This window comes from Lepagella muris (assembly GCF_004793975.1).
GTDB lineage: Bacteria > Bacteroidota > Bacteroidia > Bacteroidales > Muribaculaceae > Lepagella > Lepagella muris.
Genome location: NZ_SRYB01000012.1, coordinates 57672 through 115342, shown reverse-complemented (window position 1 = coordinate 115342; position 57671 = coordinate 57672). Strand labels below are relative to the sequence as shown.

The 57671-nt window shown below is 47.7% G+C and carries 50 protein-coding genes (1 of these 50 only partly in view); 16 read left to right on the top strand and 34 right to left on the bottom strand.

Annotation, left to right across the window (positions count from 1 at the left end; all coding sequences use genetic code 11):
• Positions 1–145: 145 nt before the first annotated feature.
• From E5331_RS09945 to E5331_RS09875, 15 genes are all read right to left on the bottom strand, one after another.
• Positions 146–517: a hypothetical protein gene (locus tag E5331_RS09945; protein WP_123484298.1), complete on the bottom strand. Its 372-nt coding sequence runs from the start codon at positions 515–517 to the stop codon at positions 146–148.
• A gap of 224 nt (positions 518–741) precedes the next feature.
• Positions 742–2373 (bottom strand): hypothetical protein, encoded by a 1632-nt coding sequence (locus E5331_RS09940; RefSeq protein ID WP_123484299.1) that lies wholly within the window; start codon positions 2371–2373, stop codon positions 742–744.
• Positions 2374–2517: 144 nt separating this feature from the next.
• Positions 2518–3570: a tRNA preQ1(34) S-adenosylmethionine ribosyltransferase-isomerase QueA gene (gene queA, locus E5331_RS09935; RefSeq protein WP_123484300.1), complete on the bottom strand. Its 1053-nt coding sequence runs from the start codon at positions 3568–3570 to the stop codon at positions 2518–2520.
• A 19-nt stretch (positions 3571–3589) separates the two neighbouring features.
• Positions 3590–4357 (bottom strand): tRNA pseudouridine(55) synthase TruB, encoded by a 768-nt coding sequence (gene truB, locus E5331_RS09930; protein WP_123484348.1) that lies wholly within the window; start codon positions 4355–4357, stop codon positions 3590–3592.
• A 68-nt stretch (positions 4358–4425) separates the two neighbouring features.
• A complete protein-coding gene (locus E5331_RS09925) occupies positions 4426–5253 on the bottom strand; it encodes an undecaprenyl-diphosphate phosphatase (protein WP_123484301.1) in 828 nt (275 codons plus the stop codon).
• 9 nt (positions 5254–5262) lie between these two features.
• Complete coding sequence (locus E5331_RS09920) at positions 5263–5547, bottom strand: DUF3098 domain-containing protein (RefSeq protein WP_338033517.1); 285 nt, start codon at positions 5545–5547, stop codon at positions 5263–5265.
• A 93-nt stretch (positions 5548–5640) separates the two neighbouring features.
• Positions 5641–6519, bottom strand: coding sequence for a cell division protein FtsX (locus tag E5331_RS09915; RefSeq protein WP_123484302.1), 879 nt, complete (start codon positions 6517–6519; stop codon positions 5641–5643).
• A 260-nt stretch (positions 6520–6779) separates the two neighbouring features.
• Positions 6780–8072, bottom strand: a complete 1293-nt coding sequence (gene argH / locus E5331_RS09910; protein WP_123484303.1) for an argininosuccinate lyase — start codon at positions 8070–8072, stop codon at positions 6780–6782.
• Between the two features lies 1 nt (position 8073).
• Positions 8074–9168, bottom strand: a complete 1095-nt coding sequence (locus E5331_RS09905; RefSeq protein WP_123484304.1) for a M20 family metallo-hydrolase — start codon at positions 9166–9168, stop codon at positions 8074–8076.
• Positions 9165–9938 carry an acetylglutamate kinase gene (argB, locus tag E5331_RS09900; RefSeq protein WP_123484305.1) on the bottom strand — a complete coding sequence of 258 codons (774 nt, stop codon included), beginning with the start codon at positions 9936–9938 and terminating at the stop codon, positions 9165–9167. Before argB ends, E5331_RS09905 begins: the two co-directional genes overlap by 4 nt.
• A gap of 38 nt (positions 9939–9976) precedes the next feature.
• The gene (locus E5331_RS09895; protein WP_123484306.1) at positions 9977–10930 is read right to left on the bottom strand and encodes a Rossmann-fold NAD(P)-binding domain-containing protein; all 954 of its coding nucleotides are present in this window, start codon (positions 10928–10930) and stop codon (positions 9977–9979) included.
• Entirely contained in the window at positions 10927–12048 is a 1122-nt protein-coding gene (locus E5331_RS09890) for an aspartate aminotransferase family protein (RefSeq protein ID WP_123484307.1), read from the bottom strand. The genes E5331_RS09895 and E5331_RS09890 overlap by 4 nt, the downstream gene beginning before the upstream one ends.
• 48 nt (positions 12049–12096) lie before the next feature.
• Positions 12097–13065, bottom strand: coding sequence for an N-acetyl-gamma-glutamyl-phosphate reductase (gene argC / locus E5331_RS09885; protein WP_123484308.1), 969 nt, complete (start codon positions 13063–13065; stop codon positions 12097–12099).
• Positions 13066–14283 (bottom strand): argininosuccinate synthase, encoded by a 1218-nt coding sequence (gene argG / locus E5331_RS09880; RefSeq protein ID WP_123484309.1) that lies wholly within the window; start codon positions 14281–14283, stop codon positions 13066–13068.
• Positions 14284–14368: 85 nt separating this feature from the next.
• Positions 14369–14998 (bottom strand): GNAT family N-acetyltransferase, encoded by a 630-nt coding sequence (locus tag E5331_RS09875; protein ID WP_123484310.1) that lies wholly within the window; start codon positions 14996–14998, stop codon positions 14369–14371.
• A 343-nt stretch (positions 14999–15341) separates the two neighbouring features.
• Here E5331_RS09875 and E5331_RS09870 point away from each other — a divergent pair, with 343 nt between their 5' ends.
• The 4 genes from E5331_RS09870 to E5331_RS09855 are packed head-to-tail and all read left to right on the top strand — an operon-like array spanning position 15342 to position 19763.
• Entirely contained in the window at positions 15342–16088 is a 747-nt protein-coding gene (locus E5331_RS09870; protein WP_123484311.1) for a (Fe-S)-binding protein, read from the top strand.
• A 27-nt stretch (positions 16089–16115) separates the two neighbouring features.
• Entirely contained in the window at positions 16116–17489 is a 1374-nt protein-coding gene (locus E5331_RS09865; protein ID WP_123484312.1) for a lactate utilization protein B, read from the top strand.
• Between the two features lie 40 nt (positions 17490–17529).
• Complete coding sequence (locus tag E5331_RS09860; protein ID WP_123484313.1) at positions 17530–18138, top strand: LutC/YkgG family protein; 609 nt, start codon at positions 17530–17532, stop codon at positions 18136–18138.
• 38 nt (positions 18139–18176) lie between these two features.
• Positions 18177–19763: an L-lactate permease gene (locus tag E5331_RS09855; protein WP_123484314.1), complete on the top strand. Its 1587-nt coding sequence runs from the start codon at positions 18177–18179 to the stop codon at positions 19761–19763.
• Positions 19764–19885: 122 nt separating this feature from the next.
• On the opposite strand, the gene E5331_RS09850 is transcribed toward E5331_RS09855, so the two are convergent.
• Positions 19886–20878 carry a glycosyltransferase family 2 protein gene (locus tag E5331_RS09850; protein WP_123484315.1) on the bottom strand — a complete coding sequence of 331 codons (993 nt, stop codon included), beginning with the start codon at positions 20876–20878 and terminating at the stop codon, positions 19886–19888.
• A gap of 32 nt (positions 20879–20910) precedes the next feature.
• Positions 20911–22242 carry a tRNA (N(6)-L-threonylcarbamoyladenosine(37)-C(2))-methylthiotransferase MtaB gene (gene mtaB / locus E5331_RS09845; RefSeq protein ID WP_123484316.1) on the bottom strand — a complete coding sequence of 444 codons (1332 nt, stop codon included), beginning with the start codon at positions 22240–22242 and terminating at the stop codon, positions 20911–20913.
• A 201-nt stretch (positions 22243–22443) separates the two neighbouring features.
• Between mtaB and surE the strand changes: the two genes are divergently transcribed.
• Both surE and E5331_RS09835 read left to right on the top strand, forming a co-directional pair.
• On the top strand, positions 22444–23217 hold the full coding sequence (gene surE / locus E5331_RS09840) for a 5'/3'-nucleotidase SurE (RefSeq protein WP_123484317.1): 774 nt from the start codon (positions 22444–22446) through the stop codon (positions 23215–23217).
• Positions 23218–23654: 437 nt separating this feature from the next.
• A complete protein-coding gene (locus E5331_RS09835) occupies positions 23655–26129 on the top strand; it encodes a bifunctional UDP-N-acetylmuramoyl-tripeptide:D-alanyl-D-alanine ligase/alanine racemase (RefSeq protein WP_123484318.1) in 2475 nt (824 codons plus the stop codon).
• 152 nt (positions 26130–26281) lie between these two features.
• Here E5331_RS09835 and xseB read toward each other — a convergent pair whose 3' ends face one another.
• The 4 genes from xseB to E5331_RS09815 are packed head-to-tail and all read right to left on the bottom strand — an operon-like array spanning position 26282 to position 30556.
• On the bottom strand, positions 26282–26488 hold the full coding sequence (gene xseB / locus E5331_RS09830; RefSeq protein ID WP_123484319.1) for an exodeoxyribonuclease VII small subunit: 207 nt from the start codon (positions 26486–26488) through the stop codon (positions 26282–26284).
• A gap of 45 nt (positions 26489–26533) precedes the next feature.
• A complete protein-coding gene (gene xseA, locus E5331_RS09825) occupies positions 26534–27931 on the bottom strand; it encodes an exodeoxyribonuclease VII large subunit (RefSeq protein WP_135985981.1) in 1398 nt (465 codons plus the stop codon).
• Positions 27928–29019, bottom strand: a complete 1092-nt coding sequence (locus E5331_RS09820; protein WP_123484321.1) for a DUF4831 family protein — start codon at positions 29017–29019, stop codon at positions 27928–27930. The genes xseA and E5331_RS09820 overlap by 4 nt, the downstream gene beginning before the upstream one ends.
• A gap of 4 nt (positions 29020–29023) precedes the next feature.
• Positions 29024–30556: an NAD(P)H-hydrate dehydratase gene (locus E5331_RS09815; protein ID WP_123484350.1), complete on the bottom strand. Its 1533-nt coding sequence runs from the start codon at positions 30554–30556 to the stop codon at positions 29024–29026.
• 293 nt (positions 30557–30849) lie between these two features.
• Here E5331_RS09815 and E5331_RS09810 point away from each other — a divergent pair, with 293 nt between their 5' ends.
• Together E5331_RS09810 and E5331_RS09805 are read left to right on the top strand one after the other, a co-directional pair.
• Positions 30850–31902 carry an NAD-dependent epimerase/dehydratase family protein gene (locus tag E5331_RS09810; RefSeq protein ID WP_123484322.1) on the top strand — a complete coding sequence of 351 codons (1053 nt, stop codon included), beginning with the start codon at positions 30850–30852 and terminating at the stop codon, positions 31900–31902.
• 174 nt (positions 31903–32076) lie between these two features.
• Positions 32077–33078 carry a class II fructose-bisphosphate aldolase gene (locus E5331_RS09805; protein ID WP_135985979.1) on the top strand — a complete coding sequence of 334 codons (1002 nt, stop codon included), beginning with the start codon at positions 32077–32079 and terminating at the stop codon, positions 33076–33078.
• Positions 33079–33199: 121 nt separating this feature from the next.
• Here the strand turns inward: E5331_RS09805 and E5331_RS09800 are convergent, their stop codons facing one another.
• A complete protein-coding gene (locus E5331_RS09800) occupies positions 33200–34336 on the bottom strand; it encodes a glycosyltransferase family 4 protein (protein WP_123484324.1) in 1137 nt (378 codons plus the stop codon).
• Positions 34337–34631: 295 nt separating this feature from the next.
• Between E5331_RS09800 and E5331_RS09795 the strand changes: the two genes are divergently transcribed.
• Complete coding sequence (locus E5331_RS09795) at positions 34632–35861, top strand: lipopolysaccharide biosynthesis protein (protein ID WP_123484325.1); 1230 nt, start codon at positions 34632–34634, stop codon at positions 35859–35861.
• On the top strand, positions 35861–36955 hold the full coding sequence (locus tag E5331_RS09790; RefSeq protein WP_123484326.1) for an EpsG family protein: 1095 nt from the start codon (positions 35861–35863) through the stop codon (positions 36953–36955). Before E5331_RS09795 ends, E5331_RS09790 begins: the two co-directional genes overlap by 1 nt.
• 24 nt (positions 36956–36979) lie before the next feature.
• Here the strand turns inward: E5331_RS09790 and E5331_RS09785 are convergent, their stop codons facing one another.
• The 7 genes from E5331_RS09785 to E5331_RS09755 form a co-directional block, all read right to left on the bottom strand.
• Positions 36980–37558 (bottom strand): acyltransferase, encoded by a 579-nt coding sequence (locus E5331_RS09785; protein ID WP_123484327.1) that lies wholly within the window; start codon positions 37556–37558, stop codon positions 36980–36982.
• Between the two features lie 14 nt (positions 37559–37572).
• On the bottom strand, positions 37573–38730 hold the full coding sequence (locus E5331_RS09780) for a glycosyltransferase family 4 protein (RefSeq protein WP_123484328.1): 1158 nt from the start codon (positions 38728–38730) through the stop codon (positions 37573–37575).
• Between the two features lie 28 nt (positions 38731–38758).
• Positions 38759–39694, bottom strand: coding sequence for a glycosyltransferase (locus E5331_RS09775; protein ID WP_123484329.1), 936 nt, complete (start codon positions 39692–39694; stop codon positions 38759–38761).
• 26 nt (positions 39695–39720) lie between these two features.
• Positions 39721–40449, bottom strand: a complete 729-nt coding sequence (locus tag E5331_RS09770; protein WP_123484330.1) for a tyrosine-protein phosphatase — start codon at positions 40447–40449, stop codon at positions 39721–39723.
• 65 nt (positions 40450–40514) lie between these two features.
• Positions 40515–42917, bottom strand: coding sequence for a GumC family protein (locus E5331_RS09765; RefSeq protein ID WP_123484331.1), 2403 nt, complete (start codon positions 42915–42917; stop codon positions 40515–40517).
• 88 nt (positions 42918–43005) lie between these two features.
• A complete protein-coding gene (locus E5331_RS09760) occupies positions 43006–43836 on the bottom strand; it encodes a polysaccharide biosynthesis/export family protein (protein ID WP_123484332.1) in 831 nt (276 codons plus the stop codon).
• Positions 43837–43856: 20 nt separating this feature from the next.
• Complete coding sequence (locus E5331_RS09755; RefSeq protein WP_123484333.1) at positions 43857–44984, bottom strand: glycosyltransferase family 4 protein; 1128 nt, start codon at positions 44982–44984, stop codon at positions 43857–43859.
• A 334-nt stretch (positions 44985–45318) separates the two neighbouring features.
• Between E5331_RS09755 and E5331_RS09750 the strand changes: the two genes are divergently transcribed.
• From E5331_RS09750 to E5331_RS09740, 3 genes are all read left to right on the top strand, one after another.
• Entirely contained in the window at positions 45319–46818 is a 1500-nt protein-coding gene (locus E5331_RS09750; RefSeq protein ID WP_123484334.1) for a capsule assembly Wzi family protein, read from the top strand.
• A 23-nt stretch (positions 46819–46841) separates the two neighbouring features.
• A complete protein-coding gene (locus E5331_RS09745; RefSeq protein WP_168355198.1) occupies positions 46842–47270 on the top strand; it encodes a lipocalin-like domain-containing protein in 429 nt (142 codons plus the stop codon).
• A gap of 160 nt (positions 47271–47430) precedes the next feature.
• Positions 47431–49413 carry a fructose-1,6-bisphosphatase gene (locus E5331_RS09740; protein ID WP_123484336.1) on the top strand — a complete coding sequence of 661 codons (1983 nt, stop codon included), beginning with the start codon at positions 47431–47433 and terminating at the stop codon, positions 49411–49413.
• A gap of 136 nt (positions 49414–49549) precedes the next feature.
• Here E5331_RS09740 and prfB read toward each other — a convergent pair whose 3' ends face one another.
• From prfB to E5331_RS09715, 5 genes are all read right to left on the bottom strand, one after another.
• Positions 49550–50665, bottom strand: a complete 1116-nt coding sequence (gene prfB / locus E5331_RS09735) for a peptide chain release factor 2 (RefSeq protein ID WP_123484337.1) — start codon at positions 50663–50665, stop codon at positions 49550–49552.
• Positions 50666–50711: 46 nt separating this feature from the next.
• Positions 50712–52529, bottom strand: coding sequence for an AMP-dependent synthetase/ligase (locus E5331_RS09730; RefSeq protein WP_168355197.1), 1818 nt, complete (start codon positions 52527–52529; stop codon positions 50712–50714).
• Between the two features lie 143 nt (positions 52530–52672).
• Entirely contained in the window at positions 52673–53779 is a 1107-nt protein-coding gene (gene meaB / locus E5331_RS09725; protein WP_123484339.1) for a methylmalonyl Co-A mutase-associated GTPase MeaB, read from the bottom strand.
• A gap of 52 nt (positions 53780–53831) precedes the next feature.
• Positions 53832–54911: a DUF1573 domain-containing protein gene (locus E5331_RS09720; protein WP_123484340.1), complete on the bottom strand. Its 1080-nt coding sequence runs from the start codon at positions 54909–54911 to the stop codon at positions 53832–53834.
• Positions 54912–54920: 9 nt separating this feature from the next.
• A complete protein-coding gene (locus E5331_RS09715; protein ID WP_123484341.1) occupies positions 54921–55328 on the bottom strand; it encodes a DUF1573 domain-containing protein in 408 nt (135 codons plus the stop codon).
• Between the two features lie 263 nt (positions 55329–55591).
• Here E5331_RS09715 and glsB point away from each other — a divergent pair, with 263 nt between their 5' ends.
• The 3 genes in view from glsB to E5331_RS09700 are tightly spaced (at most 40 nt apart) and all read left to right on the top strand, a layout consistent with a single transcriptional unit that may run on beyond the window.
• A complete protein-coding gene (glsB, locus tag E5331_RS09710; RefSeq protein ID WP_123484342.1) occupies positions 55592–56548 on the top strand; it encodes a glycine N(alpha)-acyltransferase GlsB in 957 nt (318 codons plus the stop codon).
• Between the two features lie 40 nt (positions 56549–56588).
• Positions 56589–57566, top strand: coding sequence for an NAD-dependent 4,6-dehydratase LegB (locus E5331_RS09705; RefSeq protein ID WP_123484343.1), 978 nt, complete (start codon positions 56589–56591; stop codon positions 57564–57566).
• A protein-coding gene (locus E5331_RS09700) for an ATP-grasp domain-containing protein (RefSeq protein WP_123484344.1) crosses the window boundary here: on the top strand, positions 57563–57671 show its start. Its footprint extends 845 nt past the window's final position; only the first 109 of its 954 coding nucleotides appear in the window; the start codon lies at positions 57563–57565; the stop codon falls past the right edge of the window. Before E5331_RS09705 ends, E5331_RS09700 begins: the two co-directional genes overlap by 4 nt.

The window sequence follows — 57671 nt, the reverse complement described above, 5'->3', positions numbered from 1 at the left end:
CAATTGCATGTTCCAACAGCACCGCCTTTTATCTCTTCCATTTCTTGAAGAAGCAATTCCTCAATTTGCTTGATCTGCATAATCTTAATTTTTTAATCGTGAAACAATTAAATTATAAAACTCTAGACGATTTTGAGATTGATTATCAAAATTGCAATATTCCGGAGAAGATAGAACCGTCATCTGTTACGCATTGAACAGTGTATTCGCCGGAGAATGTCGGAATATCTATGTATGGTTCTTCCGATGTGACATAACAGGAGAACTCGCATGCCTCTTCCCGAAGGATATTTACTGTCATGCCATATATATTTTCAGGTATGGTGAACTCCATGTGCCCGATGCCATAGCGACATTCTATAAATATACGCGAAGGTGCTTTAGGTCGATCTCCCGGATTGCGTTCATGCAATATTTCAGTTTTTTTATTCGATGTACTGGCAGTGGAATCTGCAAATACATTGTATGAACAAGCGAGGAGAGATGTGAGAATAATCAGGTATTTGAATCTATTCATGGGAATAATTAGGTTTGGTTTGACAGCAAAGTTATAGTTATTTTGAGATAAATCCAAATTTTTAGCAGTAAAATAATTTGGTGCGCACTATTTTAACAAACTAAGTATCAGTGCATTGCAAACGCACCAAAATTAAAAATTTGGTGCACACGCAATACGTTGATACTCAATAGGGTCAAATCCATTAAAACCAAATGGATTTTATCAAATAGCTAAATATTTGGTTATAGGAACGACAGATAACGCTCCTTCTTATCATCATCGAGCCTCTTTAGTTTATCTTTAAGACGACGCCTGCGGTCATAAATAGCGTTGACCTTACTCTCTTTCAGCAATAGGGTGATGGCAACTGACGACAAGTTCAGGACCGAGAAAAGGAACAGGCAATAGTCTGCATCTTTCAAATCAGGCAAGTCGTTCCGAAAATCTGTCATCAGATTATCATGGATAAGATCCACCTGCTTCTCCAACTCCGAGATCTTATCCCCGGATATTGACAATTCCGAGATCAACGATGATAACCGTTCCGTCAATCCCCTTTTTGCATTATCCGAGCTTTCATTGATCAGGCCGCATAACTTATCAAGAAGCGTAAATTTAGAATCCATCAGATCCTTCAGAATGGTAATTTTAGCTATGCTATCCCCATCCCTCTGGTCAAGCATCTCCTGAAGCTGCACTGCAAACGATACCTTCTCCTCTATCTTTTTCTTTTGCCTTGAATATATGAGATATGCTCCACTCGAAATCATGAGAACCAACATCATACCCACAATAAGCGACATATAGAATAATCGGTTTGACAGCTCCAAGTCCTTCTCGGCATTACTATTGGTTAACGTGTAATAATCTGTCACCGACATAATCAACCCATTATCCTTATTATCCCTAAAATTTCTATTTAAGAGATATTTCTCTTTTTCAAGATTATCTAATGCCTTTTCTATTTCCCCTTCTGCTTTTAACACATTATATGCAGCATAATAATATATTATGCTGTCAACACACGAAAGCTGATTAAGCATTTCTCTTGCCATACCAACATTCCCTATCTGAGAATATGCAACCACCATAAATGCGGAATCCCTATAATCACTCCAGCCATTTTCACATAATATCCGGTAATGCTTCAATGCCTGTTGTGGCTTATCACTGCCGAAATAGGCGGTGGCAGCCGATTTCTGACTATTCTTATAGAGAATTGAATCCCTTGCGGCAAGCGCAATGTCGGCAACAGAATCCACTATCTCGCAGGCACGTTGATAGTTGCCGGAATTATGGTATGCCCGTTCAAGGTCAAGCAATGAGAAATTCAGATATGGCTGCACGCCGGATTTCCTGAAGTATTCATATTCCTTCTCCGCGTAGGCAACCTCCTCCTTTGAATAGAATGTCTCCGTATATACATCCGACACCCCACGAGCTGACATCCCTGCCCAGAAATAATCTCCCGACTCCTCCGCCAGCTCCATCGCCTTCATAAACGATATGACCGACATCGAGTAATTGCCGGAATTAAACTTCACCGCACCATGATAATAGTATGCCTTCACCAGACGCTCCACGTCATCCCTCAGCCGGTAATAATCAAGCGACTTTGAAATCAGTGAATCATTATCCGGATTCATGTAGTTCTTTTCAAGTGCCTGCGTATAGAGGAGTCCATAGAGAGCCTTGTCACAATCCTCTCTCAATCTGCCGGCATCAATCTCCTGCAATATCGACAATGCCGAGTCGGGACTCGCCTGCATGACGGCATCGGCGACGGCAAGACGATCCTTTACCTCCGGAGGTGTACAGCCGGGAAAAAACGTGAGTACGATCAACGCAATCAAGGAAATATATATCTGCTTCATCTGCTTATTCAAGTTTATGATGCAAAGTTAGCAAAAATCGCTCACATCACTCATATCCGGAATCACATCCGGATATAATAAAGACGGTCCGGACAATATTGCCCGGACCGCCGTAGATTCTGTCTTCTTGCAGGATGAGCGGCATCAGCGGAGAATCAGCATCGCGTCGCCGTAGGCTCCGAAATGATATTTCTCCTTCACTGCTATGTCGTAGGCCTTCATCACGAGATCGAAGCCTCCGAATGCCGACACCATCATCAGCATAGTGCTCAAAGGCATGTGGAAATTCGACACGAGTGAGTTGCAGACCGTGAAATCGTAGGGGGGGAAGATAAACTTGTTGGTCCAGCCCTCGTAGGTCATCAGATGACCGTTCATGCAGACAGCACTTGCCACGGCACGCAACACCGAGGTGCCGACGGCACAGATATTGGCGTTGCGGTCTTTCGCCGCATTAACCATCTCCACAAGTTCCTCGTTGACAAACATCTCCTCCGAGTCCATACGATGCTTCGTAAGATCCTCAACGTCGATATCCTTGAAATTGCCGCGACCGCTGTGCAGAGTGAGGAATCCGCGCTCCACACCCTTTATCTCAAGACGCTTCAGAAGCTCACGGCTGAAATGCAGACCGGCTGCCGGAGCCATGACCGCACCCTCATTCTTGGCGAAGATACATTGATAGCGGTCGGCATCCCAATCCTCCACCTTACGGGTGATATATTCCGGGAGCGGTGTCTCCCCAAGATTGTAGAGTGCCTGCTTGAACTCATCGTGCGGGCCATCATAAAGGAAGCGCAACGTGCGGCCGCGAGAGGTGGTGTTGTCGATCACCTCAGCCACCATCGAATCATCGTCGCCGAAATAAAGCTTGTTGCCTATGCGGATCTTCCTCGCAGGCTCCACAAGCACGTCCCAGAACTTGTTCTCAACATTCAGCTCACGCAGAAGAAACACCTCTATACGTGCTCCGGTCTTCTCCTTGTTGCCATAGAGACGTGCCGGAAACACCTTGGTGTCGTTGAAGATCATGACGTCGCCGTCATCAAAATAATTGAGAATATCCTTGAAAATATGATGAGAGATCTCTCCCGTGCGGGAGTCCACTACCATCAGACGGCATTCATCGCGGTTTTCCGACGGATATTGGGCTATCAGATTTTCAGGAAGTTTGAATTTAAACTGCGATAATTTCATATTTACATTAAGTTAGCGATCAGGCATTCTCTTGCTCTTCGCCTAATTCCACTGTTTGTCGGTTAATAATATCCTCTTTTTTCCACTCTTCGGGATAGGTCAGCGGTGTGGTGCCGATTGTCTCTATCGCGTCGGCGATGGTCAAACAATCCTCCACCCTCACATTCCCCACACGGGTGCGGCGCAGCCCGGTCAGATGTGCCCCGCTGCCAAGAGCCTCTCCGAGATCACGTGCGAGGGCGCGGATATAGGTGCCCTTGCTGCACACGATCCGCAACGTGATTTCCGGCATATCCATGCCAAGAAGCTCCATCTCTTTTATATACAACGGTTTTGCCTTCAGTTCCACCTCCTTCCCTTTGCGCGCGAGGTTATAGGCGCGCTTGCCATCTACCTTGACGGCGGAAAAGACCGGGGGCACCTGCATGATCTTCCCTATGAACGTGGGGATGATCTCCTCCACCCTCTCGCGGGTGATATGTTCCCACGGGTAGACGGCATCCACCTCTGTCTCCAGATCGAAACTCGGTGTGGTGGCTCCCAACCGTATGGTGGCGACGTATTCCTTGTCGCCGTTCTGAAGCTCGTCGATGCGCTTCGTGGCACGCCCCGTGCATACGATCAGCACTCCGGTGGCAAGCGGGTCGAGCGTGCCCGCATGTCCCACCTTAAACTTCTTCAGATGCAAACGCCTCTGGATCGCTCCCCTCACACGCTTCACAGCATCGAAGGAGGTCCAACCCAAAGGTTTGTCGATTCCTATTATTTCTCCTGTTATGAAATCCATTCTCTCTTTATGAAATCCATTCTCTACGGCGGCTTTCACCGCATTTCTTCTCTCAGGGGAGGCTATGATCACTGCCAGAGGAGACAGATGATGCCCATTATAACGCAATATACGGCAAACCACACCAGCTTACCCTTCTTCACAAGCTCAAGCATCCATTTGCAGGCGCAGCATCCCACCACGAATGAAGCCACAAAGCCGATGATGAGCGAGAGGGCTCCGACCGAGTTTTCACCCTGTGCTGCCGGATCGCCTATGATATCCTTAATGTCAAGAAGTGCCTCGCCGAGTATCGGGATGATGACCATCAGGAATGAGAATGATGCCACCTTATCTCGTTTGTCGCCGAGGATAATGCCTGTGGCTATCGTGGTGCCGCTTCGGCTAAGTCCGGGAAGCACCGCAACCGCCTGCGAACATCCGATGATGAACGCATCGAGCCAGCCTATGTCGCGACCTTTGGAGGCACCGTATTTGGAAATCTCCCTGACTCCGGTGAAATGCGCGAAGGAGAGAAGACAAGCCGTGACCAGAAGGCAGATACCCACCACGGTAAGACCACTCCCGAAGAATCCCTCAACATAATCCTTGAAGCAGAGTCCTACGATCGCCACCGGTATGCAGGAGAGGAGTATCTTGCAGACGTAGTAGAAATCCGCATCTCGCTTGAACGTGAAGAAACTTACACACAGCTTCCTGAACATCGGCCAAAGCACCACTATAGTGGAGCATACTGTCGCAGCATGCAGGATAAGGTCGAATTGAAGCACTTTGTCTGACGGGAGATCTATTCCCAGAATTTCGCGGAATATCTCAAGGTGTCCGCTGGAACTGATCGGAAGATATTCCGCCAGTCCCTGTACTATACCCAATATAAGGGCATCAAGCCATTCCATAATGTCTGTTTATTTATTTTTTTTAGGAGTGTAGACTATCGCGAATGCCATGAGCAGGAAGCCGAGGAACGAGAGTGCCGGACCCACGACGATGCGGCGCGTGCTGAAGATCTCGGGGTTAAAGCCATTCTCCACCGTGCTACCGCCCCCGCTCATGAGGATGAAGCCGAGCACTATCAACGCAAGACATCCCCCCATCATGTAGTAATTTTTCTTTGAGAAGGGTTTCTCATCTGCGGTCATTCTCTCAAGTCCCTGCGGGTCTTTCTTCTCTATATCAATATTCAATGCCATTTTCTGTTTTATATATTTGTTATGTTATGCTTATTATCGTGTCAGTTTGCAATATCCTCTGTCTTGGCTACCATGCCGGGAGTATCGGAAGGATCATTTGAACAGTTCATCATAATCCTTGCGTAGATAGCGTGATGTAGCCATCCATGCCGCCATGCCACACAACAGTATACCGGTGAGTGCCAATCCCGCCGCGACAATTCCAAACATCTGCCAGCTTATGCTCGCAGCAATCTCCCCGAACCCTGCCCCCGGCGCGGCTATGAGCGACAGCCCGAGCAGACATGAGGAGACCAGACCCGCCAACAGTCCGGAGATCATATTGTCGTTGACAAACGGACGGCGTATGAATCCATTCGTAGCCCCGACAAGCTGCATAGTGTGTATGGTGAAACGGCGGGCATATATGGCAAGATGCACCGTGTTGTTGATCAAGACGAATGATATTATCACGAGCACAAGGGCAATAGCACCCAACACTATGGAGAGACGCTCTATGTTGCGGTTCATGCTCTCTACCATAGCGGAATCCGGCAACACCACGGATTCAACTCCCGGCATCGCTGAAATCACCTTCCCGATGGAATCTATGCGAGCCGCAGAGGAATAGTCGGCATTCAGCGAGAATGTCACTTCCGGCGACAGGGGATTTACCCCGAACAATGCCTCAAGATCCTCCCCGGTGTCATCCTTCCAATGCTGCAATGCCTCTTTTTGGGAGATCATCCTCACGCTATGTGCGTAGGGCACCCCTTCAAAGACCTTGGCAGTCTCCGAAGCCAATGAGTCGGTCACGTTGTCTGCCATGACCACGCTGACCTCAAGCCGCTCACGCAATTTTCGCGTCTCTGTGGCGGCTCCTATCGAGATGAGCGAGATTATACCTATAATTACAAGTACGAGCGTCACGCTCACTACCGTGGTGAGATGTGCCGCCCAATATGAGATTTTTACCTCTTTATTATTTTTCATGAGTCCTGCTGAAGAACTGGAAACAATGATGCAATCTGACAATTGCCAGATCAGCCATCAGTTGAAGCCAATGCTGACAAAATCGCCTACAAAGATAACACTTTCAGACCCCATTTGTCAATTTTTTACCGCATTTTTTCTCAAAAAAGCACAACTATACCTATTTTACACCATCAATTCCCTGAATTTATCTTAAAAGAGGGCACCTCATCCGGTATTCATCCGGATAATGTGCTCTCTTAGGAATTTGTTGTGGCGGATTATTTCAGCTGCGCGAGCAGACCGTGCATCTTCTCCGCGATAAGCCCGTTTGCCGGGTTGCCGATGCTGCCGAGATGCGTGTGGTGCACCTCACGAGTCGGACGATAGGTGCCATCCTGCACCGAGAGACCCACCTGACGGTAGGCATCGCGGAAAGGCACACCCTGGAGCACAAGACGGTTGACGTCTTCCACCGTGAAGATATAATCATAACGGGGATCATCAAGTATCCCCTCCTTCACCTCTATATGTGCCAGCATGAAGTCTGCCATGTCAAGACATTCTATGAGCTGCGTGGTGGCGGGGAAGACGATATCCTTCATCAGCTGAAGGTCGCGGTTATAGCCGAGAGGGAGATTTGCTGTCAATATCGTCAGTTCGTTGGGCAACGACTGGAGTCGGTTGCATTTGCCTCGCATTATCTCAAACACGTCGGGATTCTTCTTGTGAGGCATGATGCTCGATCCGGTGGTCAGTTCATCAGGGAATTTCACAAACCCGAAATTATTGCACATCCACATGCAGACGTCCATCGCCAAGTGACCGAGTGTGGAGGCGACTGCCGCTATCGCCGACGCCACGGCACGCTCCGTCTTGCCACGGCTCATCTGTGCCGCCACGACGTTGTAGTGCGGATTGGCAAACCCGAGAAGCTCCGTCGTCATCTCCCTGTCGAGTGGGAAGGAGGAGCCGTAGCCGGCTGCCGATCCGAGCGGATTCTGGTTGGCAATGTTGTAGGCTGCCACGACCATCTGCATGTCGTCGGTCAACGATTCGGCATACGCGCCAAACCATAGTCCGAACGACGAGGGCATCGCCACCTGTAGATGTGTGTAGCCGGGCATCAGCTTGTCGCGGTGCTCCTCCGAAAGCGACTGCAAGCGGTTGAACAGACGCTCCACGCCGTCGGCTATGCGTCGCAACTCATCGCGGAAGAAGAGTTTCAGATCTACAAGCACCTGATCATTGCGGCTGCGTCCGGAATGTATCTTCTTCCCTATATCGCCCAGTTTGGCAGTCAGAAGGAACTCCACCTGTGAATGCACATCCTCCACGCCATCCTCTATCACAAATTCACCCCTCTCTATAGAGTCGGCAATCTCCTGAAGAGCAGGAAGGAGCTGATCAAGCTCACTCTTCTCAAGCAGCCCGATCGATTCAAGCATCCGGATATGAGCCATTGAGCCTTGCACGTCGTAGCGTGCAAGACGGAGGTCGAGCTCACGGTCAAGACCGACCGTGAAACTTTCTATCATTTTATCGGGTTCGAAACCCTTGTTCCATAGTTGCATCTTAATCTTTGTTTATGTTGAGTTGCATGATCAGCCTCGGATAAATATCCAGAGCCTCCTCTATTTCCGATATCAGCACGTATTCATCAGCCGTGTGTGAACGCGACGACTCGCCGGGTCCCATCTTCAGGGAATGTATGCCGTGCATCAGTGCCATGTCTGACGTGGTGGGTGAGACAAACGGCGTCCGCCCCAATGCCACAGCCGACTCCACGAGTGGATGATCCGACGGTATCACCGACGCATGCACGCGTGTGGAGCGTGGTGTCAGCCGGCTCCATCTCACCGCCTTGCGCAGCAGTTCAACGGTCTCCTCATTGGAATAAGCGTCGGTAGTGCGCACGTCTACCACATACGAACAGCTGTCGGGCACCACGTTATGCTGCGTACCGGCATTTATGACCGTGACGCTTACCTTTATCGGTCCCAGCGTCTCGCTGACTTTCGGAGTGGTGAAACGCCTGAGCAGGTCGATATCCTCCATGGCGCGATAAATGGCATTCTCCCCCTCATTACGTGCGGCATGACCCGATTTTCCGGGTGCCACGCCGTCAAATACGAGGAGTCCGCGTTCCGCTATTGCCGGCTGCATACCCGTAGGCTCACCCACGAGCACCATGTCAGGCGTGAGACCCCTCTCGGCAAGATACGGCAGGAAGGCTCTCATGCCGTTCTCCCCCATCACCTCCTCCGCCGCCGTGATTGCCAATATAAGGTTGACGGGGAGGTCGGGATTATCCTTCAGTTCGAGAAACGTTGAAGCCAACGCCACGCCCGAAGCCCCGGCATCGTTACTCCCCAAGCCGTAGAGACGGTCCCCCTCTATGTCGGGGGAATAGGGGTCGCGGGTGTAGGATGCTGACGGACGCACAGTGTCATGATGTGAGTTGAGCATCAGCGTGGGGCGCGAGGGATTGAAACCGGGCGCGACGACAAACACGTTGTTGTGCTGACGCTCCACGCTGTCTGCGCCATTCTCACGAAGCCATGCCTCCCATATATCGGCAGTGGCACTCTCCTCTCGCGATGGTGACGGCGTGGAAATCAATCTGCGGAGAAGCGTCAGGGCATTCTCCAGACGTGCGGCACGGTTCATTTCTCTTTTATTATTGTGCCTACCGAACCGCAGAGGGCATCCGACTTGCATATCCTCACCTCCGTCACCCCTTTCGCTGCGGAATCGAGTGCGTTCTGGAGCTTGGGAAGCATACCTTTCGCCACGATACCCTCCTCTTTAAGACGGGCGAAGGATTCGCGGGTCACAAGCGGGATGACGCTCGTCTCGTCGTCGAGATCGGTCATCACTCCGGCTTTCTCAAAGCAATAGGTAAGTCGTGTCGGTGCCACGCGTGAGGCTCCGAGTGCCACAGCCGCCGCCACTGAATCGGCGTTGCAGTTGAGCAGTGAGCCGTCGCCGTCATGACAGATTGCACAGAACACCGGCACGTAGCCACCGTTGAGAAGGGTGGCGATAAACTTATCCGACACCTTATCCGGATCTATATCCCCAACAAAACCGTAATCCACCGGTTTTGCGGGACGACGCACCGCCGGGATGACATTACCGTCAGCTCCGGTAAGGCCCACGGCATCACACCCGAATTTCTGCAAGAGCGCGACGATACGCTTGTTGATCAATCCGGCATAGACCATAGTCACTATGTTGAGTGTGGCACGGTCTGTGACGCGACGTCCCTCTATCATGGTGGTCGGCACCCCCATGCTCTCACTCATGCGTGTGGCCTCCTTACCGCCGCCATGCACGAGTATCTTATCACCCTCAAGCGAGGCAAACTCCCGGAGAAACTTCTCAAGTGCCTCCGGATTATCTATCACATTGCCCCCAATCTTTACGACGTTTATCATTTCAAAAGCGTGAATGGTTTACTGGTGGGTGATTGTATTTAGAGAGATTCAAGCAGACGTTTGATTACTGTCTGCGCGGAAATCTCGCGGTTAGCAGCCTCCGGAATGACGATGCTTCTGTCTGACTCGATCACGTCGTCAGTCACGATCATATTGCGTCTTACGGGTAGGCAGTGCATGAAGTAGGCATTGTTGGTCAGAGCCATCTTCTCTGCGTCGACGGTCCAGTCGCGGTCAGTGGAGAGCACCTTGCCATAGTTCGGGTCAGCGTAGGCAGACCAGTTCTTGGCATATACGAAGTCTGCACCCTCGAGAGCCTTGCGCTGGTCATACTCTATGCGGGCATTACCGGTGAAGGCAGGGTCAAGTTCATATCCATGAGGATGAGTGATGACAAACTCATAGTCGGTGGCATTCATCCATTCTGCAAAGGAGTTGGGCACTGCCTGCGGGAGTGCTCGCGGATGAGGTGCCCATGTCATGACCACTTTCGGACGCGGTTTTGTCTTGAACTCCTCGATAGTGATGAGATCGGCAAAGCTCTGGAGAGGATGGCGGGTGGCAGCCTCCATGCTGAACACCGGACGTCCGGAATACTTTATGAACTGCTCGATGACGCGCTCCTCATAATCCTCTTTCTTATCCTTAAGCCCGGCAAATGAGCGCACGCCGATTATATCGCAATATGAACCCATCACGGGGATTGCCTCCAGCAGGTGCTCTGCCTTGTCGCCGTCCATGATGACGCCGCGCTCAGTCTCCAGCTTCCACGCACCCTGATTCACGTCGAGAACCATCACGTTCATGCCGAGGTTCATCGCCGCCTTCTGGGTAGAGAGGCGGGTGCGGAGTGAGGAGTTGAAAAATATCATCAGGAGAGTCTTGTTGCGTCCGAGTTCGGTAAAGGCAAAACGGTCTTTCTTTATCTCCGCAGCCTCTGCCAAGGCTGCCTTCAGGTCGCCTATATCAGCTACACAAGTGAATTTTTTCATAATTGTTTCATTACATTGATAAAGGATTCAGCCTCTTCCATAGATATTGAGAGCGCGGGAAGAAGACGCACTGTGAACTGTCCGGCACCGCCGGTGAAGATATGATGCTCGAAAAGGAGTTTCTTGCGCAGTTCGCCGCCGGTGAAACCCTCCATCTCGAAGCCTATCATAAGACCCTTGCCTCTGACATCGGTCACTTTCGGCATCTTGCGGAGCTCCGAGATAAGGTACTCCCCTACCTTGGCTGCATTCTCCACAAGGTTCTCCTGATCCATCACGTCGAGCACGGCAATAGCAGCAGCACACGCGAGATGATTGCCACCGAAAGTGGTGCCGAGCATACCCTTCTTAGCGGGTATCGACGGGGAGATGAGTACTGCCGCTGCCGGGAAGCCGTTGGCAATACCCTTCGCGCAAGTGATTATGTCGGGGCGTATCCCGGCATACTGATGAGCGAAGAATTTACCCGACCTGCCGTAGCCTGACTGTATCTCATCAAGGATAAGGAGCGTGCCGGTCTTCTTACACTCTTCAGCGAGGAAGCGCAGGAAGTCGGGAGTAGGCTCATGTATGCCTGCCACGCCCTGTATACCTTCGATTATGACGGCGGCATACTCATGGGTGGCAAGCACCGTCCGCACGGCATCGACATCGTTGAGAGCCACAAACGTCACGTTGTTCGTCTCGTTGAAGCGCGAACGTATGCCGGGATTGTCGGTAGCTGCCACAGCGCCGGATGTGCGTCCGTGGAATGCCTTGCCGAATGCAAGGATATTCTCACGCCCAGTGGTGAACGACGCAAGTTTTATGGCATTCTCGTTGGCCTCCGCGCCTGAGTTGCAGAGGAACAGTGAATAATCCTCATATCCGGAGAGCTTGCCAAGTTTGTCGGCGAGTTTCCACTGAAGGGAGTTCTGCACCGAGTTGGAATAGAAACCCAGTCTCTCCACCTGTTCAGAGAGAGCTTTCACGTAATGTGGATGGGAATGTCCTATTGAGATGACGGCATGTCCGCCATACAGGTCAAGATAGTCGGTGCCGTCCTCGGTGAAGACGTGCGAACCCTTACCTCTGACCGGCTCTATATCATAGAGTGAATAAACGTCAAAAAGATTCATCGGCAATATTGTTGACAATGTGTTGAATATATGCGGTTGCCCGCGATTTTAGAACGCTGACGGCTTGAGACGCAAACCTGTGCGCTGATCCAGTCCGAGCATTATGTTCATGTTCTGGACTGCCTGACCCGACGCGCCTTTCAGTAGATTATCCTCAGCACATGTCACCAGCAACTTCCCTTCATGCTTCTCCACATGAATCACTGCCTTGTTGGTATTGACTGCCTGCTTAAGATCGATCGGATTATCGTTGACCACCGCAAAGGGGGCATCAGCATAATAATCCTTGTAGAGTTTCGTCACCTCCTCTTCCGAGAGGGGGCAATCAAGCGTGGTGACGGCGAATATGCCACGTGCGAAGTCGCCACGCATCGGTATGAAGTTTATGCGCGACTTATTCCCCGGCTGCAACCGGGCGAGAGTCATTCCTATCTCTTTGAGGTGCTGATGAGTGAAGGGTTTGTAGACCGACACATTATCATTTCTCCAGCTGAAATGAGTGGTAGCTCCCGGCTTCACGCCCGCACCTGTAGAGCCTGTCAAGGCAGTGATGTTGATTTCCCCGTCAGGAAGGAGTCCGGCTGCGGCAAGCGGCACAAGTGAGAGCTGCAACGCCGTGGCGAAACATCCGGGATTGGCTACCGAGCGGCTACCGGCTATCCTGCCGAGATTCACCTCCGGGAGTCCGTAGACGTATCCGTTGCTCTCATCGCGGAAATCCTGTGCCAGATCAATCACCATCAATCCCTCCGGACGCTCATTCTCTTCCCAGAACTTGCGGCTGTGACCGTGGGCGGAACAGAGAAACAGTATATCTACCTCATTCAGCGGATGAGTCTCCGAAAACACAAGGTCGGTCTCACCGAGAAGTCCCCCGTGAACTGCTGTCACCGGTTGCCCGGCGTTACTCGTGGAATGCACAAATCCTATCTCCACCTCAGGGTGGTTGATAAGAATACGAAGGAGCTCGCCGGCAGTGTAGCCGGCGCCTCCTATTATACCTATTTTTTTCTTCACTTACTCAGCCTTTCCGTTTTTAACCTGATTGTTATGATAGATCTTCATCTGATTGCCGAGAATCTTGGTGAATCCCTTCACGTCGTCGGCAGTCCATGCCTTGTTGACCTCGCCATACTCCCCGAAATCAGTCTTCATCAGGTCAAACGGAGAATCCACACCTACAAGCGTATATGACAACGGGCGTAATGTCAGTTCAACCGTGCCGGTCACGTTGCGCTGTGAGCTTTCAAGCATCTTCTCGATGTCGCGCATCACAGGCTCCAGATACTGAGCCTCATGCAGGAACATTCCGTACCATGTGCCTACCTGGTCTTTCCAATACTGCTGCCATTTGGTGAGGGTGTGCTTCTCAAGCATCTTGTGGGCGGCGATGATCAGAATCGGACCTGCTGCCTCAAAGCCCACACGACCCTTTATGCCGATGATGGTGTCGCCGATATGCATATCGCGTCCGATTCCGAAACGCGATCCGATGCGCTCCACTTCACGGATAGCCTCAACCTTGTCAGTATACTCCTTGCCGTTGACAGCCGAGATCTCACCCTCCTTGAAAGAGATGGTCAGTTTCTCCGGCTCCGTGGCAGTCACCTGTGAAGGATAAGCCTCATCGGGAAGAGTCTGCTCGGAATGTAGAGTCTCCTTGCCACCTATCGACGTGCCCCAAAGACCCTTGTTGATGGAATATTCCAATTTTTTGAAGTCTGCCTCATAACCATGCTTCTTCAGATAGTCAATCTCATACTCTCTGGTAAGGGTGAGGTCGCGGGTCGGGGTGATTATTTCAATCTCCGGCGCAAGAATCTGGAAAGTAAGATCGAAACGCACCTGGTCGTTGCCGGCTCCTGTAGAACCGTGGGCAATGGCATCTGCACCGATTTTCTTGGCATATTCTATTGTCGCGATTGCCTGGAAGATACGCTCGGAACTTACGGATATAGGATAAGTGCCGTTGCGGAGCACGTTGCCCGCAACCATATATTTTATACTCTTGTCGTAGTAATCCTGAGTGATGTCGAGAGTGGCATGAGAGGCGGCTCCGAGACGTTTCGACTTTTCGGCTATCACCTTCAACTCCTCTTCAGAGAAACCGCCGGTGTTGGCGATTGCCGTGTGCACCTCATACCCGAGATCTTCTGAAAGATATTTCACTGCAAATGAGGTATCAAGACCTCCACTGAAGGCGAGAAGCACCTTCTTTTTCTTATTTTCTGTCATATTTCTGTTGATTTCGATTTCTAAAAAAATATCCCAATGACAATTGTGCAGGCGATATTGATCAATATCGTCTGCCAATAGATAGTCATCGCTCCGCTTTCTTAAGATGAAGCATCCTGTTGATACTGTTCTTGAATTTCATCAGATAAGGGTTGGGACGGTCTTTCTCTGCAAGAGGCTGCTGCGGGTCATAAAGCATACCCGTGCACAGACACATTCTTCGCTTGTTGCGCTGAAGGATGTCGTAATTCACACAGCCCTCGCACCCATGCCAGAACTCTTCATCGTCAGTTAGTTCGGAGAATGTCACCGGTTTGTAGCCCATTTTTGAATTCAATTTCATTACGGGCAGTGAAGTCGTGATGGAAAAGAGTTTGGCAAACGGAAATCGAAGTCGAGCCAGCTCGAAAGTTTTCGCCTTGATGGCGCCGGCAAGGCCAAGATGGCGGTATTCTGGATCGACAATCAATCCGGATGTCGCGACAAAATCACCATGACCCCAGCTCTCAATATAGCTGAACCCTACCAATCGGTCGCCATGCAATGCGACGACGCTCTTGCCACCCGTAATCTTCTTGGCGATATATTCCGGGCTACGCTTGGCTATGCCGGTGCCACGCTGTAGTGCTGACTCATATATAAGTCGCACTATGGTCTCGGCATACTTCGCCTGTTCGGGTTCGGCAAACTTGACAGTGATGTCTTTAATGTCCATTTTCGTAAAGTTTCCGAATAAGATTGTGAATAATTATGAACCCTATAATCTGTTTGATATCCTGTAGAATCAAATTGATTGTATGAGTTACCTGTAAAAAAGTTGACAAAATTACAAATAATATTTCACATTATAATTATCAATGTACTTATTTTTGTATTTCAATTGCTATTTTAGTCATTATTTCACTATTTTAATTACCACAATTTCATTTTGCACCCATTTCTTTGACCATATTTTATAAGCAATATTCATTTTTATTGATTAGGCTCAAAACCAAATGACTCCGCGCTATGTTTATTCTTATAACGAAAGGTTTGTTTTTCTTTTAATTTTCCATATCATGAGAGTTGGGCTATTTATCCCCTGTTATGTTGACGCCGTCTTCCCCAAGGTTGGAGACGCCTGTTTCCGCCTACTGCGGCATTTAGGGGTGGATGTGACCTATCCTAAAGGTCAGACTTGTTGCGGGCAACCTATGGCGAACGCAGGTTTTGCAAAGGATTCCGCTCTCCTTGCCAAAAGATACGATGATATGTTTAAGGGTTTCGACTATGTGGTAGCCCCATCCGTATCATGCACGGCATTCATACGATTGCAATACCCCCATATTATGAAAGAGTCCGGACATGAATGCCACATCGCCCGAAAGACTATGGATATGGTGGAATTTCTTCATGACGTGCTCAAGGTGGACCGTACTCTCGGCAGATTCCCCCACAAGGTCAGTCTACATAATTCCTGCCATGGCGCAAGAGAACTCAATCTGTCGGCACCTTCCGAGAAGATGGAGCCGAGATTCAACAAAATAAAGGACCTGCTCGCTTTGGTAAGCGACATTGAGGTGGTCGAGCCGGAAAGATATGACGAATGTTGTGGGTTTGGCGGAATGTTCAGCATCGAGGAGCTTGCCGTAAGCAAGCAGATGGGCGAGCGCAAACTGGCACGACATGCCGCCACTGGTGCTAAATTCATAACAGGTGCCGACTGTTCCTGCCTGATGCACATGGCAGGAATCAATGCAAAGGAGGGGAAGTTCCCCGAAATCGAGTTCCGCCACGTGATTGAGATCCTGGCTGAAGGTCTTTAAATATTCCATCCTCTAATACAATCCACCATGAGCACATCCCACAGCAAGGCTGCTAAAAAATTCCTCGAGAACCAAGGGTATGCCGATTGGCATGACAATACGTTCTGGGGACTGCGTGTAAAACGCGACAAGATGGCTTTCTCCGTCCCCGAATGGGAGCAATTGCGCACGAAAGCATCCGAGATAAAACGACACACTCTCATGAATATAGATATCTATCTGCAAAAGTTTGCCGATGCAGCAGAGAAGAACGGCGTCACCGTGCATTGGGCAAAGGATGCCACAGAATTCAACGAGATCGTCTATCAGATTCTGAAAGACAACAATGCCCGCAAGATGGTGAAGTCAAAATCCATGCTCACCGAGGAATGTGGCATGAACGAGTATCTCGAAGAGAGAGGTATGGAAATCGTGGAGACAGACCTCGGCGAGAGGATACTTCAGCTTGCCCATCAGCGACCGAGCCATATCGTGGTGCCTGCCACCCACCTCACCCATGATGACGTAGGCGAGCTTTTCGAAAAGGAACTACACTCGAAGAAGGGTGATCACGACCCTACATATCTGACCCACGTGGCGCGTCTGAGCCTGCGTGACGAATTTCTGACTGCCGACGCCGGAATGACAGGCGCAAACTTCGGTATAGCAGAGACGGGCGACATCGTGGTATGCACCAACGAGGGTAATGCCGACATGTCGACCTCAATACCCAAATTGCAGATAGCGGCTATCGGTCTGGAGAAGATTATCCCCGACTACGAATGTCTTTCCGTTTTCATCCGACTCCTGGCACGCTCAGCCACAGGACAGCCGTCGACCACCTACACCAGTCATTTCCGCAAACCGCGTCCCGGTGGGAAGATGCACATCGTCATCGTCGACAACGGACGCAGCAAATGGCTTGCCGATGAGAAGCATTGGGAGACGCTGAAATGCATGAGATGCGGCGCATGTATGAACACGTGCCCCGTCTACCGCTGGTCGGGAGGCTACTCTTACAGTTTCTTCATCCCCGGTCCGCTCGGAATTAATTTGGGCATGCTGCACGACGAGAAGAGGTATTCTGGCAACGTCAGTGCATGCACTCTATGCCTGAGTTGCCAATGCGTATGCCCGGTGAAGATAAACCTCGGCGAACAGATCTACGAATGGCGACAGCAACTTGACAGCATTGGCGAGGCTAATCCGCAGAAAAAGATGATGTGCAAGGGGATGAATCTCGTGCTTGACAACAAGGGTATGTATAATGCCGCCACGGCATCTGCCCATCTGCTCAATTATCTCCCGTCGTTTGTCATCAACAACGGACTGAATCCTTGGGCTTACGCACATAAGATGATGAAATTCCCTAAGCAACCTTTCCATAAGGAGTTTAAAGGCAAGGATGAGAGTGACAAATAAAAAGGGATAAATAAGCATTAACCACAACAAAGAGAAAATCATGAGTACAAGCAACGATATAATAGGCAAATGCCGGGCAAGTATAAAGACTCGCCTGCCGAGACCTCGACTCAGCGACATCGACGCCACGGAATATATCGAGCCGCTGGAGGAATTTATCCGTCAGGCTCAGGATGCAGGATGCCGCATAGTGCAGGTAGACAATGCAGCCGAAACAGACCGCATCATCAAGGAGACTTATCCCGATGCCAAAAGAATCGCATCCGCTCTCCCTATCGTGAAGTGCGCGAATCTGAATCCCGACACCATCCCCGACCCGCATGAGCTTAACGATACCGATGTAGGTGTAGTCGAAGGGAAGTTCGGTGTGGCGGAGAATGGTGCGATATGGATCACCCAGGACGTGGTGGAACGCGATGTGTATTTCATATCGGAAAACCTCGTGATTCTTCTGCAAAAGGATCAGATCGTGAGCAATATGCACCAGGCGTACGGGTTGGTGACATTTAACAACTATGGCTACGGACTTTTCATGGCAGGTCCGTCGAAGACTGCCGACATCGCTCAGGTGCTCGTCATGGGCGCACAGGCGGCGAGAAGCGTAACCGTGGTGCTCTACAATCATCCGGCAACGCCGATTGAATCATGAGATAACCTTAGTCAGCACCACCATAAACCTTAAAGCTTATGAATGCACTTATCGCCATCATACCCGTATTGCTCCTTTTCATCCTGATGCTCGGCTTCAAGGTGTCGGGATATAAGAGCGCGCTAATCACTCTCATTGTCACCGCCTGCATAGCCCTCTGGATTGCTCCGGCGACGGGGATGGTGCCTGAGAAATTCGCAGATGATTCGATCTATTCCCTCGTGGGGTGGAGTTTCGTGGAAGGTGTGTTGAAAGCAATATTCCCTATTCTTCTCATAATCCTAATGGCTATCTACAGCTACAACGTGCTTGTGGAATCGAAAGCCATTGAAGTGATCAAACGGCAATTCACTACACTGACCTCCGATAAGGGTGTGCTTGTGCTCCTCATGGTGTGGGGATTCGGCGGACTGCTTGAAGGCATGGCGGGATTCGGCACAGCGGTAGCAATACCGGCTGCCATACTTATCGGACTTGGTTTCAAGCCTATGTTCTCCGCGCTCGTTTCCCTTATCGGCAACACTGTCGCCACGGGATTCGGGGCGGTAGGTGTACCCGTCATAACGCTCTGCAACGAAATCACGCCCGGGGGCGCAGCGGGTATGGAGACACTGTGTGAGGTGTCGGCTTTCGCTATCATCCAGCTTGCCCCGCTATTCATACTCGTGCCGTTCGTAATCCTCATGCTGACCGACAGGAAGGCATGGATGAAAAACGTCACCCTCGCCATCTGGACAGGCGGCATATCATTGGGAGTGCAGCTGACGTGTGCCACTTTCCTCGGTGCGGAGACGCCTGCCATAATCGGGTCGATTGCCGCCATCGCAGCGATAATAATCTATGACCGTCTGTTCATCCGCAAACGCGACAAGTCACGACCGACATCCAATTTCTCCGCCGGAGAGACGCTGAAGGCATGGAGCGTATATCTCTTTATCCTTGCGCTCATACTGATAAGCGGTGCGCTATGCCCTCCGGTCAACAATTTCCTGAAGGGTCATCTCGTATCGGCTATACCACTCCCTATCATCGGATCCACTTTCAAGTTCGGATGGATAAGCAATGCCGCTCTCATGCTCTTTATAGGCAGTGTGGCAGGCGGGGTGATACAGGGATTGACAGTCCGTCAGCTTACCGTGGTCATGGCGCGCACGCTCGTCAACCTGCGTTTTACCGCCCTGACTATAATATGCCTCATATCGTTGGCATCAATCATGAACTATAGCGGCATGATCGCTGCCATAGCTGCCGGACTGGTGGCTATCTCCGGTTCTTTCTATCCGTTATTCGCTCCCCTTATCGGCGCGATCGGCACATTCGTGACAGGAAGCGACACATCTGCCAACATTCTCTTCGGTAAGTTGCAGTCCAACGTTGCCCATCAGCTTGGCATGAACGGGCAATTGTCGGTAACAGGATTCACCGGCTCACAGGCAGATTGGCTTGCCGCCGCCAACACGGCAGGCGCAACGGGCGGAAAGATGATTTCGCCGCAAAGCATAGCGATAGCCACTGCTGCCTGCGACATGAAGGGTGCCGACGATGCAATACTCCGCAAGGCAATCCCATACGCAGCATGCTATATCCTAATATGCGGTCTTATCGTATATCTCTCACTCTGTTAAACTATAGTATGGCCATCTCTCGGCAGATAGCAAGAAATAGAGACTGAAATAATCCCCATATCCCGGCTGACCGGAATATGGGGATTATCCGTTTCCTTTATGATTACGTAGCTATGACTATTTCATTTCTTCATACGCCGCAGATAACGGTCAACCGCTATCAGACGGTCTGACAGGATCTGTTCCGGCTCAACATAAAAATGCTTGCCCTCGTCATAGAGCTTACGCATCTTTCGGAAGTCATTATGCGCACGTATCACTGACCATGCATTCCTGAAGTCAAGTTTCAGCACAAACATGCCGAATGCAAGGGTATCCATCAGCCTACGTTTCAGCAATATCTTGCCCCTCTTCTCCGGCGACAGGTTCTTATATAGGAGAAGAAGATTATTACGGAAATTAAGGTAGGTTTTCTTGGGATTTCCCTGATTGAGAGATGCACCCCCCACATGATATACCTCGGAAAAGCTCGTGGCGACCACACGGAAACCCCGAGCGATCATGCGGCAGCAAAGGTCAATCTCCTCCATGTGGGCGAAAAAATGCGGGTCAAGCCGTCCGGCACGCCTAAACATATCGGTGCGCACAAGCAACGCGGCTCCGGAAGCCCACACCACGTCTTTCACCTCCCCGTCATATTGTCCCTCATCCTTCTCCACGCAATCAAACAGGCGTCCGCGACAATATGGATAACCCAGACGGTCAAGGAAACCGCCTGCCGCACCCGCATACTCAAACCGCGACTTATCTCTATATGACTTTATCTTCGGCTGCAAGGCTCCGACTTCCGGATTCTCCTCCATAAACCGGAACAATGGCTGCCACCAGCCCTCCGTGACCTCCACATCGCTATTGAGCAACAGCGAATAGGGATAGTCGAGGATTTCTATAGCACGGTTATAGCCCTCGGCAAATCCAAGGTTCTTGCGGTATTCTATCAGCATCACCTCCGGATGATGTTCTTTTATCCATTCCACCGATCCGTCGGTTGAGCCATTGTCTGCCACCACAAGATCCACATCCTCCCCTTGTGTATATTTGGAGGCTGTGGGAAGGAACTGTTTCAACAGCTCCTTTCCGTTCCAATTAAGTATTATTACTGCGACGCGTGACACTGCTATATACTTTTTTTAATTAAATCATCCTATCAAATCATAATCTCCGGGTCAAACTCCCCTGTCATCAGTTCCGGTTCCTCGGGATGAATCCCTACGAGACGCACCGGCACGACCCTATTTATCAACTCCCGTCTCAACGGAGCCTCCACACGAAGATAATTATCTGTCAATCCGTGCATCATCCCTTCACCGGAAGGTTGCTCCCATAGCACAGGGCGGACAGTGCCGCAATGCTTTTTCATGAAACTATCCATCTTCCTGTCAGAGAGATTAGTGAGCAGCCCCACCCTACGGTGCTTCTCCTCCTGGCTCACAACGTCGCCGAGCAGCAATGCCTTCGTGCCGGGACGTTCCGAATAAGGGAAGACGTGATAGCGAGTAACGTCGAGACTGTCAGCAAATGCCAGGCTCTTCTCCCATTCCTCCGGCGTCTCACCCCTTGCTCCGGCAATTATGTCAACTCCGATGAATGCATCAGGAATCATCTCGCGTATCACCTTCACACGCGATGCAAACAACGACGTGTCGTAGCGGCGGTTCATCAGCTTCAGCACTGCATCCGAACCCGACTGGAGAGGGATGTGGAAATGCGGCATGAATGCACGCGACTCCTCCGCAATCCAGCGGATAATCTCCTCAGTCAGCAGATTCGGCTCTATCGACGATATACGGTAACGTTCTATACCCTCCACCTCATCGAGCGCACGCAGCAATGAGAATAGATCCTGACCATTGTCCTTGCCATACTCGCCTACATTCACTCCGGTCAGCACTATCTCCCGTCCGCCCGAGGCGGCTGCCTCGCGTGCCATAGCCACAAGGTCAGACGTCACGCCCGAACGCGAACGTCCGCGTGCGAACGGTATGGTGCAATACGTGCAGAAATAATCGCAACCATCCTGCACCTTCAGGAAAAAGCGTGTGCGGTCGCCCCGTTCGCAGGAGGGACGGAACTCCTTTATTGAGAGGGAGGGCGTCACCTCCACCTGTTTCTTATGATCCGACAGCCAACGGTCGATATAATCCGCCATACGCAGCTTCTCGTTCGACCCAAGCACAATATCCACACCCGGCAATGCCGCCACCTCTTCCGGTTTGAGCTGCGCATAGCATCCCGTCACCACAATCGTAGTCTCAGGATAACGCGTGGCAAGCGAGCGGATAAGACGCCGCCCCTTCTTGTCTGCCATCTCCGTCACCGAACAGGTGTTGACAATACATAAATCCGGAGTCTCCCCCTTAGCCGCACGAGTAATACCCTTCGACGAGAGAATCTTTCCGATAGTGGAGGTTTCGGAAAAATTCAGCTTACATCCAAGCGTAAAATAAGCCGCCTTTAAAGAATCTGTTTGATCTGTCATAAAATTACTAACATCTGCTTCGAATACAAAATTACGAATATTTTTTGATTTCCACCAACTGCCGCCCCTACAACGAACACGATTTGCTCTAATATATCATAGATTTATCTTAAATTACAACTTAAATTTATTTCCACGCACCAACAATCCTCTTGTTTTGATGATTTTATTTTAGTAGCTTTGTATAAAAATTGATTTATTATGGAAAAGAATATACGACCTCTAATTCTCGTTAGCAACGACGACAGTATTGAAGCTAATGGCGTGCATGCTCTTATTGACGTGCTGGTCAATTTTGGCGATGTGGTGGCTGTATGCCCGGCACATCCTCAGTCGGGACAGTCCATGGCGTTGACCGTGGCAACTCCGTTGCGCATTACGAGAGTTGAAGACTATAAGGATGCCAAGATGTATAAGGTCAACGGTACGCCGGTAGACTGCATAAAATTGGCTATGCACACCGTATTGGACCGTAAGCCCGATCTTGTGGTGTCGGGCATAAATCATGGATCCAACGCATCAATCAATGTGATCTATTCCGGCACTATGGGTGCGGCGTTCGAAGGTTGCGCCTTCGGTATCCCGGCGATAGGATTCTCCCTCACGGATCATTCGCCGAATGCGGATTTCACCCCCTGCCTCCCCTTCATACATAAGATTGTAAAGAGTGTGCTCGACAATGGTCTGCCACAGGGAGTGGCTCTCAACGTCAATATCCCGAACTCCATACCTCACCCCACGGAAATGCGCGTCACAAAAGGATGCAAGGCAAACTGGAGCGACGAATATCGAAAATATACCGACCCTTGGGGAGGGACGTTCTATATGCTCACCGGAAAGTTTGTCAATGAAGAGCCTGACAACACCGACACTGATGAATGGTGCCTTTCTCATGGCATTGTTTCCGTTGTGCCAGTGGCACTTGACAGGACAGCACCATCCGATATTGACACGATTTTGAACATTTTAACATAAATAAACTAAATATCGTATATTTTAACTTAATTTTACCCAATTATTATTTATGAATCCTACGATTTTATTACTAACTTTGCGACATAAATCCCAATGGATTAAACTCTCCCCAAAATTTGACATAGACCAATGATAAGAAATACCTCATTCGTATTTCAAATCATATACACATTCAATCGTTTCATTGACAATTTTATTGTTGCATTAGTAAAGTTATGGATTAATAGTTAAAATTAGGATTAGGACTAACAATGCCCTCCGATGTGATTCGGGGTGCATTGGAAAATGGGGAGCGTAGTGATACACGCCCCTTTTTTATTACCCATTTCCATTGTCTTTCTTATTGTCATTTTTCATTTGCTTTATTGGATTAGAATTGGTAATTTTGAATCAAATTTTAAATTTACTTTTTCTCTCCGGTAGCTACTTGATATCTTATGAATGCATATTTATCTGAAATAGCCTGTGCCTTAGGTCTGGAATCGGATGCCAAAACGCCTATCGACACTCTGCTGACCGACTCCAGAAGCCTATCTCATCCCGAAACCTCACTCTTTTTCGCCATAAACACCCCGGGCGGCAACAACGGGCATGATTATATGCGTCAGCTTTACGACATGGGCGTTCGGGCGTTTGTCGCTCAATATGTGCCTGAAGACATGAAGGATTGCAAGGATGCTTCCATTCTGATTACGGAGGATTCTGTTGCGGCTCTTCATACAGTGGCAGCTATTGCACGAAAAACCACGGCTCATAGGGTGGCCATCACGGGCAGTCGTGGGAAAACAACCCTTAAGGAGTGGATATTCCAGCTTATGGAGCCTATTGCGGAAATTGCACGTTCGCCAAGAAGCTACAATTCAAGAATCGGTGTGCCTCTGTCAATGTGGGAAATCGAGGATTCCACGGCAATTGCCCTTATTGAGACGGGCATATCCCGTAAGGGGGAGATGAAGCCGCTTGCCGACTGCATCATGCCGGAGACCGTGATATTCACAAATATCGGCGACGCTCATTCCGACGGATTTGAGTCGATGGAGGAGAAGGCACAGGAGAAGGCTATCCTCGCGGAGAGGGAATGTGTGAAGAATATCATCTACAATGCCGATTCGAAGCTACTCAATGATGCAATCGCTCCCGTGGCAAAAGGGAAAAACGTCATAGGATGGTCACGCTCTGACCGTAATGCACCATTATTTATCGAAGTCGGCGCATTTACTTCCAACGCATTGAATGAACTGAAATATACGTATAATGGGGAAACTCATTCGCTACGCGCTCCTATAAGCAATGAGACAGATGTGGAGAATGTCGCCGGAGCCCTTGCTTTCATGCTGCTGTGCGGAGTGGACCACGACACAATCTCTCAGCGTTTCGCACTTCTGCATAAAATCGGTACAAGGCTCAACGTCAGCGAGGGGGTCAACGATTGTTCGCTCATTCTTGATTCCTACACCAGCGACTTCTCATCGCTCATGCCGGCAATCAATTTCATGATGCGCCGCAAGATGCCGTCGCAGAATCCTGTGCTTATCATGAGCGACATCCGCCATGAGACAGCTCCCGGCAAAGACCTCTACAAGACAATCGCCGATGCGGTGGTGGATTCCGGAATATCCCGCTTCATCGGAGTCGGGAAGGAGATGTGCCGCCATTCATCGATGTTTCCCGAAGGTTCACTCTTTTTTGAAGACACTGCCAAGTTGCTGGAATCTATGTCGCCATCCGATTTTATCAATGAGATTATTCTTCTGAAGGGTGCCCCGGAATTTGAGTTCAACCGTATCAACGAACTTCTGGAGGCGAGGAAGCATGAGACAGTGCTTGAAGTAAATCTTGACTCCATCGTCAGAAACTATAATTATTTCCGGAGTCATCTTCCTGCCGGAACGGGAATCGTAGCTATGGTTAAGGCTTCCGGATATGGCGCAGGAAGCTATGAGATAGCAAAGACCATGCAGGACTGCGGTGCGGCTTATCTTGCCGTAGCAGTGCTTGATGAAGGTATTGACCTTAGGAGAAACGGAATCACGATGCCTATTATGGTGATGAATCCGAAGGTGGTCAACTATCGGTCGATGTTTGCGAATCATCTTGAACCGGAGATATACAGCTTCGAGATGCTCAATGATGTGATTCGTGAGGCTAAGAAGAATGGGATAAAGGATTACCCGATACACCTGAAACTGGAAACCGGAATGCACCGCACGGGCTTTATATCGGAAGAGCTTGATGAAGTGATACGTATCATCCTGTCGCAAGATTCAGTCAGATTGTCGTCGATGTTCTCTCATCTCGCCACGTCTGACTGTGTGGATATGGATGACTACACTCTGTTGCAGCTTGACCGGTTCAGGAAGATGACCGACCATATTCTGGAGAAAATGCCATATTACGTGAAACGCCATGTGCTTAACAGTGCGGGGATATTGCGATTCCCGGAGCATCATTACGACATGGCGCGTCTTGGCATTGGATTGTATGGGGCAAACACGTTGCCGGAGAGTATTGAGAAACCGCTCGACGTGGTGTCAACGTTAAGGACCGTAATCACGGCTATCCGCGAACTGGAAGCAGGAGAGACTATCGGCTACGGACGGAAAGGCGTGCTCACACGGAAGTCACGTATAGCCACTATCCCTATCGGGTATGCCGACGGTATGAACCGACATTTTGGGAGAGGCAACATCTGCGTAAAGATTAATGGTCAGGATGCTCCTACAATAGGTAATATCTGTATGGATGCCTGCATGATTGACGTGACGGGCATTGACTGCAAAGTGGGTGATGCGGTGGAGATTTTCGGTCCGAACGCATCTGTGCAACGTCTTGCCGACTTGCTCGACACAATCCCATACGAGATTCTGACTTCTGTATCACCACGCGTGAAACGCATATACTACAGAGAATAAGTAAAGTTTATGGTTTATAGGTTATGGTTTAGGATTCACAGAAATCTTCGAATCTTTTCATTGTGCAAAATTTAAATGACCATAATCTATAAACCATAAACTATAAACCACAAACCACTGAAGCGCTGCTTGCAAAACTTCAGTGGTTTATTTTATTCAGGTTTTGAGGAGAGGGCTTCAAGACATTTCTTCACCTCCTGATCTGTGGTGAAAAGTTTCTCCTTGCAGTATTTCAGAAGTTCGAGTGCACGCGAAGTGTAGCCGGCAAGATTGTCGATGTCGCAATCATCACGCTGCATCTTCGCCACTATATTTTCAAGTTCGGCAATTGCGTTGCCGTAGGATAGCTGGTCATTCATATCTCAAATTTTTATGTAGTATTGAAATTGTCTTAACCTTTTCGTCTAAACCACTTCCGACTCCACCTCTCCGTGATACAATCGGGTAGTGATCCGTTCACCTTTTTTCAGGGATGACGCATCCGTCACAGCCTTACCATTGACACGAGTGATGGAATATCCGCGTTTCAGCGTATTGTCGGGACTTAATGCACCTATCATCCCTGCAAGACTGTCAAGACGCGCCACGTTACGTTTCATCGCCGTATCTGCTGCCGTAATCAATCTTCCTGTCAACTCGTCAAGACGTTCTGACGCACGCTGGCTTCCACGCGATGCCAATGCCGACAGCAATCTGCCTGTCATATCCAATTTCGCCCCTGCCTGAGAGATTCGGGAAGAGACTAACACAGGGATACGGGAAATCTCACGTTCGAGTAATGAGCGTGCCGATGAGAGACGCACATCCACAAGTGCCGGAATCAACGCCTCGCAATTCGTGAGGCGCCTCATCTCTCCCGAGAGCCGATCGGTAGTGTATCTCGACACGAAATCCACCAGAGAGAGTGCCCGTTCGTAGGAGGCGCGCACAGAATCAACGAAAAACGCTGCCACTGCTGTAGGTGTCTTCTGACGGGTATGGGCGATCTCGTCAAGCACCGTGCGGTCGCGCTCATGACCGATACCTACGACAACGGGGATAGGGAATGTGGCGACTGCCCTCGCAAGTTCGTAATCATCGAAACCATTCAGGTCGGTGGTGGCTCCACCTCCTCGCAGGATTGCGACACAATCCCACTTGTCAAGATTCTGAGCTACCTTATACAACGCCTCCCTTACGGATAATGACGTGCGGTCGCCCTGCATCACTGCCGGGAACAATACGGGATAGAATACGAAACCTTCCGGATTCGCCACAAGATGATTCATGAAATCTCCATATCCGGCGGCTCCGGCTGCGGAAATCACAGCAATACGCTGCGGTGCCTCCGGCATCCTACGCATCTTATTCTGACCGAGCACCCCTTCCCTATTCAATCTGTCGAGAATCTCCCTGCGTAAGCGTTCCATGTCGCCGAGGGTATAGTTCGGGTCAATGTCGTTGACCGAGAATGAGAGACCATAGACGGCATGATGATTTGCCGACCCGTTAAGCATCACTTTCAATCCGGTCATTATGTCGCGCCCGGTGGCTGCATAAAATTTCTGACGAATCATGCTGAATGTAGACTGCCATATCGTGGCACGCATCTTCGCCACAGTCTGACCCGACTGATTCTTCTCCACAAGCTCCATGTAGCAATGTCCGCCACTGACTCGCACGTCGCTCAGTTCTGCCACTACCCATGCCCGTTGGAGCAGAGGATTGCGGCGCACGGCGTCGCCGATAGCCATCGTGAATTGCGTCAGCGTCATCGCAGCCGGAGCCATCCCAAACAATCCCTGATCGCCCATTGCCATCATTCCTCCTCTTTGAGACTGCCAATCTCCTTCAATGCGCCGGTAGAGGGGTCAAACACCGCATACGACGGTGATTTCTTATCGCTGAAGAGCTGGGGATCAAGACCGAACACAACTCCGAATTGAGCTATCTCCACCTCCTTGCTCCAAAGGGTCTTCCCTTGGAAACTTACTGTTATGTCTGCTGCGCCCGGCACACAGTATGCCACCGCATCTTTCGGCAATTTCTTCTCAACACCCTTGGCATCCACGGGAAGAGCACCCTCATTGGTAATCTCCACCGTGATATAGACCGGTTCTCCGGAATAGTCGTCGGCATTGACGAAGCCGTTAAAATTGCTGAGACGGAAAAGAGTGGTCTTCTCATTCTCTGCCGGAACAAACGTGAAGTTACGCACCACAGTCTCTCGCGTGACGTTTCCAAGGAATGCAGCCGTTATGGCAGCCTCCTGATGCGTCAGCGAGTTGAGCATGAGTTCAAGCTGCTTACCATCTGTCGGCATCGTCTCGGCAGTGCCCCTCGTGAGTGCTATCTTCGACTCCCTTATCTCCATAAGGTTCTCAGCAAGCATCTGGGCCTGTTTTGCAGAAGACTGCGAAGCGATGAAATCCTCATCGACATATTGAAGATACTCATTGTCGCCGACCTTGTCGGCATCTGCCTTTGCTGCCGGCACAATCTCGGCAGCAGGGATCACAGGTGCCTTGTTGATGGAAAGGAGCATACCGTCGGAATCCACTCCTATATAAGTAGTTGCACCCGGCTTCAGCTGCATTAGATATTTGGCATCAGGGTCAGGCATACCGTATGGACGCACCTTGACGCTGCTGATAGTCCACACCTCGGCATCATCCTTCACCACTTTGTCAGTGCCGACATACTTCTTTGCATACTGATAATACGGACCTGCCTTCCTCGTCTCCTTCACAGCCGTCACCTCCACGTCAAGAGCCGTCACCGGAAGCGTGTAGACCAATCCGTATTCATTATGTTTCTCTGCTGTCAGGAGCTTTGTCTGCTGGGCAGCCACAGGCATGGCGGATGCAACAAGCATCACGCCACAAAAAAATTCTTTAAATTTCATTTTCATATTTTCAGAAGAGGGGGGATTCCCTGTTGATTATGGCGCGAATAGCACGACCGCAGTAATTGGCAATATCTGAAGAGACAAGACCATATTCGCCAATCTCCTTCACAGCCATATCTCCGGCAAGACCATGGATATAGACTCCGAGCGTGGCGGCATGTTCCGGACGGTATCCTTGGGCAAGGAACGCCGCAATAACCCCGGTCAGCACGTCGCCGGATCCGGCGGTCGCCATACCCGGATTGCCGGTAGAATTAAAATAGACCCTGCCTGTAGGACGCACTGTAGCCGTGTAGTGACCCTTCAGCACGATTATGATATTATGATACTTCGCCATCTCTATGGCTTTCTTCAGACGATCCTCTGAATTGTTATGCTCCCCAAAAAGACGGTCAAACTCCCCGATATGAGGGGTGATGATAGTATACGACGGCAGATTGGTGAGCAATTGCGGACGACGCGCTATGCAGTTAAGGGCATCCGCATCAAGCACCAGTGGCGACTTTGTAGTCTTCAAAAGTTCTTCAAGAGCATCCACAGTCCTGTCGTTGGTGCCGATACCGGGTCCTGCCACAACAGCCTGGTGAGTGTGATGCACTCCCATATCCGTTATGTAATTCTCATTTCTGTCGGGTTCGAACATCGCCTCCGGCACGGCAGTCTGTACTACGGGCATACCTATACGCGCACTGTGGACGGTTACAAGTCCGGCACCGCTCCTAAGACAAGCCCTCGCCGACAACACTGCGGCTCCCATCATGCCGATGCTTCCCGAAAACAGTAGAACCGAACCATAGTCGCGCTTACCGGTAAAAAGTTTTCGCGGCTTAAGCAGAGGACGCACGTTCTTCGCTTCCACAAGGAGATAGTTTGTCGGTATCTCCTTCATCATGCTGTCGTCAAGATCTATGTCGAGAAGCTTCCATTCACCAAGCACATCGCTGTTCTCACTGAAGAAAAACGACAGTTTTGGGGTCTGGAAAGAGAGTGTAAGATCGGCATGAACCACGTCTCGGCGGTTGACATCGGCATTCCATTCCCCGAAAAGTCCTGACGGGAGATCGATCGAGACCACGTATGCCCCGGAATCATTTATATATCGGGCAAGCATCATGAAGCCCCCCTGCAATTGCTTGTTGAGACCACATCCAAACATGCCGTCGACCACCACGTCGTTCTCGCTCAGATAAGGAGGCTGGAAATCACGTTTCACTTCCGTGAAATCGATACCATCCATAGTGATCAGTTTCTTACGTTCCTCCTCGCAGTCATGACTCAGTTTTCCTATGACATTGAAAAGGAATACCTCCACCTTCTTGTAACCCTGTTCGTAAAGGATCCTGGCCACGGCAAGCGCATCGCCTCCGTTGTTGCCCGGTCCGGCTATCACCACTATCCTTTGCGTAGGGAAGAAGCGCGTGATTATTTCACATGCCACAGCATTCGCCGCACGCTCCATCAGCTGCAGGGAGTCTATATTCTGAGCCTCGCATGTGGCGTTATCTATTTCTTTTATGGTGTGAGATTCAAAAATTTTCATAGCGTTGATCAAAGGGAAACTTTTACCCGCCAACAGATACATTCATACTTGAAATCGAATAGGAAGAATCCTGACGGGACAACCTTCCCAACGAAATGCAAAATTAACGTTATCTGATGAAATCTGCAAATCATTTCACATCTATTTTAACATATTGACTAAAGCAGCTCTTCACAAACCACTCCCTCGCTGTCAAAAATTGCATCTGTCATCTTTTTTGACTAACTTTGCACGCAGTAATGTAGTCTAAACTTCATAATCTCAAAAAACAAAAATAATAATCTGAAAAAGTAATGAGAATTTTACTGACCGGTGTGGCAGGCTTCATAGGTTCGGCAGTAGTCCGGAGGCTTCTTGAAGAGGGGCATCACGTGACGGGCGTGGACAGTCTAAACGACTATTATGATCCGAAATTGAAATTGGCTCGTCTGCACAATCTCGGGATTAATACCGACAACGTAAATTCAGGTAAACATATTGTCAGCAGTTCTTATGCCTCGTTCTCTTTCGTAAATATAAATCTTAAGGACGATGCAAAAACCTCAGATTTATTTGAGACCGGAAGATTCGAAATAGTGATTCATCTGGCAGGACAGCCTGGAGTGAGATACTCCATAGATAATCCCCGTTCATACATCGTCAACAATGTCGACGCATTCATCAACGTGCTTGAAGGATGCCGCCACAATGGAGTGAAGCATCTTGTGTATGCCTCTTCATCAAGTGTGTACGGACTGAATGAAAAGGTGCCTTTCTCGGAAAAGGATGGCATTGCCCATCCCATGAGCCTCTATGCGGCTACGAAAAAGAGCAATGAGCTTATGGCTCACGCCTATTCCAGCCTTTACAATCTACCTGTCACAGGCCTGCGATTCTTCACCGTATATGGACCATGGGGAAGGCCCGATATGTCGCCGTTCCTTTTCATAGACGCTATACTCCATCATCGCCCCATAAAGGTGTTCAACAACGGCGATATGCTGCGCGACTTCACATATATCGACGACATTGTGGAGAGCGTCGTGAGAATCTCAAGAATAATCCCGAACGGCAATCCCGATTGGGATGCCAAGGATCCGAATCCGGCATCTTCAGTCGCACCATACCGCATATACAATGTCGGGAATCAGCATCCGATCCGTCTCATCGACTACATCTCCTGCATAGAACGCGCCGTAGGTTTTGAGGCGGAGAAGATACTCCTGCCTATGCAGCCGGGCGACGTCTATCAGACAAACGCCGACTCCTCAGCCCTTGCCGAAGCCACAGGGTTCCTCCCAGCCACCCCTCTTGAAATCGGCATACAGAAGACAGTGGAATGGTTTAGAGAATATTATAAGATATGACTCCTCAGAGCCCCGCGTCATTGAAAAGCATATTGATACAAAGATATATCAGATGATTTCTCTAAAGATTCAAACTTTTTATCAATTATTTACGCTTATCATTTTGTCGGGAGCATCTTTTTTTGTATTTTTGCAACAAATTGTGCTACGCACACAAACGTTTAGACATTTATCATGGTAGATTACAAGAAACTTGGCCTTGTCAACACAAAAGAGATGTTTGCCAAGGCAGTGCATGGCGGTTATGCCATCCCCGCGTTCAACTTCAACAACATGGAGCAGCTCCAGGCTATCATCAAGGCTGCAGCTGAGACTAAATCTCCGGTAATCCTTCAGGTATCAAAAGGCGCACGCAACTACGCTAACGGTACTCTTCTCCGCTACATGGCACAGGGTGCCGTTGAATATGCCAAGTCTCTCGGCTGGGAGCATCCCCAGATCGTTCTTCACCTCGACCACGGTGACACTTTCGAGACTTGCAAGGACTGCATCGACAACGGTTTCTCTTCCGTAATGATCGACGGTAGCCACCTCCCCTATGAGGAGAACGTTGCCCTCACTAAGAAAGTGGTTGACTACGCTCATCAGTTCGACGTGACTGTAGAGGGTGAGCTCGGCGTACTCGCAGGCGTTGAGGACGAGGTTAGCTCCGACCACCACACCTACACTGACCCTGCTGAGGTAATCGACTTCGTTACCCGCACAGGTTGCGATAGCCTCGCTATCTCTATCGGCACTTCTCACGGTGCTTACAAGTTCACTCCTGCACAGTGCACCCGCGATGAGAAGACAGGTCTTCTCGTTCCCCCTCCATTGGCATTCGACGTGCTTGAGGCTGTAGAGGAGAAACTCCCCGACTTCCCCATCGTGCTCCACGGCTCTTCTTCCGTTCCTCAGGAATACGTGAAGATCATAGACGAGAACGGTGGCAAATTGCCCGATGCAATCGGCATCCCTGAGGAGCAGCTCCGCAAGGCTGCAGCTATGGACGTTTGCAAGATCAATATTGACTCCGACAGCCGTCTTGCAATGACTGCTGCTGTGCGTAAAGTCCTCGCTGAGAAACCCGCTGAGTTCGACCCCCGTAAATACCTCGGTCCGGCTCGCGACGAGATGGAGAAACTCTACAAGCACAAAATCATCAACGTGCTCGGTTCTGACGGCAAAGCTGAGTAATCCTTGATGCATAATCAGTCAGCAATGATACGAAATAAAGGGAATCAGGTCAAACCTGGTTCCCTTTTTCATACATCATGCACATGATAATGTGACATCATGCACACGGTAATGTGATATGTTACAGTGCACACTGGGTGCGCATAAGTTGTTCATAAATGTTAAGGTGCGTCGCCGCCACCTTATTCACGTCATAGTCGAGTTCAGCCATACGGCGTGACTCCTCGCCCATCTTTCGCATGAGCTGAGGATTAGTGATCAGACTACGCAATGCCTCTGCTATCCTCTCCGGAGAATGAGTAGGGACTATAAAACCGTTGACTCCATCTTCCACCGTGTCGCGACAACCTACAGAATCTGTGGTGACAATCGGACGTCCTACGGCAGATGCCTCTATCAGTGACTTTGGCACACCCTCACGGTAGTAGCTCGGGAAGCACATTATGGATGACTTCCGGAGCAGGTCGGAAATGTCACAACGATGTCCAAGCCATTTTATATATTTACCGTCAATCATCCCATTAATCTCCTCCTCCTTCATTGCCGATGGATTACTTGACAATCCTCCACATAACCAGAATTCAACTTTCCCCTCAAATTCTCCACGCAGAAGTTCTGCCGCAGCCACAAGATCCGGCACACCCTTCTCACGAAGCATCCTTGCCGTGAATATCACCACCAATGGCGTCTCTAACGGCACCTCGGAAAAATTATATTCCGAAAGATCCACTCCTGAACCCTTTATGAAGCATATCTTACTCTTGTCAACTATCCCACTCTCAAGAAACAACCGCTCGTCATCATGATTCTGAAAGATAACTGATATATTGCGTTTCTTCATGGAGAATTTAAGAAACTTCTGTATGACCTTTGCAACTTTCCCGATATTATCTTCCCCAAACAGAGTGCCCAATCCACTGACAGCATACACCACACCCCTGGTCTTGGTGAGCCGAGATGCCAGACCACCCCACAGCATATTCTTAAGACCGACATGATGAATTATGGCATCCGGATGCTTCCGATACAGTTTATATAGGAATATCAGCGTCTTCAATTCATCACCAATCTTCATTCCTGTAGGATTGATCGGAAGTTCGATATAGTTGAAACCCATCTTCTCAATCTCTCCGCGCTGACCCGTATCCTTAGTGACTAACGTCACACTCCATCCGTTACGTGCCGCAACCTCCGCTATCCGAGTGCGATGAGACAAGAAGAAGCGATCTTCATTTATAACCAGCAAAAGTTCCTTCATTTCAATTAAAGGGAGATTGTATCAGTTGTTCTTGCTATTATTATCACTTAATAAGATACGTTATATTTTGCCTTTTATTGTCCGATGCAATTATATATGTCAGTTTTAGCAATCACAAAAATATACTTGTAACCGACGCTTTAGATCCCGTTTCATAAAAAATGGAGGCTTAGTGATTGTTCCAACCTTAATCCCGGTATCGGAATAGCCTACAAAATAATTCCTATCTATGATGCGTTTTTAATTTAAGTTGTCTAAATATTTCGTGGTTCAAATCAGACAATATAAAATTATTATGCGTTTCAGAACAGCTATAATATGGAATGTCGTGTCCCAGTTTGGACAGTCAGGAATCACATTCCTATCAACTATAATTTTGGCGAGATTGCTGACGCCTGCCGACTTTGGAATAATCGGCATAGTGACAATATTCATTGCCTTTTCTCAGATGATGGTCGACTCCGAGATGGGCGGGGCTCTATTACGCAAGAAAGAGGTATCCCGCACTGATTATTCCACCCTGTTCTACTATAATCTTGCAGTGAGTTTTCTCCTTTATGGGATTCTATATTTCTCCTCCCCACTACTGGCAGACTTTTATGATCGCCCACAGCTTACAGATGTCGTGCGTGTAATCAGTCTGACAATAATAATACATGCATTCCGCGTGGTGCAAAGAATAATGATTTTCCGCGACCTGAAATTCAAGATATATGCAGTCATAAATGTAATTTCCGGCATCATATCTCTTGCCGTGGCTATATGGATGGCTCATAAAGGATACGGCTATTGGTCGCTCGTATGGCAACAGATTGTTCTCGCATTGTGCCATGTGGTATTTCTGGAAATCTATAACCGATTTATTCCGTCTCTCACTTTTTCAAAAGAATCATTCCGCTATCAATTCTCTTTCGGTATAAGTCTCTTTGGGTCAGATACAGTCAGAACATTGGCAAACAACATATCTACAAATATAATCGCAAAAATCACCACGTTGCAATTCACCGGATATTATACGCAGGTATCACGAATCACGAATTTCTGCCAAAGCACCTGCACATCCCTCATGGATCAAAGTATATTTCCCATGCTTGCAAAGTTTGAGGACGTGACGAAAATACGTGCAACATACCACAAGATGCTCCGCCTGCTGATTTTAGCCCTCGTCGGAGTCTCCGCCATATTCATAATATTCTCCAATCAGATAATTTCAATTACACTTGGTGAAAAATGGTTGGCTGCAACCGGAATATTCCAAGTATTATCGCTCACAATCTGCCCGGCATCTATCCAAGTGCTTTGCCGCAACATACTGAAGACCTTGGGCACCACAAAAAAGATCCTATATCTTGAAACCATAAAATCAGTCATTGTGATTGCACTTCTCCTCGCGGCATCACTGCTTGGAATGAACGCCGTAATCTGGTCGCTTGTAATATCGCAGACTGCAGCATGTATAATCTGGTTGGTTTCAACAGAAAATTTATTAAAATCACATCTAAATAGACCTATTCAAGACAAATAATGGAATACCTAGTACCGTTTATATTAGCTACATTAGGCATAATTTTTAATAAAAAAATGCCTCCTGCAAAACAAAAGACACTGATGGTTATAATATTAGTATATATTATAATTTTATTAGGAATGCGTTATCGAGTTGGTTTTGATACCATAGGATATATGAAAACATATACCAAGGCTCGTTCTCTTGATAAATTCTGGACTGTAAAGATTTTTTTAGAACGACATGAGCCCGGTTATCTTTTTATATGTGCAATATGCAAATCTTTCACTAAAGAATTCTGGCCAGTACAAGTAATAATGGCCACGATTACAAACGGCTGTATTTTCATATTCCTATATCGATACTGTAGAAATGTATTTGTCGGAATAATGTTTTATCTTATTCTCCAATGGCTATACTTTTCCGTTGAGGTTATGAGAGAAAGTGCTGCAATCAGTATATTCCTGCTAAATTATAGAAATTTTGAAAATAAAAAGTGGTTAAAATTCTATCTTATTTCATTTCTTTCGATATCTTTACATTATTCTGCAATAATAATATGGTTTCTACCTCTTGTTAAAATTATAAAGCCTAATCTCTCATTAATAATAATATGTATCCTTTTTTTAACAATTACTCCTCTAATTGAAAAGTTAGGGGACATTATCTCCATCCCGTCTGTTACGAGAAGAATTGAACAATACACTTCCACCAACTATAATCTAAACTGGAGAATCGCTCACCTTATAAGATATGCTTTACCGGCTATCGCTGTTTTCGCAGCATTTAGGATTTCAAAATTAAAAACAGATTTCCAACAGATGATTCTTCTTCATATACTCTTGAGCATAGGCACATTCTCCATACCTATAATATTCTCCAGAATATCCAATTACACTACAATGTTCGTCACTGTAGCAATCGCAAATTTCATATGTCTACGCCAAGTTAAAGAATGGATCAGGGTAGGACTTATCTGCTTTACATTGGCAACTCAATCTTTTTATTATTACCAAATGTATCATGGATGGCTTCCATATGTCTCAATCTTCAATCCCAAGCAAATCACTGAACGAGAACGAATATGGAGATCATTATTTTCTGGGAAATAAAATGACAAAAAATTTTTCAATTCCTCAAAAATTGGGATCAAGACTCGAAATTTTCTTTATCAACTTAACCGGCACTCCTCCATAGATAGAGTGACCAGCCAAAGATCCACGAGCAACCGCACCTGCTGCGATCACTGTCCGACTTTCAATTTTACACGGACCTATTATTCTCACTCCACATCCTATCCATACATCTGATCCTATTTCAATAGGAGTCATTATCAATGGATTATATTTAATAGGTTCTTCTTTATTTTCCCAACTATGTCCAAAAGAAATGATTGAGCAATGATTTGCAATTGAAACGTTGTCATTTATATCAACTCCTCCTATTGCATCAATATAGCAATACGGATGAATGCTCACATTGCTACCTATTGACAGATTTTCTGGATGTCTAATAATACAGTATGGAAATATTGCAACATTTTCCCCACATGTTTTTATCATATTTTTCAAACAGACATACCTGAATCCCAACCCGACAAATCCTGACATATTACATGTCAAGCCATATATAAATTTCAACACAGACTTTGGTAAAATTCCAAATATCTTCCCTATTACATTAGTTAAGTATTGATAATGTCCTCGTTTGCCCATAATTTTATTTAAAATTAATTAAAGTCTTGACGAATCTTATCATAAAAAATATTCCTACGTTTATCCAATAATTCGCACTCAAATTTCTTTGCCTCTTCAAAATTACGTTCTGCCTCCTTAAGCATGATTTTCTTATCTCTCATTGTCAAAAGCCGGTCAACTATATCATCAACTGACTTTCGAGACACAATAAAATCATTATTCAACAATTCAGGTATTGCTCCTGTCCTTGCTCCGATACATGGAAGAGCCCTACTCATTGCCTCAACCACACTACGAGGCAAACCTTCCTGAAGCGATGGATGCACATATATATCCACATCATCAAGAATATTGAATACCTCTTCATGCGACATTTTACCAACAAAATGAATCTGATCTATCACACCCAGCTTCTCTGCCTCTTTTCGTAAGGCACTATCATCACCTCCACCGATAAGAAAATAATGATAGTTATTGTATCCCATATCTTTAAGTTTTCTCAATGCTCGAATAACAAAACGCTGTCCCTTATATCGAATATTTAGCATTGCCACTGTTGCTATCCTTATAATTCCATTATCAGACAAAATATTAATTTTCCTCTTACGTTGCTCCAATACATTGTCATCACATTTTTCAAGCACGACATCAGATAATCCTATGCTGATTCCATTTGTGGGATAACGTTTTTGTAGAAATTTATTTGTGACATATAATGCATAATCAGACCTACTCAACACTCGTCTATTCATAAGATAACGATATGGGGCGGCTATCTTACGTTTCCAATCCTGATTCCACAGCCCATCCCACGGACACGCAACCATTAGGGCAAAATATTTTTTCCGAGCTTTATGAGCAAGGTGTGCCGCAAATTCCGCATTAAGCGATGGCACATAGCCTATAACCAAATCCACCTTTGAAATAGCCTCCTTCAATGTGCTAATGACATTTGATGACGGCCATACAAAGGACTTATTAATATAGCAGATATTATCATGGATTATATAATCATTTAGGCAATCATTAAAAACCTGAATACAATTACCATTCTCTTTCGGTTTTTGAAGACACAAATGCAACTCTCCAATAACACATAGACGCTTAATAATGTTTGTAAAGTTTGTAGATCCAAGAATCTTCTCACCCTCCATCAATAGCGTTTGATCTGTCACAACCAATATCTTCATACCATCTGTCCTTTAATGATTATTATTTCTATAATTGTCCAAATAAAATTCTAAGTCGTAGCCAAAAATCATTTGAAGCCTTTCCTGATGTATAATTATGATTCATCATCAGCCTAAGACGGCTTGCAAATGATTTTCGGTAATATGCCACACGTCCAACTTTGAGTCGAACATCTTCTGACATAAATTCCGAATATATTCGCAATAATTCTCTTGCTTGTATCTCCCGTTCATGTTTTATATCTGGAAACAATAACTTTCTGACACGTCGTTTCCATATATCGAACTTACTTTTCTTAGCTCCTATCTGATTTGTATTATGTTGTCTATACAAAATATAACTATTATGATCCACAATAGCCTCCCCCATCAACACAGCCAACTGATATATCCAAAAATCATGTGGTGGCGGACCCGCCGGTTCTCCGGATGCCATCAACATCATAAGACGCGGAGAAGTCACTATCGTACATCCTATTGCCAGATTACGAATCAAACTATTCTCCACTGTAGGCTTCATCACCTCTCGCGTCCTGACACATCCTTGATTTACCCCATCCTTATAGTAATACTGATTGGAGCAATAAAGCTTTATTTCATTCTTAATCTCAGAAAGGGATTCTGTCGCCCTCTTCAATTTTTCCGGAAGCCATATATCATCTTGGTCGGAAAAGGCATAATAATCATATTTACATGACAATTTAGACGTCCTTCGCACAAGTTCCATAAATGAACGTTTCCAACCAACGTTAATGCCCCTATCCACATATATTTTTCCAGGATAGCATTTCTCGTAGTCTGACAATATATCAATAGTGTTGTCGGCAGATCCATCATCCCTGACATAGATAGTGACATTCACATATTTCTGTCGGAATATGGAATCAAGCTGCTCTCTCAGATACAATTCGCCATTATAAGTGCTCATGAGCACAGCTACCGAACTACACTTCCCTTCTTCCATTATACAATGCAATTATCTGAATCAGGTCAATGAAATTTCCCTCCATTGGATACCACTTCACGAAGATTATCGAGCACACTATTCTTCGTAGGCTTCAATGCAATCATCCTTTGGGTGGCATCAAGACGATGAAGGTCGCTACCTGTCAGGTCTGCCATCCCTTTTGACAACAACCATTCACATTTCTTACGTGCAGTATCGCCATAGCCTCCAACCAAAGATGCGAAATTTATCTGAAACAACACTCCAAGTTCTTTCAAACGGATATAGTCACCCTCATCCATATAGCGGTAACGCTCCGGATGAGCAAGCACCGGGAAGTAACCGGCACTCTTGACCTTATCAAGAAGTTCATCCATTCCGATCGGGGGAGTATAGTAAGACGTCTCAACAAGAAGATGCCTGCCATCCTCTCCTATCGGCAAAAAATCACCAGCTTCCAGACGCTCTTCAAAAAGTGTGTCAAGCATATTCTCTGCGGCAAGATGCAACTCGACCTTACCATTCCACTCTTTCTTAAGTTCCTCAAAGCGTGCTCTTAATTCTGCTGTGGTATTGGGATAGTCCTCCATTATGTGAGGAGTGAGCCACACATGCCTTATTCCCAAATCCTCATAGAAACGCAACACTTCAAGCGAATCGCTCATCCTCTTTATGCCATCGTCCACTCCCGGCAATATATGGGAATGCCAATCGATGAATCCGTCAAACATTCCGGATTCCTTTATTGATTTCACTGTCTTAAATGGCCACATCTTTTTTATGTATGAAGGTATAAAGGATGAAGTATGATGGATTAAATGGTTATTCTTATATTAACTTACTGATAACTTTGATAGTTACCGTATGTGTAATAGCGGCTATGTACCGCCTCTGTTCCATTCAGAATAAGGCTCATATTCTTGAATTTCTTATTCTCATAGAACTCATTAAGTTCCGTTAATGCCTCTCGTTCAAGCAGACCGGCACGCACCACAAACAGTGTGCGGTCGGCATATTGACCAACAATCTGAGTATCGACGACAATGTTGACAGGCGGACAGTCAAGCAGCACGTAGTCATACTCTCCTCTGACCTCATTCAACAGGTCAGTCAATCTGCCGTTTTCAAGAAGTTCCGCAGGATTAGGCGGCATCTTTCCTACCGGAAGGATCGACAGCAATTCATTATCCTGCACCTTGACGATAAGACTCCGCCAATTATCATTATTTCCAGTCAGATAATCCGTGATTCCCTTATGAGGCATGCCGACAAACATTGAGGAGGAACCATGACGGAGATCACAATCAATCAGAAGCACCCTCTTCTTCTTTAGGGCAAAACTGAGTCCCAAATTATATGATATGAATGACTTTCCACTACCCGGATTGAACGACGTGAGCATGATTATCTGAGAACCATCACCCTTGCCCGACATGAAATCGATATTGCTGCGAATTACGCGGAAAGCCTCGTTGACCACATCACGCTTACCCTCCTCAACGACTGCAAGTGGAGGTTTCTCATCCTCAAGTTTCTTATTCTTCTTGACCACAACCTTAAATTTCTTACGCTTGCCGACAAACGGTATCTCTCCGGCGAACGGAATCTTTACACCATCAAGATCTTTCTTACTTCTGACTTTCGTATTGCCGGTTTCAAGCATATATATCGTTATCAACGGTAATGCAAGACCAAGTAGGAATGTCACTGCAAGAATAAGTTTCTTCTTTGGAGATACAGGTTTAAGAGAACCCATCGGAGGTGTTATCACGCGTGTATTTTCAGCCGTAAACTTCTGGCTAAGTTCATTCTCCTCACGCTTCTGGAGAAGGAACAGATACAGACCTTCCTTCACCTTCTGCTGGCGTGTGTCAGACAACAACGGCAATGCCTTCTCTGAAGTCCCGGCGATCTTGCCTGTTGTCTTAATCTTCTCTTCACGGAAACTACGCAGACGGGTCTTCAGTCCGGCGATACGGTTTGACATACTGCGAGTGATTGACTCTCGGAGTCCGTTCAGCTGAGAGTCATAATCCTCGACAAGAGGATTACGTTCCGACGAATTGCTTACAAGATTATTACGAGCCAACAGAATCGTATTATAAGTGGCGATATCTTTCTCTATCGAAGGATTATCAAGACCTGTATTAGCTGGTATGATATTAAATTTATTGGCACTGTCATCCAGGAAATCCTTCATATAGGTAGTAATCGAAAGTTGATTTTCAATATTCAATATCGACTGTTCAAGATTCGATTCTTTCTCCATGGATGCCTGAGCCGAAGCTATAAGGTCAGGGCTTCCTGTGGTTGTCTGATATTTTGCAATATTGCTGTCCACATCTCCGAGTTCCTGTTGTATCAGACGAAGACGCTCGTCGATAAATGCAGATGTAGCGACTGCCATCTTATTTTTATCTTCAATCCAATTCTCATTGTAGACAAGAAGCACTGTATTCAGAATATCTTCAGCTCTCTGCACACTGACATCCCTTATTGTAAGACCAATTATTTCTGCATCCTGATTAACAAGATCTCCATTAAGCTTCTCCCCATAATTTTCCACAGTGGTCTGCATTGGTTTCTTGACCACTTTCAATTCAATAGATTCAGTTATAGGAAGTCCGTCATATTCCGGATTCGGAGTGACCTTAACTATTCCTATCGGAGTCTTGACAGATTCTTTCCCTTTAGGAAGAGTAGCCTCTCCAGCAAGTTCTATCTTTCCATCGATTGTAAATTTACGAAACTCCCTCATTTTTATATTGCCATCAGCAGAGAGTTCCATTTTGAAAGATGCGCCACCTTGTTCCTCTATACCTTGCATATCTACAATGTAAGGCAACGTGTGTCCGTATAGCGTTACCGGATGGAATCCACCCAGACGGTCATAGTTCATATCAAGATGCAGTCTTCGGGCGACCTCATACATCACTGCCGGAGATTTAAGAGAAATCAACTCATTGTAAACGCTTGTATTACTTGACACAAGTCCAAATGAAGAGAATACACCAGCCATGTCAGGGACTCCAGATCCACCCTCTTGATCTTTTATCAAAACCTCTTCCGTACGCTGATATTCCGGCTGCTGACAAAGTATATAAAGCACACCTGCTCCAACACATATAATCAACGATAACAATATCCATTGCCATCGTGATTTACATGCCTGTATGTAATCCTTAATTGAAAAATCCGAGAATCCGGAGATACCTTCCGGTTTTGTTTTTGTGTTATCCATATCTTGCGCAAATCCGGAAACAAACTCCGGCTTGGTTATGCAATATTGCGGTTATTTATTAAAGCAGAATATTTGTCAGCAAACAAAATCATTTGAACACCAACACTGCCACAGAAGTGAGCAACGATGCCACCGATACCCAGAAACCTGCCGACAATATATTATTTCCGTTGACTGTGGTCTGACGTTTGCGGACGCTATTCGGCTCCACATATATTATGTCTCCTTGTTTTATATAGTAAGCCGGTGAAGACGAGAGACTCTTAAAATTGGTCAAATCTACACGATAAGTGTGGATTCCATCCTTCTCCTCTCTCACAACAATTACATTCTCACGCTGTCCTTGTATCGTAAGGTCCCCGGCAAGTGATAACGCCTCCAGGATGTTCAGACGATCCTTGTTGATATCGTATCTTCCTGTACGATTCACCTCCCCCATCACAGAAAAACCGGTGTTAAGAAATTCCACTGTGACAACAGGATCTTTCACAAGTTCACGTCCTATCAACTCACCTTTGACAAAACCTGCAAGTTCGCTGCGAGACATTCCCTCTACTTTAAGCACACCCAATACAGGGAAATCTATTGTTCCTTCAGATGACACGGTATAGGTGGAGATTCCTTCTCCTGATGGAGTATAGGTACGCAAACTGCTGCCAGTTCCACTTGTACTTGCTTCATATCCAAGCCGATTGGAAGCCACCGTAAGATTAAATAGACTTGACAAGGCTGGATCCTTGGATTTCACCACGATTGAGAGCCTGTCATGAGGCTGCACCTTTATCTCTGTTTGAGAAACAGGAACGACTGTCTCTGTTATATCCTGAAAATATGTAACATTCTTAGGAGTGCTGCAAGACACAGCATTAATGGCAATTACCATCGCCACCGTATATTTCAACAGTGTTTTTCTTTTCATATCCCTAAGATTTTCTCTCTTTAATCAAATAAATGTTGGTTAAGTTTTGCCTCACGTTTACGGATACCTCTTGTCAGAAGCATATTGGCTATGGTCCATACAATCACGTCGAATGCTATGAGTGCTGTAGGATTGACTTCGGAGGAGAGTGCCACATTCACCACAATAAATGCCGCTGCCCATATCATTATGACGATAAGGGCTGTGCGTTGGTTCAGACCCAAAGCAAGCAGTTTATGATGGATATGGCATTTATCGGGAAGGAAAGGATTCCTATGACGGCGCACACGATGGAGATAGACACGCACAACATCGAAACATGGAATGATCAATGGAGAAAGAGCCATGACCATAGGGTTAAACTCATGGGTGAACGTAGCGGAATCTATGTGGAGCATTGCAATCGCACAGAACACCATGATCATGCCCGTGGTCAACGCACCGGTATCGCCCATAAATATCTTCTTCTGCTTCTTGGCATTACCAAACACGTTGTAGTAGAAGAACGGGAGCAGGGTGCCGGCTGCTGCCGATGCAAGCATCGAGTAGACATGCTCGCCGCTTATATAGAACAATATGGCGTAGAACACCAATGCCACCGTGCTCAACCCGGATGCAAGCCCGTCAATACCGTCTATCAGATTGATGGCATTCACCACGTAGACCACTGCAAATATTGTCACGAGACAACCGAACCATGCATAAAGCTCATTAAGCCACAAGAATCCGTAGAAATCGTCAATATACATGCCGGATGCGACAATAAGCAACGCAGATATTATCTGGACTATGAATTTTGCCATATACCGCACCCCGATAAGATCGTCTGCCATGCCTACCAAGAACATCAGCAACACCGCACACACCATAAAATACATCGGGACCGTTGACAACGCCACTTCTGTCCACAATGCAGGATTACCATATTTCAGATTGAATCCTATTATCACTGCAACTGAAAACAATATCGAGGGGAGAAACGCAATGCCACCAAGACGCGGCACCACTCCCTTATGAATCTTTCGCTCATCGATGTCGTCAAACAATTTTTTTCTAAACGCAATCAACAGAATCTGCGGTATTATTATACCGGCAAGCACCAGTGCGATAGCAAACGCAAGAATGTCATTACTTAGCCAATCTATCATAGATAAGAATTATTTTTTAGGAATCCCTTTTTTTATTTGCAAACAATTTTTTGAAGCGGTCTAAACTTCAATGAACAGATTGAGCAGAACCTGAAAACCGACTTGAGTCTAATTTTGTTTTAATATAAAATATCGATTCCACACAATTGTCCTCATGACAACAACGTTATTTTAATGTATTTATTGAATAAGCAGGCGTCAAGTTTCTTCAAATATTTCATTTTGTCTATTCCAGGATTGATTAAGGATTGTTCCCTGACCTATTTTCACGACAGGACTCATGATTGAAATAGCCGATATGACCGGGAACTTCTCTCCTCATTATTAAAACAATATGAGACACAAGACAAACCTACGGATCCTGACTGCCCTTTTTATGCCACTCCTCTTGCAGCTCGGATTTACATTCACTGCGCATGCGGATTCCATCCGAAATGATTCCATCCGTTATCTCGCTGAGACGAGAGCGACGTTTTCCGCCGGAGCAAATACCCCATTCTGGCTTGTGAGCAACTTACAGGGACTCGGGTCGCCCGAAAAAAATAATGGTTTTGTAAGAGCCGCCGTTTTCCGCGACATTGACCGCAGCAAGAGGTTTTCCTGGGGTGCGGCAGTAGACCTTGTCGCATCATGGAGATCCACCGCACCATTCTCAATCCATCAGCTATATGGTGAGGTAAAATACCGGTCTTTAGGCGCAATGCTCGGTAGTAAGGAGATATGGAGCAGTTTTAACAACCCTCGCTTGTCCTCCGGTAACCTGCTTTTCTCCGGAAATGCTTTGCCCGTGCCGCAACTACGTGTCGGCATATTTGATTATGCCGATTTCTGGGGAACAAAAGGCTGGTTCGCTGTAAAGGGATACATCTCATACGGAATGTTCACCGATGGAAGATGGCAGAAATCTTGGGCCGCCGACACGCCCAAATCGAAACGTGCGGAGAACGTTCTGTTCCATTCAAAAGGACTATGGCTGCGTGGCGGTAATCCCTCAAAATTCCCGCTTGTCGGTGAGGTGGGGATAGAGATGGCGACTCAATTCGGAGGGAAAGCCTATAAAAATGGAGAATCCTTGTCACTTGGTAGCAGTCTGAAGCATTGGGTGAGAGCATTTTTCCCTACTTCAACCACACTTGACACATTTCTTGGCGAAACCACAAGTATCGATGGGAATATGGTCGGAGAATACACCATAGCTTTGTCATGGATTCCAAACGCCGATTGGAAAATAAGAGCATATTTCGAGCATTATTTCGAAGACCAGTCGCAGATGACTTTCGAATATGGCTGGAAAGATGGTCTGTGGGGCATCGAGGCTCGGCTGCCCAAGAATCCTTTCGTGACGACATTTGTGTATGAATTTCTTTATTCCAAGGATCAGACAGGCGCAGTGCTGCACAACAGTTCCGACAAGGTGCCGGAGCAAGTCAGCGGACGCGACAACTACTACAATCATTCAATCTATCCGGGTTGGCAACATTGGGGGATGGGAATCGGCAATCCCCTCGCAATCTCCCCACTATACAACCGTAGCCACCTGCTCACATTCATGAACACTCGCATAGTGGCTCATCATTTCGGCATAGCCGGCAAGCCACATCCCGAGGTAGACTACAGACTTCTGCTATCCTTCTCCCGAAACTGGGGTACATATCAGTATCCATCTCCGGAAATATTGGGGAATTTCAACGCAATGCTTGAAGCGACGTGGAAACCCAGTAAATTAAAAGGATGGTATTTCTCCGGTGCAATTGCAGGCGACTCCGGCAAACTTCTCGGTAAAAGTTTTGGCGGCATGATCTCCATAGGGAAAACCGGATTCTTTAAATTATGATATCCAAAACCCAATATGCAAAAATGAAACAGAATCATATAAAAAAATTTTTCTGGAGATATCTCTTCATCAGCATAGCGTTGACTGCATTATCCGCATGCCAGAAAGCCCCGATCAACGGAGACCTTGACGGTCAATGGCAGGTAATGTCGGTAGAACCGGAGCCTGACCGACAACCGTTTGATGTCAACATATACTACTGTTTCTACCTCCACACCTGTCATCTCACATCGTATGGAGAGGGTGTATGGACTACCGGCAATTTCTCTTTTGACGGAGAATCGCTTTCCCTTGATTTCCCTTATCTTGATATGGAAAAACCGTTGGCAAGCGAGAAGCTAAGTCAATTCGGGATATCATCAAATCCCGTCACATTTGACGTGGCTCATCTTGACAATAAGAAAATGATTCTCAAGAATGGCAACACCACCGTCACCCTCCGGAAATTCTAAGCCGGGATGGTCTGCATCCCTCCTCTGACCGTCCCGCACCCGCCCCCTAAAGGGAGAGAACAAGCCACTCTTGACGCACTAAAGTATTTGTTCATCAAGTGATCTGCCGGCAAGGCAGATTCCTCCTCAAGTATAACCTATAAACAATCATCTTAAACCCATGTCTGGATTCACACCGGAAAAAATCGAGAGCGACCGTAGGCTTCTCGAGCTTCTATCGCAAAATTTCGGCAATATTTCAAGTGCTGCCACCGAAATAATAAATCTCGAAGCCATATTAAATCTTCCCAAAGGCACAGAGCATTTCATCGCCGACATACATGGCGAGGCTGACGCTTTCCGTCATATCCTGAAGAATGCATCGGGCAATATAAAGAGGAAAGTCAACGAACTTTTCTCCACAACTATGCGTGAGGACGACATAAGACAACTATGCTCACTCATATATTATCCGGAACGTAAACTCGCACTGATGCGTTCTTCCGAGACTCATATCGAGAATTTCTATAAGATCACTCTACACCTGCTTATAAAGGTGCTCCAAGAGGTCTCGTCAAAATATTCCCGATCAAGGGTAAGGAAGAGTCTGCCGAAAGAATTTGCCTATATTATCGAGGAACTTCTTCATGAGTCGCCATTTGAGGAGAACAAGCAATTATACTACAACCGTATCATCGAGACAATCATATCCACCGGACAAGCGGAGGAGTGCATACGCGCCATATCCAACGTGATACAGCGTCTGAGCATTGATCAGCTGCATCTACTCGGCGATATATATGATCGTGGAGACGGTGCACATATCGTCATGGATACTCTTCTGGAATACAAAGGCTTCGACATACAGTGGGGCAATCATGACGTGCTTTGGATGGGTGCAGCATGTGGCAACGAATGCTGCATAACCAACGTGCTACGTGTGTCGTTACGGTATGGTAACATGGCTACCCTCGAAGACGGATACGGCATCAATCTCGTGCCTCTCGCCACGTTCGCCATGGAGACATACGGAGACGATCCCTGCGACGTGTTCATGCCTAAATCAAGTTCAGATGAAGCGATTTCCGACAAGAACCGTCGTCTGATAGCAAAGATGCACAAGGCAATATCCATCATACAGTTCAAACTCGAAGGTCAGATGATTGTCCGTCATCCGGAATGGAAAATGGACGACCGGCGACTGCTCCATAAAATCGACATGACATCGGGCACGATATCTCTCAACGGAACCTCTTATCCTCTCTCCGACTCAAATTTCCCGACAATTGATCCTGCCGACCCATATAGGCTATCCACAGAGGAGCAACTACTGATGGAGAAGCTGCTACATTCTTTCTCCGTCAGCGACAAGCTGAAACGCCATATCAGTATCTTCTTCTCTCATGGCAGTCTGTTCCAGATATGCAATTCCAACCTTCTTTTCCATGCCTCAATACCACTCAACGAGGATGGAAGTCTGAAAGAGGTGGAGGTCAATGGCAAGCTCTACAGCGGTCCGCAGCTGCTTAAGCAGATAGAGATGCTTCTGCGCTCCGGATATAACACCGACACCCCGGAGCCGGAACGGCGTAATGCTATCGACTACTATCTATACGCATGGTGCGGACCTGACTCCCCACTATTCGACAAATCAAAGATGGCCACTTTCGAACGTTATCTCATAGCAGACAAAGCCACTCATCACGAAGAGAAAGGGCATTATTATCATCTGCGCGGACAAGAGGAGGTATGCGACAATATCCTCGATGCTTTTGAAGTCACCGGGGAACACCGCCACATAATCAACGGGCACGTGCCGGTAAAGGCGGGAGACGGTGAGAATCCTGTAAAAGCCAATGGAAAACTGATGGTGATTGACGGTGGTTTCTCAAAGGCGTATCATGCCACCACCGGCATAGCCGGGTATACTCTCGTATACCATAGCCGTGGCTTTGAGCTTGTGCAGCATGAGCCATTCTCCTCTGCTGATGAGGCTGTGAAGAACGGCACCGACATCATTTCCATAAACCGTCTCGTAGAACTTAACTCTCACCGAGTGAGAGTAAGAGACACTGACCGGGGGAAGGAGCTTACAGGACAGATACAGGAACTGCGGGAACTTCTCTACGCCTACCGCCATGGTTTAATTAAGGAACGGAAATGATGCCATTGAGCATGCACATGATACAATTGATATACTGAGGCTTAAAAACTTCATTGGCATAATAAAAAGAGGAATCAGATAATTTCCGGATTATCTGATTCCTCTTTTTATTTATATTTATTCGGCTTGACAGACGTCATGATTCCGTCGAGGCAAACTCCATTAGATATGCCTTTATGAAGGCATCTATATCGCCATCCATGACTCCATTGACGTCGGAAGTCTGATAATTCGTGCGGTGGTCCTTCACGCGACGGTCATCAAACACGTAGCTTCGTATCTGGCTACCCCATTCGATTTTCTTCTTGCCTGCCTCAATCTTAGCCTGCTCTTCCATGCGGTGGTTAAGCTCCTTCTCATAAAGGATTGATTTCAACTGACGCATGGCATTCTCCTTATTCTTCGGCTGGTCGCGGGTCTCGGTATTCTCAATGAGGATCTCCTCCTCCTCGCCGGTATAGGGGTCCTTATACTGATAACGCAGACGCACGCCGGATTCCACCTTGTTGACGTTCTGACCGCCGGCACCTCCCGAACGGAAGGTATCCCACGACACACGCGCCGTCTCCACGTTGATCTCTATCGTATCGTCAACAAGAGGAGTCACAAAGACAGATGCAAATGAAGTCATTCGCTTTCCCTGGGCGTTATACGGACTGACCCTCACAAGACGATGAACGCCATTCTCGCTCTTAAGGAAGCCGTAGGCATAATCTCCCTCAATATTGATTGTCACCGACTTGATGCCGGCATCATCTCCCTCGAGCAATTGCGCTATCGAGGTCTTGTAACCATGTTTCTCCGCATATCTGAGATACAGACGCATGAGCATCTGCGCCCAATCCTGACTCTCTGTGCCGCCGGCTCCGGAATTTATCTTAAGCACGACGCCAAGTTTATCCTCTTCACGCCGAAGCATGTTGCGCAATTCAAGCTTCTCCAGGCTATCCATGACACGCTCATACTGGGCATCGACCTCCTCTTCCGTCACAAGTTCCTCCTTTATGAAGTCAAAGGCAAGCTGAAGTTCCTCCACCTGCTTCTCAAGCTCCGTGTAGGAATCGATCCAGAAATGAAGCTCCTTGATCTTTCTCATCTGAGCCTCCGCTTTCTCTCGGTCTTCCCAGAAATCTGCCACGTGGGTGCGGAGCTCCTCCTCCTCCACTTCTATCTTCTTGCTGTCTATGTCAAGGTATCTCTTGAGCGCGCCCTGTCGTTCGGCGGCCTCCTTGAGTTGTTCCTGTGTAATCATATATGTATATTCCTTTTTTCTTTGCTTAGGCTATGAGTGAATCCGATCAGTATGCATACATCGCCTCAATCTCCTTGGAATAGCGTTTAGCCACTACCGGACGTCTCACCTTCATCGTGTTTGTCACCTCCCCGTTCATTATGGAGAAATGATGCGGCAACAATGTGATTCGCTTTATCTTCTCATATTCCGCCAGACCGTACTGCACTCCGTTGATCTGCTCCATCATGAACGCCACCACCTTCGGATCTGACACGAATTTCTCAGTGTCGTCGCTCGGTATGCCGTTCTGAGAGGCCCACGCACGAAGCTGCGAAAGATTCGGCACGATAAGGGCGGTGACGAATTTACGCTGGTCGCCTATGACGGCTGCCTCATCGATATATTTATTCTCAGCAAGGCGACTCTCAAGCATCTGGGGGGCAATATATTTACCATTTGAGGTCTTGAAGAGATCCTTCACCCTCTCTGTCAGCACAAGCGCACCGCTCTCCGTGAAATATCCGGCATCCCCGGTGCGGAAATATCCATCATCAGTAAATGCCTGGAGGTTTGCCTCCTCGTTCATATAGTAACCGGCTGTCACTGTCGGACCCTTGACAAGTATCTCTCCATTCTTATCGATCCTTACACTCAATCCGGGGAGCGGAATGCCCACCGTGCCTATCTCATACCCGACAGGAGGATAATACGACACCGTGGCGGTCGTCTCGCTTAAGCCATAACCGATGGTCACCTCTATGCCGACTGAACGCATGAACTCCACAATCCTGTCGCTTAGAGGTGCTCCGGCGGTGGGGAACATATTAGGCTCAGGTATTCCTATCGCCATTTTTAATTTCCGGAATATATTCTTATCCCAGAACTGATATTCTTTCTCCAGAAACCATGGCACTCTCTTGCCAAGACGCTTATAATCGAGATTTCTCTTCCTGCCGCATCTGATAGCCCTGTCCACCATCATCCGCTGCATCTTACTCATGGTCGCGATCTTCTCCTTGACGGCGGCATATACCTTCTCCCAGAATCGGGGCACACAGCACATCAGATTAGGATGGACATCATGGATAGTGTCCTGGATGACACGCGGATCGTAGTTTACTGCAATCGCCACTCCTCGGCTTATGCAATAATAGCACCATGCTTTCTCCAATATATGGCTCATCGGCAGGAATGCCATCGACAGATCAGTATCTTTCACCTGCTTCAACAGGCGAATATGAGTCTCTATTGCAGCATCATAATTGGCATGGGAGATTACGACTCCTTTCGGTTCGCCGGTGGTGCCCGACGTATATATGAGTGTAGCCATATCTTCCGGCAATCCTCTTTCTGACCGTGCCTCAACCTCCTTCGCCACGTCATCGGAAGCCTCCATTCCCATACGCACGAAATCATCCCAGAATATCGTGACCGTATCGTCAGCCTCAAGCTTCAGCTCGTCATTCTTGAATACGACTATCTTCTTGATTGAATCGGGATTCTTTTTCCAATGATTGTATGCAAGCGGATATTGATGTGAGTCGCCGACAAACAACACCTTGGCTCCACCATTATTGACGATAAAGTCAAATTGATCCTGCGAGGAATTGGCATATATCGGTATGGCGGAAAGACGGTTGCGGAACCCACCAAGCTCGGTGATCAGAATCTGCGGTGTGTTGGGCGAACAGATTGCGATTGTGTCTTTCTCAATCAGTCCTATTCTGGCAAGTGCCTTGCCAGCCACCTCTACCTGCAGACCGAAATCATTCCATGACGTGGACTGCCATTCTCCATCTTTGCGCCAGCAGAAACGATATGCCTCTCGGCTTCCGTAGCGTTTTGCCTGCGCAGATACTATATCTACTAATCTGTTTGCCATAATTACATGCATTTTAGAGAGATAGCTTATATCTTAGCAATAAAGCCACCTCTCGTTCACACATATTCGTGATTTCACGCCGTAAAGTTAGCAATTTTTTATGGAATATGCCGATTCATACCCCTTTTATTTCAACCTTTTATTCAATTCTCCGGACAACGGAGATGCTGAAAATAGCAATCAAGCACGTCTTTAGCGGCAGTAAACGACGACTGTTCGTTGTTGAGCACCCTCAGCTCCTTCTGTTCAAGAAGGGCACGCACTTCCGGCATATTGTAGAAATTATGACGCAGCTGTTCGTCGATTGTCTCCATCATCCAGTACTTCGCCTGCTCGTTGCGCTTGCGCTCAAAATAGCCTGTGCTCTTGACGTAGGCGAAATAGCGGTCTATCATATCCCACACCAGGTCTATGCCGAGTTCATAATATCCGCTGTAGGTCAGAACCTCCGGCTTCCATTTACTCGGTGTGGGTGGGAATAGGAACAGTGCGTTGCGAAATTGTGCCGCCGCCAACTTGGCACGGTCCACGTTGTCGCCATCGCATTTGTTGATCACTATGCCGTCTGCCATCTCCATTATGCCTCGTTTTATGCCCTGAAGCTCATCGCCCGTGCCGGCAAGCTGGATAAGGAGGAAGAAGTCTACCATGGAATGCACCGCAGTCTCGCTCTGCCCTACCCCGACTGTCTCCACAAATATATTGTCATAGCCTGCCGCCTCACATAGCACTATGGTCTCGCGTGTCTTTCTTGCGACACCTCCCAACGAGCCTGCCGAGGGGGAAGGACGGATAAAGGCATCCTTCTGCTGCGACAGTTTCTCCATACGGGTCTTGTCGCCAAGGATACTCCCCTGTGTGCGCTCGCTACTCGGGTCGATGGCAAGGACCGCAAGTTTCCCACCATTCTTAAGCACGTGAAGACCAAATACGTCTATCGACGTGGATTTCCCGGCTCCCGGCACTCCCGTGATACCTATTCTCCTGGAATTGCCCGAATATGGCAGACATTTCTCTATCACCTCCTGAGCTATCGCCTGATGGGATTCCGCAAGACTCTCCACAAGTGTCACTGCACGCCCAAGGATGCTGACATCCCCTTTCCTTATCCCTTCCACATAATCGTTAACGCTGAGTTCACGCTTACGCGTCCTGCGGATATTCCGGTAAGGATTGGTGATCGGCTGCGATCCGACGCCGGCATTCACCTGCAATCCCTTATAGTCTTCATGGTTCTCTGGATGTTCCATTTTCTTATCTGGTTAATTCTTTATCTTTATATTTAACGTAGCCAAACAATAGTCATTCCTTCACGCCTACAATATTGGCAGTGCGTAGAGGATGAAGTGGGTCATTAGTCACGACATACACATTAATACGGAATGGTCCGGACGGGAGATTGCCGAGCGATATACGCCCCGCCACCTTCCCGGAGGCTCCACCCTTCACCTTACGCGGATACTCCTTTATCTCCACATTCTTATCGGCGGAATACACGCGGTCAATCTGCAATACGGATTTACCGTCATTATAGATTCCGAATTCAAAATCCCGGTATCCGGTAGCCACATCCTCTCCGAAATCCACAAATTCCGGCACGAGATATGACCTCGGACCCTTCTGTATCTCCTCTGCTGTCATACCCCTGCTATCGGGCACTATTATGGCATCCACCTTTATTTCCCTACGGTCGGCACTGCTGCAACCCTTATCCGGAAACACCTCCACTAAGTATTCCGCCGGACCATTAAGTTTCTCCTTATTGGTATTAAGATAGAAGCCGAACGTGCCAAGTTCGCCGGGTGCAAGTTGCTTAGGTGTGAGATTGACGTCTATGGCATCTGTCGTGGTCTTCCATTCGGGTCGCAACGTGTCGTTGCCCTGATTGTAGACGTTGATAAACGCATGGCGTGATGACCCGCGCTTCACCTCCCCCATAGAATGTGACAGACTTTCAAAACGCAATGCCCCCGCCTCGTATGGATAATATGACTCAAGAGTAGATGCGGAGCCTATGACGGTGCCCGTTATCCTTATCACGCTCTGCTCGTTGTCTTTTCCGACAAAAACACGGATTGTCTTGTCAAACGGTCCGGGTCGACGGGCAGGGTCGTAGGTGAACTCGATTGTCGCAGTGTCGCCTGGAGCTATCATGTCGCGTGGATAATCCGCGGCCGTGCAGCCACAGCTCGGACGCACATTGCGTATGAAGGTAGGGGCATCACCGCTATTTACGAAGCTGAGGCTCCCCTTACGCGGACCCTCCTCCTCTCGGAACGCGCCATAATTATAATGAGTGGACAGCCATGTCACTTTTGCCGGGGTCATGAAAACTGCCCAAGCTGCCGCGACACACAGGATTATAGCTATTTCCCTTTTCATCTTCAGAATTTATTTCGGCGAGACCGTACCGCGAATCTTAAGCCTCACCTTCGATGGATTTCCATTGCATTTCACGGTCACTACCTTGGTGAATCCTCCGGGACGACCCAGCGGATTGTAGCTCACCTTTATGACACCGCCCTTTCCGGGGGAGACCGGAGCCTTCGGATATTCCGGCTTGGTGCAGCCACATTCTGCCTTTGCCTCATAGAATATCAGATTGCCTCCCCCCTCATTCTTAAAGGGAAATTCGCAACTGACCGGACCTCCATCCTCCTTGATCATCCCGAAATCATGCACAGTATTCTCAAATTTCACGGATGCCTTCTGCCCGCCTCCGCCTGCCATGAGCCCGAAGGTAGTGGCAAATGCCACCGACGCGGCAAAAGCCATGCCGAACAACGCTTTTATCTTCATATCTTAAAATTACATTTATATTGATAACTTATAGACGCTTCCAAACGCCAATTAGTTTAAACGCCATGACCGACACGAAGCTCCGGCAAGGGGTTCAGACTGCAAAAATAGCAATTTTTCCGCTTTCCCCAATTCTTTTTCATGTATTGTTTGCATCCACATAAATCTTCTTATTTTGTTTCATGATTATTTTTTTACTAATTTTGCAGAAATTACTGTATTCCGGACAGAAAAAAAAATCATACATCCGGATTTATTTATCAATGGAAAAGATTATCGCCCCCGTCGACAAAGATTTGGTCATGAGCGAATTGACTCATGACAAACTTTTACGGCATGCCAATAAAGGCGACAATGAAGTATATATTGTCGACGCCTTCAATGCTCCGTCCGTCATGAAAGAGATCGGACGGCTTAGGGAAATTGCATTCCGCGATGCCGGAGGAGGCACCGGACTCGCCTGCGACATCGATGAGTTTGACACAATGGAGTCACCGTGTCAGCAACTTATCGTGTGGGATCCGCACGACCGCGAGATTGTCGGAGGATACCGGTTTATCCTTGGCGAGAATATATGGCTAAAGGATGGCGTGCCTAATATCGCCACTTCCCACATGTTCCGGTTCTCCGACAAATTTCTCAACGAACTCCTTCCGTCAACTCTTGAACTTGGACGCTCTTTTGTGGCTACGACTCATCAAAGCACCAAGTCGCACTCCAAGGCTCTCTATACTCTCGACAATCTGTGGGATGGTCTCGGTGCGCTCACGGTGATTTACCCCCAGATAAAGTATCTATTCGGGAAAGTCACCATGTATCCCTCCTTCGGGACGGAATGCCGCGACATGCTGCTTGGATTCCTTCACAAATATTTCCATGATGAGGAGAATCTCGTCACGCCTATCGATGAGCTCCCGAGCGATGCCCGGTCGGAAAGGGTGCAGAGCCTCTTCACCGGTGGTTCTTTCAAGGAAGACTATCGCATACTCAACCATTGCATTCGGGAAAGAGGACGCAATATCCCCCCACTCGTGAATGCCTACATGTCGTTGTCGCCGACTATGAGAGTGTTCGGCACTGCAATCAACCATGAGTTTGGAGAAGTGGAGGAGACCGGTATTTTCTTTAAGATCTCGGAAATTTTCGAGGAGAAGAAACGTCGCCACATACAGACGTTCATGGAATCGGGATTCATGTCTGATTCGCCCCACCTGTCATGACCGGCAACGTTCTTTCCACTCAACCAACACGATATATGATATGAGAAATGTAGTAGTGACAGGAGCTGACGGATTCATAGGCAGCCATCTTACGGAGGCTCTTCTCCGCGAGGGTTGCCACGTGAAGGCTCTCGCTCAATATAATTCCTTCAACAACTGGGGATGGCTCGAAGGGATACGCAACCCCGAACTGGAGATCGTGACCGGCGACGTGCGCGACCCTAATTTCTGCCGCACTCTCGTAAAGGGTGCCGACACGGTGTTCCATCTCGCCGCCCTCATCGCCATACCCTACAGCTATGTGGCACCCGACAGTTATGTCGATACCAACGTGAAGGGGACCCTCAACATTTGCCAAGCCGTAAAGGATGAAGGCACGCCTCGTCTCCTCGTGACTTCTACATCCGAGGTGTATGGCACCGCCAGATACGTCCCCATCGATGAGAAGCATCCCAAGCAGCCGCAGAGTCCGTATTCCGCCACAAAAATCGGTGCCGACGCTATTGCCCTGAGCTTCCACAACGCTTTCGACATGAACGTGACCGTGGTGCGTCCCTTCAATACGTATGGTCCGCGTCAGAGCGCACGCGCCATAATACCGACAATCATAACGCAGATTGCTTCCGGAATCAGGCAGATAAAGGTGGGCGACCTGTCGCCTACCCGCGACTTCAACTATGTGGAGGATACCTGCCGTGGATTTATCGAGATCGCCAAATGCGGGAATGCATCCGGCGAGGAGATAAATATAGCTACGCAGAGGGAGGTCAGCATGGAGACGACGCTGAAGACTATCGCCCGGCTTATGGATGCCGACGTGGAATGGGTGGTTGACCCGCAGCGTCTGCGCCCTGCCGGAAGCGAGGTGTTCCGTCTGCTCGGTTCAAATGAAAAGATACGCCGGCTGACGGGATGGGAGCCTCGCGTATCGCTTGAAGAGGGACTACGCCGCACTATCGACTGGATATGCAGCGACGATAATCTGAAAAATTACAAACCCAATATCTACAACAGATGAAGAACCAACAACTCACGGTATTATTTCTCGGAGGTGCCAGACGTGTGTCGCTGGCTGAACTTCTCATTCGCAGTGGGAAACGCATAGGCTATGATGTAAAGATCG

Excerpts from the sequence above, each read along its gene's own strand:
- E5331_RS09945 (WP_123484298.1), bottom strand. The coding sequence starts at position 517 with ATGAATAGATTCAAATACCTGATTATTCTCACATCTCTCCTCGCTTGT.
- E5331_RS09940 (WP_123484299.1), bottom strand. The coding sequence starts at position 2,373 with ATGAAGCAGATATATATTTCCTTGATTGCGTTGATCGTACTCACGTTT.
- queA (WP_123484300.1), bottom strand. The coding sequence starts at position 3,570 with ATGAAATTATCGCAGTTTAAATTCAAACTTCCTGAAAATCTGATAGCC.
- truB (WP_123484348.1), bottom strand. The coding sequence starts at position 4,357 with ATGGATTTCATAACAGGAGAAATAATAGGAATCGACAAACCTTTGGGT.
- E5331_RS09925 (WP_123484301.1), bottom strand. The coding sequence starts at position 5,253 with ATGGAATGGCTTGATGCCCTTATATTGGGTATAGTACAGGGACTGGCG.
- E5331_RS09920 (WP_338033517.1), bottom strand. The coding sequence starts at position 5,547 with ATGGCATTGAATATTGATATAGAGAAGAAAGACCCGCAGGGACTTGAG.
- E5331_RS09915 (WP_123484302.1), bottom strand. The coding sequence starts at position 6,519 with ATGAAAAATAATAAAGAGGTAAAAATCTCATATTGGGCGGCACATCTC.
- argH (WP_123484303.1), bottom strand. The coding sequence starts at position 8,072 with ATGCAACTATGGAACAAGGGTTTCGAACCCGATAAAATGATAGAAAGT.
- E5331_RS09905 (WP_123484304.1), bottom strand. The coding sequence starts at position 9,168 with ATGAACCGTGCCGCACGTCTGGAGAATGCCCTGACGCTTCTCCGCAGA.
- argB (WP_123484305.1), bottom strand. The coding sequence starts at position 9,938 with ATGATAAACGTCGTAAAGATTGGGGGCAATGTGATAGATAATCCGGAG.
- E5331_RS09895 (WP_123484306.1), bottom strand. The coding sequence starts at position 10,930 with ATGAAAAAATTCACTTGTGTAGCTGATATAGGCGACCTGAAGGCAGCC.
- E5331_RS09890 (WP_123484307.1), bottom strand. The coding sequence starts at position 12,048 with ATGAATCTTTTTGACGTTTATTCACTCTATGATATAGAGCCGGTCAGA.
- argG (WP_123484309.1), bottom strand. The coding sequence starts at position 14,283 with ATGACAGAAAATAAGAAAAAGAAGGTGCTTCTCGCCTTCAGTGGAGGT.
- E5331_RS09875 (WP_123484310.1), bottom strand. The coding sequence starts at position 14,998 with ATGGACATTAAAGACATCACTGTCAAGTTTGCCGAACCCGAACAGGCG.
- E5331_RS09870 (WP_123484311.1), top strand. The coding sequence starts at position 15,342 with ATGAGAGTTGGGCTATTTATCCCCTGTTATGTTGACGCCGTCTTCCCC.
- E5331_RS09865 (WP_123484312.1), top strand. The coding sequence starts at position 16,116 with ATGAGCACATCCCACAGCAAGGCTGCTAAAAAATTCCTCGAGAACCAA.
- E5331_RS09860 (WP_123484313.1), top strand. The coding sequence starts at position 17,530 with ATGAGTACAAGCAACGATATAATAGGCAAATGCCGGGCAAGTATAAAG.
- E5331_RS09855 (WP_123484314.1), top strand. The coding sequence starts at position 18,177 with ATGAATGCACTTATCGCCATCATACCCGTATTGCTCCTTTTCATCCTG.
- mtaB (WP_123484316.1), bottom strand. The coding sequence starts at position 22,242 with ATGACAGATCAAACAGATTCTTTAAAGGCGGCTTATTTTACGCTTGGA.
- surE (WP_123484317.1), top strand. The coding sequence starts at position 22,444 with ATGGAAAAGAATATACGACCTCTAATTCTCGTTAGCAACGACGACAGT.
- E5331_RS09835 (WP_123484318.1), top strand. The coding sequence starts at position 23,655 with ATGAATGCATATTTATCTGAAATAGCCTGTGCCTTAGGTCTGGAATCG.
- xseB (WP_123484319.1), bottom strand. The coding sequence starts at position 26,488 with ATGAATGACCAGCTATCCTACGGCAACGCAATTGCCGAACTTGAAAAT.
- xseA (WP_135985981.1), bottom strand. The coding sequence starts at position 27,931 with ATGATGGCAATGGGCGATCAGGGATTGTTTGGGATGGCTCCGGCTGCG.
- E5331_RS09820 (WP_123484321.1), bottom strand. The coding sequence starts at position 29,019 with ATGAAAATGAAATTTAAAGAATTTTTTTGTGGCGTGATGCTTGTTGCA.
- E5331_RS09815 (WP_123484350.1), bottom strand. The coding sequence starts at position 30,556 with ATGAAAATTTTTGAATCTCACACCATAAAAGAAATAGATAACGCCACA.
- E5331_RS09810 (WP_123484322.1), top strand. The coding sequence starts at position 30,850 with ATGAGAATTTTACTGACCGGTGTGGCAGGCTTCATAGGTTCGGCAGTA.
- E5331_RS09805 (WP_135985979.1), top strand. The coding sequence starts at position 32,077 with ATGGTAGATTACAAGAAACTTGGCCTTGTCAACACAAAAGAGATGTTT.
- E5331_RS09800 (WP_123484324.1), bottom strand. The coding sequence starts at position 34,336 with ATGAAGGAACTTTTGCTGGTTATAAATGAAGATCGCTTCTTCTTGTCT.
- E5331_RS09795 (WP_123484325.1), top strand. The coding sequence starts at position 34,632 with ATGCGTTTCAGAACAGCTATAATATGGAATGTCGTGTCCCAGTTTGGA.
- E5331_RS09790 (WP_123484326.1), top strand. The coding sequence starts at position 35,861 with ATGGAATACCTAGTACCGTTTATATTAGCTACATTAGGCATAATTTTT.
- E5331_RS09785 (WP_123484327.1), bottom strand. The coding sequence starts at position 37,558 with ATGGGCAAACGAGGACATTATCAATACTTAACTAATGTAATAGGGAAG.
- E5331_RS09780 (WP_123484328.1), bottom strand. The coding sequence starts at position 38,730 with ATGAAGATATTGGTTGTGACAGATCAAACGCTATTGATGGAGGGTGAG.
- E5331_RS09775 (WP_123484329.1), bottom strand. The coding sequence starts at position 39,694 with ATGGAAGAAGGGAAGTGTAGTTCGGTAGCTGTGCTCATGAGCACTTAT.
- E5331_RS09770 (WP_123484330.1), bottom strand. The coding sequence starts at position 40,449 with ATGTGGCCATTTAAGACAGTGAAATCAATAAAGGAATCCGGAATGTTT.
- E5331_RS09765 (WP_123484331.1), bottom strand. The coding sequence starts at position 42,917 with ATGGATAACACAAAAACAAAACCGGAAGGTATCTCCGGATTCTCGGAT.
- E5331_RS09760 (WP_123484332.1), bottom strand. The coding sequence starts at position 43,836 with ATGAAAAGAAAAACACTGTTGAAATATACGGTGGCGATGGTAATTGCC.
- E5331_RS09755 (WP_123484333.1), bottom strand. The coding sequence starts at position 44,984 with ATGATAGATTGGCTAAGTAATGACATTCTTGCGTTTGCTATCGCACTG.
- E5331_RS09750 (WP_123484334.1), top strand. The coding sequence starts at position 45,319 with ATGAGACACAAGACAAACCTACGGATCCTGACTGCCCTTTTTATGCCA.
- E5331_RS09745 (WP_168355198.1), top strand. The coding sequence starts at position 46,842 with ATGAAACAGAATCATATAAAAAAATTTTTCTGGAGATATCTCTTCATC.
- E5331_RS09740 (WP_123484336.1), top strand. The coding sequence starts at position 47,431 with ATGTCTGGATTCACACCGGAAAAAATCGAGAGCGACCGTAGGCTTCTC.
- prfB (WP_123484337.1), bottom strand. The coding sequence starts at position 50,665 with ATGATTACACAGGAACAACTCAAGGAGGCCGCCGAACGACAGGGCGCG.
- E5331_RS09730 (WP_168355197.1), bottom strand. The coding sequence starts at position 52,529 with ATGGCAAACAGATTAGTAGATATAGTATCTGCGCAGGCAAAACGCTAC.
- meaB (WP_123484339.1), bottom strand. The coding sequence starts at position 53,779 with ATGGAACATCCAGAGAACCATGAAGACTATAAGGGATTGCAGGTGAAT.
- E5331_RS09720 (WP_123484340.1), bottom strand. The coding sequence starts at position 54,911 with ATGAAAAGGGAAATAGCTATAATCCTGTGTGTCGCGGCAGCTTGGGCA.
- E5331_RS09715 (WP_123484341.1), bottom strand. The coding sequence starts at position 55,328 with ATGAAGATAAAAGCGTTGTTCGGCATGGCTTTTGCCGCGTCGGTGGCA.
- glsB (WP_123484342.1), top strand. The coding sequence starts at position 55,592 with ATGGAAAAGATTATCGCCCCCGTCGACAAAGATTTGGTCATGAGCGAA.
- E5331_RS09705 (WP_123484343.1), top strand. The coding sequence starts at position 56,589 with ATGAGAAATGTAGTAGTGACAGGAGCTGACGGATTCATAGGCAGCCAT.